Origin of the sequence: Actinomycetospora chiangmaiensis DSM 45062, assembly GCF_000379625.1 — a bacterium.
Taxonomy (GTDB): Bacteria; Actinomycetota; Actinomycetes; order Mycobacteriales; family Pseudonocardiaceae; genus Actinomycetospora; species Actinomycetospora chiangmaiensis.
Map to the genome: position 1 here is coordinate 1 of NZ_KB903226.1, position 54998 is coordinate 54998.

The following is a 54998-nucleotide window of genomic DNA, read 5'->3' on the forward strand; positions in this document are numbered from 1 at the left end:
CGAGGCCGAACTCAAGATCGACCCCGACGACCTCACCAGCCCCACCCAGGCCGCGGTCACCTCCGCCATCGCCTTCACCCTCGGCGGGCTGCTCCCGCTGCTGGCGATCCTGCTGCCGCCGGCGACCTGGCGCGTCCCGGTCTGCGTGGTCGCGGTCCTGATCGCNCTCGGGATCGCCGGCTGGGCCGGCGCCCGCCTCGGCGGCGCCGCCCCGCTCAAGGCGATGCTGCGCGTCGTCATCGGCGGCGGCCTCGGACTCGCCGTCACCTACGGCATCGGCATCGCCCTCGGCACCGCCGTCGGCTGAGCCGACGCGGGTGCCCCGGGGAACCATCTGCCGCTCGACGTGAGCCGGGACAGGAGATGCCGAACGACGAGGGACCGGGGGAATCCTGGTCGGATGCCGTCCTGGGGGCCGTGCTGCGGCGCCGCGCGCGGGACGGCGATCCGTCGACCGCCGATCCCGGCGGTGCCGAGCGCTTCGTCGTCGTCACGTACGACCCGCAGACCGGCGAGACCGACTCCTACGGCCCGTACGGCGCGGCGTCGGCCGTGACGGAGTGCCGGCGCCGGCGGGCGGCGTTCGACGAGGGCGATCTCGACGACGTGATCGTCGCGGTCGTCCCCCTGTGGCGACCGTGAACCGCGGGATCGGGCTAACGGGCCCGGGCGCTCGGCACCGTGCCGGGACCGGAGGCGAGCACCTCGTGCGCAGCGCCGCGCCAGAACGGCACGGCGGCGAGATAGACCCCGCCGAGGGCGATCAGCGCCACGGCGGCGTCGACGCTCGAGCGTCCGTCGCGCGACCAGTACACGTCCTGCAGGTCGATGAGCAGCGCGAGCTCGTCGACGATCAGTGCGGTCCCGCTGCCGTACGCCGTCGCGGTCAGCGGGTGACGGCGGTGGCGTTCCTCGCCGCGCAGCGCGACGGCCCCGACCGCGGCGAGCAGGAGGATCCCGATGTTGTAGTGGTGCAGGTGCCGGCCACCGGCGCTCATGCCGCCCCCCGCGGGCCCGTGACCGGCGCGGATCCAGTGGGTGATGGCGCGGGTCACGCCGAAGGTCGCCCCGAAGCCGGTCCAGGCGATCAGCAGGGACTGCTCGGTCGGACCGACCCGGTCCCGGGCGACCGCACGGATCCGTTCCCGCAGTGTGCGCAGCTCTGCCACGTCGTCCTCCGCTCCCGGTGCGGGATCCCCTCCCGCGAGGGGGAGCACCCTGTCAGGGCCGAGGTAAGCACCGGGTTCTCCGGGACGAGCCTCCGACCGGTCGACCGGAACGGCGACACCGGAACGGTGGGAGGGCCCGCGTCGTCCCGGCGTTTACCGCGCGCTTGCCCGCCGCGTCGATGATGGGCCGCGCCTGGAGGACGGAGAGCGAGGTCGGGGTACTGATGACGAGCATGAGGCCAGGCATGGCCGCGCGAGCGGCCCTCGAGCGCGACCGCGTCCGGCCGCAGGCGGACGTCCCGGAGGCCGGGGACGAACGCGGCGCCGGTGGCGGCCTGCGGGCGCGGCCGGTGGAGGGTGAGACGTTCGCGGGCGGCGATCCCGCACAGGCGGCGCGCCGGGCGTTGACCGAGGAGTCCCCGACGCGCTGTCCGGCCCGGACGCGCGCCTGGCGCCACGGGGTGCTGGTGGCCGAGGGATTTCCCGTCGCGCAGCTCTCCGACCAGCTCGACGACGATCCGGACACGGTGGTCTGGCTGGACCTCCACGACCCCGATCTGGGCGACCTCGCGGTGCTCACCGAGGAGTTCGGCCTCCACCCGCTGGCGGTGGAGGACGCCGTGCACGAGCACCAGCGTCCGAAGCTCGACCGCTACGACGACCACCTGCTGCTGTCGGCCTACGCGGTCGCCCTCGACGGCGACACCGGCGAGGTGGCGCTCAGCGAGCTGGCGGCGTTCGTGACCGCCCGGGCCCTGATCACCGTCCGAAAGGACGACGGGTTCGATCCGCAGGCCCTCGTGTCCCGCTGGGACTCCTCGAGCGAGCTGGCCACCAGCGGCGTGGCCTTCCTCCTCCACGGGCTGCTCGACCAGATCGTCGACGGGCACTTCACCGCCGTGCAGTCCCTCGACGACCACATCGAGGAGGTGCAGGACCAGCTGTTCGCCGAGGTCGACCCCGGCCAGGAGCTCCAGCGGCGCAGCTTCGAACTCCGCCGCTCCCTCGTCCTGATCCGCCGCGTCGTGCTGCCGATGCGCGAGGTCCTCAACACCGTGATGCGCCGCGATCTGCACGTCGTCGACGAGGCCATGGGGCCCTACTTCCAGGACGTCTACGACCACGTCCTGCGCGCCACGGACTGGACCGACAGCCTGCGGGACCTCGTGACGACCATCCTGGAGACCCGGCTGACGATCCAGGGCAACCGGCTCAACGAGATCATGCGCCAGCTGACGTGCTGGGCGGCGATCATCGCGGTGCCGACGGCGGTCACCGGGTTCTACGGCCAGAACGTCCCGTACCCCGGCTTCCAGCAACCGTGGGGCTTCGTCACGAGCGTGGCACTCATGGTCGTCATCGCCGGGGCGTTGTTCGTGACCTTCAAGCGCAAGCACTGGATCTGACGCCGCGGGCCCGCACCCGCGGGCACCGGGCGCCCGCCCGTCGGCGGGATGGCTCCTATCCGCCCGGCAGCGGGGCCACGGCGGCCGAGCGCAGGTGCCACGGCACGTCGATGACGACCACGCTGGGCTGGAAGAGCAGGCGGGCCTTGAGTCGAAGTGCGCTCTGGTTGTGCAGCAGCTGCTCCCACCAGTGCCCGACGACGTACTCCGGGATCACGACCGTCACCACGTCCCGCGGGCCGCGACGCGGGAAGTCCTTGACGTACTTGAGGATGGGGCGGGTGATCTCGCGGTAGGGCGAGTCGAGCACCGTGAGGGCGACGCCGGTGTCAGCGGCGTCCCAGGCCTTCCGCAGGTCCTCCGGGTCGTCGTCGACCGGCACCGTGACCGCGGCCAGCGTGTCGGGACGCAGGAACCGGGCGTAGGCGAGGGCCCGCAGCGTCGGGCCGTTGACCGACGCGACGAGCACGATCACGTGGTTGCGGCTGGGGCCGAGCGGCCGCGACTCGGCGAGCGCGGTCTCGCCGGCCACGGTGGCGTAGTGCCGGGACACCGCGCGCATGAGGACGACGAGCACCGGGACCGCGACGACCACGATCCACGCGCCGTCGAGGAACTTGGTGACCAGGACGACGACGAGCACCGTCCCCGTGGCGACGGCGCCGACGGCGTTGATGGCCTGGGCCCGGCGCTTCGGGGCCCTGCCCTCGGCGTCGGGCTCGGCGAGCTGACGCTGCCAGTGCCGGACCATGCCGAGCTGGGACAGCGTGAAGGCGATGAAGACGCCGACGACGTAGAGCTGGATGAGCGCGTTGACGTTCGCGTCGAAGGCCCAGATGAGGATGATCGCGAAGAGGGCGAGCAGCACGATCCCGTTGGAGAACACCAGCCGGTCCCCGCGCGTGTAGAACTGCCGCGGGAGGTAGCGGTCCCGCGCCAGGATCGAGGCCAGGACCGGGAACCCGTTGAACGAGGTGTTCGCCGCCAGGACGAGGATGCCCGCGGTCAACGCCTGCAGCGCGTAGAAGCCGATCGACCCGTCCCCGAACACGGCGGCGGCGACCTGCGCGAGCACCGTGCGCGGCGTCGCGCCCGCGGGGAGGCCGAGCTGGGACGGGTCGGCGGCGGTGTGCACCCCGCTGACGACGGCGAGGATCGTGATGCCGACCCCCATGCTCACCGCGAGAGCCGCGAGCAGGCTCAGCGTGGTCGCGGCGTTGCGGGCCCTCGGCGCCCGGAACACGGGCACGCCGTTGCTGATCGCCTCCACCCCGGTCAGGGCCGTGCAGCCCTGCGCGAACGCGCGGAGCACGAGGAGGAGCGCGAGCAGGCCGGTGACGTGCTCGGTGGGCAGCACCGGCAACCCGGCGCTCTCCGCGACGAGGTGGCCTCCGGTGACCGAGCGCGTCGCCGCCCACCCGAACATCACGAAGATCATGACGACGAAGCCGTACGTCGGAGCGGCGAAGACCGTGCCGGTCTCGCGCAGCCCCCGCAGGTTGACGACGGTCAGCACGACGACGAGGCCGATCGCGATGGCGACGGTGTGGGGCGCGGCCTCCGGGATCGCCGAGGTGATCGCCGCCGTGCCCGCCACGATCGAGACCGCCACGGTCATGACGTAGTCCACGAGGAGCGCCGCCGCCGCCACCAGTCCGGCGGAGGGCCCGAGGTTCTCGTGGCTCACGATGTACGACCCGCCGCCGCGGGGGTAGGCGCGACAGGTCTGGCGGTAGGACGCCACGACCACCACGAGGACAACGGCCACCACGACCGTGATCCAGGGGGCCGCGGCGAGGAAGGCGAGTCCCCCGGCGGAGAGCGCGACCAGGATGGATTCCGTGGCGTAGGCGACCGAGGAGAGGGCGTCACTGCAGAAGATCGGCAGCGCGAGCCACTTCGGCAGCAGGGTCTCCCCCAGCCGGTTCGAGGCCATCGGACGCCCGACCAGCAGCCGCTTCGAGAGCGTCGCACCCCACACGGCGCCGAGGCTAGGAAAGGGCGGGGTGGATCATCGGTCGGTCGCCGACAATAACGCGCAAAAATTGGGTCGGGACCGGACGTGTTCTGCGCTCTCCCGACCCGGATATCCGGATAGTCGTGCTGTTCGCAGCCTTTGCCCGTTTCGCCCGTCCGTCAAGGACGCGTATCCGGACCCGCGTCATCACTGCGGTTCCCGCCCGTCGCGGCGTCGTGGTCCGGGGCGTCGACCCCCGATCCGCGGTGGCGGCGGACCCGCCGGACCACCAGGGCGAGGACCACGACGGCGAGGGCGACGAGCAGGTAGACCTCGTAGCGGGTCACGGTCCGGTAGACCTCGTCGATGTGGGCGCCGGCGAGGTAGCCGAGACCGGTCCACACCCCGACCCAGAGCACCGCCCCGAGGGCGTTGAAGCCCAGGAACCGGCGCCAGGGCATCCCGGTGAGCCCGGCGATGATGCCGTTGGCCTGCCGGAGCCCCTCGACGAAGCGGGCGACCACGATGATCTTGCCGCCGTGCCGGGCGAAGAAGCGCTCGGCCCGCCCGACCCGGGCCGGGGTCAGGCCGACGTAGCGCCCGACCCGGTCGACCAGGCGGCGCCCGCCGTAGCGGCCGACGGCGTACCCCACGTTGTCCCCGGCGACCGCGGCGACGACGCCGATCAGCAGGACCACGGCCACGTTGAGCTGGCCGGCGCCGGCGTAGACCGCGGCCGCGATCAGGATCGTCTCGCCCGGAACCGGGACGCCGAAGTCCTCGAGGAAGAGCAGCCCACCCACGGCCAGGTAGCCGTAGCCGTTCAGGATCGGGGCGAGGGCGGCGAACACCCCGGGCAGCGCGGGCGGCGCGCTCACCGCGGCGCCCGCCGTGTCCGGGTGCCGGACCCGCCGACGACCTGTCCTCTACACACGTGTAGAACACTACTCCTCTACTGCGATGTAGAAGTCGATTCGGCCACCGGCCGTCCCCGTCGCCGTAGGACCAGTGTCCCGATCACGGAGGTTGCCCAGGTGAGCATCGAGTCCGGCCACCGCACCGAGACGGTGTCGCCGAGCACCGGACCGTTGCCGGGTCAGCGGTACGCCGCGCGCGCGGAGGGCGTGAGCAAGGTCTACGGCTCCGGGGAGACCCGGGTGACCGCGCTCGACGGGGTCGACGCCGGCTTCGTCCGCGGCGAGCTGACCGCGGTGATGGGGCCCTCCGGGTCGGGCAAGTCGACGCTGATGCAGTGCGTGGCCGGCCTGGACCGGGTCACCGAGGGCCGGGTCTGGATCGGCGAGCAGGAGCTGACCGGGCTCCCGGAACGCGCCCTCACCGAGCTGCGCCGCGACCGGGTCGGGTTCGTCTTCCAGTCGTTCAACCTGCTGCCCACCCTGAATGCGAAGGAGAACATCACCCTGCCGGCCGACCTCGCCGGCCGGACACTGGACACCGACTGGGTCGAGCAGGTCATCGACACCCTGGGGCTGCGCCCGCGGCTGGCCCACCGGCCCGGCGAGCTCTCCGGCGGACAGCAGCAGCGCGTCGCCTGTGCCCGCGCCCTGGTGGGGCGCCCCGAGCTGATCCTGGCCGACGAGCCGACCGGCAACCTCGACTCGCGCGCCGCCGGCGAGGTCCTCGGGTTGCTCCGACGCAGCGTCGACGACCTCGGTCAGACGATCGCCCTGGTGACCCACGACCCGGCCGCGGCCGCCCACGCCGACCGGGTCCTGTTCCTGCTCGACGGCCGCGTCGTCACGACGCTCCGCGCCCCGAGCGCCCCGGACGTGCTCGAGACCATGGCCGGGCTCGAACAGGACGCGCTCGGCAGCGCCAGCGCCGCGGGCGAGGACACCCGGGAGACCGGCCGATGAGGACGATGCTGCGGGTCGCGGCCAGGTCGGTCGCGGCCTCGAAGGCCCGGATGACGCTCTCGGTGGTCGTGGTGGCCCTCGGGGTCGGGTTCGTGGTCGCCACCCTGGTGCTCTCGGCGACGATCAACGCCGCCTTCACCGGCCTGTTCACCTCCGGCGCCGCCGACGTGACCGCCAGCCCCCGTGCCGCGTTCGCCGTGGAGGTCGAGGACCAGGCGATCTCGGGCTCGGTCCCCACCCTGCCCACCGACGCGGTGGACGCCGTGTCCCGGACGCCGGGTGTGGCCGCCGCCCACGGCGAGGTCGCGACCCAGGACGTGACCGTGGTCGACGCGGCCGGGCAGCCGGTCGGCCCCGAGAGCGGCGCACCGACCCTGGGCTACAACTGGTACCTCCGCGCCCACCCGATCGCCACGCTGACCGCCGGGCACGCACCGGCCGGGCCCGGACAGGTCGTGCTCGACGCCCCCAGCGCGGTCGCCGCGCACCTCGACCTCGGCTCCCCGGTCCGACTCGTCACCCCCGCGGCGACCACCGGGGCCACGCTGGTCGGGCTCGCGGCGTCCGCCGGGACGAACCCCGGGGTCGGACTGGTCTTCCTCGACACCCCGACCGCGCAGACAGCGCTGCTCGGGCAACCCGGCCGGTTCACCGCGGTCACCGCCGACGCCGCCCCCGGGGTCGACGACGCCGCGCTCGCCCCGGCGGTCGCGCGGGCCCTCGGCTCCGCCGTCGACGTCGCCACCCGCGAGCAGCAGGCCTCGAGCGCCGCCGCCCGGGTCGCGTCGTTCCTCTCGACGGTCACCTACGCCCTGCTCGGCGTGGCCGCTGTGGCGCTGCTGGTCGGCAGCTTCCTGATCGTCAACACGTTCACCATGCTCGTCGCCGGGCGGATGCGGGAACTGGGCCTGCTGCGTGCGGTCGGAGCCCGCCGCGGCCAGGTCACCGCGATGGTGCTCGGGGAGGCCGTACTCGTCGGGCTGCTCGGGGCCGCCGTCGGGCTCGGCGCCGGCCTCGGGCTCTGCGCCGTTCTCGAGGCCGTCCTGCGCGGTCTCGGGATCGACCTGTCCGCGGTGGGGCTGGTCGTTCCCGGCTACACCGCTCCCGCCGCCTTCCTGCTCGGGATCGGGGTGACCGTCGCCGCGGCGTCCGGGCCCGCCCGTCGGGCCGGGCGCGCCGCTCCCACCGAGGTGCTGCGCGAGTCGGCAGCGCCCACCGAGACCGGTACCGGCCGCGGACGGGTCCTCGTCGGCGGCGCGGTCCTGCTCGTCGCCGCCGGGGCGCTGCTCACCGCCGCACTGCTCACCCCGCGCACGGGGGACCTGCTCCTCGGCGGCGGGCTGTTCGCCCTCGGTGCGGCGGCGAGCCTCGTCGCCCTGGTCCTGCTCGGGCCCGCGCTCGCGCGCCTCGTGGTCGCCGCACTCGCCACTGCCTATCCCCGCCTGTTCGGCGCCGTCGGGCGGCTCGCGCACGGGAACGCCGTCCGGGCCCCGCGCCGCACCGCGACGACCGCCGCCGCGCTGACGGTCGGGGTCGCGCTGGTGACGAGCCTCGGCATCCTCGCGTCGTCGCTGGACACCTCGATCACCGCGCAGGTCTCGAGCGGTCTCGGCGCGGACTACGTGCTCTCGGGACGCGGCGGGCAGCCGTTGCCGCCGCAGGTCACCGACGCGGTGCGCGCCGTGCCCGGGGTCGCGTCGGTCACCCGGCAGCGCTACGCCCCCGCCGGCTTCCGCGGCGCACAGGTCTCGCTGTCCGGGGTCGACACCGCCACCCTCGACGCCGCGACCGCACCGCAGTACGTCGCGGGCGACACCGGCGCGCTGGCCCGCGGCCAGCTCGACGTCGACCAGGCGAGCGCCCTCGCCGACGGGCTGACGATCGGCTCGCCGGTCCACCTGACCTTCGTCGACGGCACCCCGGCCGACCTGACGGTCGGGGCGATCAGCAAGCCCCCGCCCGGGGGCGGCAAGGACGGCTCGACCTTCCAGGTCTCGCTGGACACCCTGGCCCGCTACCAGCCGCTGGCCAAGGACTTCAGCCTGTCCCTGCTCGCCGCACCCGGCGCCGCCGCCGGACTCGGCCCGGCCCTGCACCAGGCCCTGGCGGGCGACCCGCAGGTCTCGATCCAGAACCGCGCGGACCACCAGAACGCGCTGCGCGGCCAGGTCGACCTGGTCCTCGAGCTGCTCTACGGGCTGCTCGCCCTCGCCGTGGTGGTCGCGGTGCTCGGAGTGATCAACACCCTGGCGCTCTCGGTCGTCGAACGACGTCGCGAGATCGGGCTGTTGCGTGCGGTCGGCGCCACCCGCGCCCAGATCCGCACCATGGTCCGGCTCGAGGCGCTCGCGGTGTCGCTCCACGGCACCGTGGTCGGTCTGGTGCTCGGGTTCGGCTGGGGCGCCGCCGGGCAACGACTGCTGACCGGCTACGGCGTCACCACCCTCTCGGTGCCGTGGGCCACCGTCGCCGCCCTCGCCGTCGGGGCCGTCCTGGTCGGACTGCTCGCCGCCGTCGGGCCCGCCCGCCGGGCCGCGCGCGCCGACGTCCTCACCGGCCTGGCCGCCACCTAGGGCCGTGGGCGTTCTACAGCGCTGTAGAGTCCGAACGGTCGGCCGGTGTGCGCGGACGGCAGGAGGGAGCGGCCGGTCATGAGCGCGTCCACCGGGGAACCCCCGGCCCCCCGGCGGGGGGACCGCCGTGCCCCCGGGGCGCTCGGGAACCAGGTCTGGTCCCTGCTCGTGGCGGCCGAGGCACCGCTGACCGCCGGCGAGGTCCGCGACCGGCTCCACCGCCAGTCGCCGGACCACCCGCCGTTGGCCTACACCACCGTGGTGACGATCCTCGGCCGCCTCCACACCAAGGGCCTGTTGACCCGCTCCCTCGACGGGCGCGCCCACCGCTACGCCCCCGCCGCCTCCCCGGAGGGCATGGCGGCCGCCCGGATGCACCGGGCCCTGGCCGACGAAGGAGACCACGCCGCCGTCCTCGCCCGCTTCGTCTCCGAACTCTCCGAGACCGACGAGGCCGTGTTGCGCCGCCTGCTCGGCGAGCACGGCTGAGCCCGGCGAGGTACCCCGCATGCGCATCGCGGTCTTCGCGCCCCTGCTGCTGCCGCTGCTGTCCGTCTGGGGCGCCGGCGCCCTGGCGCACCGGCTGCCGCCGCGCCTGGCGACCTGGCTGCTCACGGCCGCCGCCGTCGTGCTCGCCGGCTGCAGCACCGCCGCCCTCGCGCTCCTGGCCGCGACCGCGGCACTGCGCATCCCGCTGCTCGCCGACCTCGCGCGCTACTCGCTCACCGTCGTCTCCCGCGACGACCCCGCCTCGATCTGGGTCGCGGTCGCCGCCGGGGCCCTGCTCACCGCCGCCGGCGCCGCCCTCGGCCGGGTCGCGACCCGACGCGCCCGCGCCCTCGCCGCCACACACCGCCACACCCGGGCCCTCCCCGGCCACGAGGAGCTCGTCGTCGTGCCCGACCCCGCCCCCGAGGCCTACGCCGCCCCCGGGCGCCCCGGGCGGATCGTGGTCTCGACCGCGATGCTCGAGGCGCTGTCCCCGGCCGAACAGCGTGCCCTGATCGCGCACGAGCGCTCCCACCTGGCCCACCACCACATCCGGTTCCTGACCGCCGTCCACCTCGCCGCCGCGCTCAACCCGACGCTGCGCCCGGTCGCCCGCGCCGTCGGCTACACCGTGGAGCGGTGGGCCGACGAGGACGCCGCGCGCGCCGTGGGCGACCGGCCGGTCGTCGCCCACGCCATCGGGCGGGCCGCCCTGGCCGGCCGTGCCGCCACGACGTCCGGCGCCCGGCCGGCCCTCGGGCTGGGCATCACCCCCGCCCTGCCCCGCGACGCCGGCGACGTGCCCCGCCGCGTCGCCGCCCTGCTGAGCTCCGCCCTGCTCACCGCACGCCGCGGCTGGCTGCTCGCCGCCGTCGGTGTCGTGCTGCTCGCCGCGCTGAGCACGCTCGAGGCCCAGCAGGACTTCGAGGCGCTGCTCGAACTCGCCCGCCACGCCACCACCGGCTGATCACGGTCCGAGCCGCGCCGGCCACCCCGTCCCGTCGGTTCCGGCGCGGGTCGCGCTCCTCCGCCGTGTCGAGGTCGCTCGTTACGCTCGGACCTCATGAGCGAGGTCGGCCCGGCGGACGCGGCCGGTCAGGACGTCGGTCCGGCCAACGCGGCCCGGATGTACGACTACTACCTGGGCGGCAGCGCGAACTTCGCCGTCGACCGCGCCCTGGCGGACCGGGCCATCGCCGTCCGGCCGGCCCTGCCCGCCATCGCGCGGGCCAACCGGGCGTTCCTCAACCGCGTCGTCGCCCACCTCGTCGGGTGCGGCGTCGACCAGTTCCTCGACCTCGGCTCGGGCATCCCGACGGTCGGCAACGTCCACGAGGTCGCCGCCCGCAGCACGCCCGACGCCCGGGTGGTCTACGTCGACCGCGAGCCGGTCGCGGTGGCCTATGCCCAGGAACTGTTGCGCGGCCACGACCGGGCGACGGTCGTGCACGCCGACCTCCGCGACAGCGACCGGGTCTGCCGGGACGCTGCCGAATTGCTGGACTTCTCCCGCCCGGTCGCGCTGCTCGCCGTCGCGGCCCTGCATTTCCTGCCCGACGCCGACGACCCGGCCGGGGTCCTCGCGCGCTACCGAGGTGCCCTGACCCCGGGCAGCTACCTCGCCCTCAGCCACGGCACCGGCGACCACCAACCCGTCGGCGCCGGCATCGGCACCGCGCTGTACCAGCAGTCCACCAGCCCGATCACCCTGCGGACCCACGCCGAGGTCACCGCGCTGTTCGACGGATTCCAGGTGCTCGATCCCGGGGTCGTGTTCACCTCCGCGTGGCGCCCCGACCTCCCCGGCCCGCACGACCGACTCGCGGCCCGTCCCGAGCAGGCCGGGTTCTACGCCGGCCTCGCCCGCCTCGGCCCCGGCTGAACCACCGCACCCGCTCGTCGGGGCGGAGGCGTCGAGCCGGCCGCCGCCGAACGTGCTACTCATGGGACGTGCGTCCCGAAAGATCGGTCGGCTTGCTGCTGTTGGCGTCGTCCATCCTGTGCGAGGTGGGCGGCACCCTGCTGTTGCACGCGTCGAAGGGCTTCAGCGAGCCGCTGCCCTCGGTGGGCGTCCTGGCCGGCTACACGGGCACGATGGTGCTGTTCTCCCGCGCCCTCGAGTCCGGGCTCACCCTCGGCATCGCCTACGGCACCCTCACCGGGTGCGGCCTCGTCATGGCGACCGTGTCGAGCACGCTGCTCTTCGGTGACCCGCTCGCGCCCTGGCAGGGCGTCGGCCTCGTCCTGATCATGCTCGGCGCCCTGATCCTGCAGACCCGCCCCTCGACGCCGCGGCCGCACCCGTGAGCGCGACGCTCCTGCTCGCGGGGTCGGTCGTCGCGCAGGGGGTCGGGATCGCCGCGACCCGCGCCTCGGACGGGTCACGACGACGGGCGTGGGTGGCTGCGGCCTTCGCCGGGATGGCCGTGTCGGTGGTCCTCATGTCGCGGGCCATCGCGCAGGGCCTGTCCCTCGCCGTCGGCTACGGCATCTGGAGCGGGTCGGGCATCGTGCTCGCCGCCACCGCCGGAACCGTCGTGTTCGGCGACCACCTCTCCCGACGGCACGCCCTCGGACTCGCCCTGGTCGTCCTCGGCGTCGTCGTGGTCCACGGCGCCGCCTCGTGACCGCCGGACTCCCCGACGAGGACCGGGAACCCGACGGCCGTCGACGGCGCGGCCTGCGCCGGCGGGCGGCGCTGATCGAGGCGGTCCTCGCCGTCGTGGCGCGCCACGGCGTGGCGGGGGTGTCCCACGGCTCGGTGGCCACCGAGGCCGGCCTGCCCCGCAGTGCGGTCTCCCACCACTTCGACGCCCTCGACGACCTCCTCTCCGCCGCGCTGCGCTCGGCCACCGAACACCTCGTCGCGGCCGTACCGCACGTCCCCGCAGGCAGCGACGTGCGCTGGTTCGCCTCCGAGCTCGTCGGGCTGTTCGCCGCCAACCGCGACCGCGTCGCCGCCGGCTACGAGCTGTACGCCCTCGCCGCGAGACGCCCCTCGCTGCGCGACGCCGTCGCCCTCTGGACCGGCCTGCTCGCGGACCTCGCCCGCCACCACACCACCGATCCCGACCGGGTCCGTGGCTTCGCCGTCACCGTCGACGGCTACTTCCTGCAGGCCCTCGCCACCGGCGACACTCCCCGGGTCGGCGAGCTCGAGACCCTGCTCCGCACGGCACTCGGATCCGGTCAGCGCAGCGCGTCCGGATACGTCACGAACTGGAGCTGACCGTCCGTGGTCGAACCGGTGACCACGGCCTCGCCGGTCGTGGGGTCGACGGCGACGCTGTTGGGCTGGCGCACGGTCGGGATCACGACGCGGTGCCGGATCCCGGTCCCCGAGAGGGTGAGCCCGAGGAGCTCGTTGCTCCCCGTGAGCGTGACCCACAACGTGTGGCGGGCCGTGTCGTAGGCGTCGCCGTAGGGCTTGGAGCCCGGCCCGGTGGGGATGCTCGCCACCTGCCGGGGCCCGCCGGGGGTCGCCTCGAAGCCCAGGACGGCGTCGCCGTTGGTGTCGTTGACCCAGAACAGGCCGTCGTCGCCGGCCACGGTGTGGGTGGGGCCGGCGCCGCAGTTGGCGCTGCCCACGATGTCACCGGTCGCGGTGTACTCCGTGATCTGCCGCCCCCGCACCCCCACCCCGACCGCGTCACGGCCGTCCGCGGTCGCGGCGCCCCCGCCGGGCTGCAGCGAGGTCGGCACGGTGCGGACGACCTGACGGTCGCGGATGATCGAGAAGGAGTTCCCGAACTCGTTGGCGACGAAGATGGTGTCCGCGCCGACGGCGAAGGCCTCGTGGGGCGCCGGGCCGGTCGTGGGCACCGTGTAGTCGATCCGACCGCCGCGCAGGTCGATGACCGACAGGGTGCCGTCCTTCTCCCCGGCGGACAGGGCCGGCCCGTCCGGGCCGACCAGGGTGAGGTGACGCCCCTCGCTGCGCAGGGCGACGAAGGTCGGGGGCGGGGTCGTAGATCCCGGCCGGACCGCGTCGATGGGCAGGATGTCGAGTCCGTCGGGGTTGCGCACGTTCACCGCCACCGTGCCCCCCGCCGTCACCGCGATCCCCTCCGGCGCTCCCGCCAGCGGGATCACCGTCCCCGGCAACCCGGCCTGCGCGGGTGGCGAGACCGCAGGCTCGGGAGCTTCGGCCAAGGGGGTCGCCGGGGACTCGGTGGTCGTCGGGGCGGTGGACGTGGGTGCCGGCGTGGCCGGGGCGCCCGACGAGCCGCAGCCGGCGAGCAGGCCGGCGAGGACCACGACCGTCGCCACGGCCACGTCGATCGTCCGTCGCCGCCCGACCGGGGTCGCCGTGGACGGGGAGGGCCGATCACCGGGGGGAGCCATGACCCGCGTTCGGCGTCGACCGCGTCGGGGTTTGTCGAGGGCAACCGCGTCGAGCTCCGGCAGCCCGCCTGATCCGGTCCTGCGCCCCGGTCCGCCAGGACGTGACCACGCCATTCCGGCAGGACGGCCGACCAGGAGCGCCCGCCGCGAGCGTGCGGTCGCTTGGAAGGCGGACTGGAAGGGTCGACCGGGGCGTCCTCCCTCGCGTCGCGCGCACGCTCTTCCACAGGACAGGCCGCGGGGCGTGGATCGCGCTCCGCCAGACGGGGGTGCTGTGCGGGCGATCATGTTGGCGCTGTTCGTCGTGGTCGTCTCGCTGTGGGTGGTGTTGGCCTGCGCCACGCTGGCCATCTGGGGAGGCGTCGAGCGTGGCGAGCTGCCCCGGGGCGATCTCGTGGCCGCCCTCGGAGGCACCGCCGCCTGCTCCGCCGGCGTCGTGACCGTGGCCGCCGCCTTCGCCGCGGCCTAGATGTCCTGCCGGACAGGTCCACCGCACCCGGGTGACCTCCCCGACCGGACGACATCGACACCAGCGGCGGCGACGTAGCCGCGGTGGAGCCGAGGGAGCAGGATGCGACGGCATGACGGTGGTCCTGGTGCACGGCAATCCGGAGAGCGCGGCCATCTGGGACCCGCTCGTCGCCGAGCTGGCCCGCGCGGGCGTCGAGGACGTGGTGCGACTGTCCCCGCCCGGGTTCGGCGTCCCCCTGCCCGACGACTTCCCCGCCACCGTGACGGCCTACCGCGACTGGCTGATCGGTGAGCTCGAGCGCTTCGACCGGCCGGTCGACCTGCTCGGCCACGACTGGGGCGGCGGCCACGTCGTGACCGCCCTCCTGCGACGGCCGGAGCTGGTGCGCAGCTGGGCCGACGACGCGCTGGGCCTCTTCGAACCGGACTACGTGTGGCACGACCTCGCGCAGACCTGGCAGACGCCGGGTGACGGAGAAGCGAGCCTCGACCGGATGTTCGGCGGCACTCCCGGACAGCGGGCCGAGCGCATGGAGTCGCGGGGCATCGGCCGTGCGGAGGCCCTGCAGATCGCGGGTGTTCAGGGCGAGGACATGAAGCGCGCGGTCCTCGCGCTCTACCGCTCCGCCACCCAACCGGTCATGGCCGAGATCGGCCGGGACCTGCCGACGCTGGCCGCCCGCCCCGGCCTCGCCATCCTCGCCACCGCCGACCACTTCGTGGGCTCCGAGGAGCTCCGACGACGTGCCGCGGAACGCGCCGGCGCCGACGTCGCGGTGCTCGACGAGCTGGGCCACTGGTGGATGACCGAGGACCCGGCCCGCGCGGCGCGCGTGCTCACCGCCTTCTGGCGAGCACGGGCCTGGAGCGCCTGAGCGGACGCTTCAGCCGGGCCCGTCCGGGCTCGGTCACCGCGCCGGGACGAGGGGGCCCGCCAGGAACGAGACGAGGTCGGACGACGCGTCGAGCGGCAGCACCTGGGCCACGTACTGGTCGGGGCGCACGACGACGAGGCAGCCCCGGTCGCGGTCGATCTCCCGCAGGTCGAACAGGTCGGCCGTGGGCCGGGGGCAGAAGACCTTCTCGTAGTCGACCAGGCCGAAGCGCCCCTTGCGTGGCAGGAGCACCGGGGGCAGGTCGGCCACGGTCAGCTCGCGGTGGCCCTGCTGCAGGACCGCGCGGACGTCGAGCACGGCGTCCGGGTCGGTGCCGGCGGGTGTGAACCGCGTGATCAGTGCGGGGAGCGCGTCGCAGAAGGCTCGGAGGCGGGAGTCGGCTGCGGTCGGGCGCGCGCGGTCGGCGAAGGCGTAGAGCCGCCAGGCGCCGTCCGCGCGCGCGGCGTGCCCGAGATGCATCGGCTTGGCGTCGGCGAGCCGGATCACCGGCGCGGAGTGGAAGCGCATCCCGATCGTGAAGCCCTCGGCGAGGTGCTGGTGGGTCGGCTCCCCGGTCAGCATCGACGGGGCGTAGCGCACCGCGACGCCGGCGGTATAGCGGCCCTGTTCCCGGAAGTAGTGCTGGAACTTCTCCGGCTCGGCGTCGCGGTCGCCGAACAGGGCCGCGAACTCGCGGTCGAAGTCGATCAGCTGCTGCGCGACCACCTGCCGTTCGGTCGAGTAGGTCCGCAGGACCGCGGGCCGGGAGGTGCCACGCAGTACGGTGCCGAGCTTCCAGCCGAGGTTCCACGCGTCGGCCATCGACACGTTCATGCCCTGACCGGCCTTCGCGCTGTGGGTGTGGCAGGCGTCCCCGGCGATGAACGCGCGTGGCATCCGCGCGGCGGCGCCGTCGTCGGGAACACCGACGGGGACGTCGTCGAAGCGGTCGCAGACGCGCTGGGCGATCTCGTACACCGCCCACCACCCGACGTGGCGCACGTCGATCGTGTACGGGTGCAGGATGCGGTTGGCGACCGCCGCGAGCTTCTCGGGGGTGGTGCTCCGGTCGCGCAGCATCGCCGCGTCGCGCTCGTCGTCCAGCTCGACGTACAGCCGCACCAGGTAGCCGCCCTCGCGCGGGATGATCAGGACGCTCCCCTCGGCCGAGGTGATCGCGGACTTCAGCCGGATGTCGGGGAAGTCGGTCACGGCGAGGACGTCGAGCACGCCCCACGAGCGGTGCGTGGTCTCCCCGTGCAGTCGGGCGCCGATGGCCTCCCGGACGGCGCTGCGCGCGCCGTCGCAGCCCACGGCGTACCGCGTGCGGATCGTGCGGGTCCCACCGTCGGTGGACTGCAGGGTGAGCGTCACCGGGTGCTCGACCGCCGGGTCGGTGTCGACCTGCACATCGACGGCCCGCAGCCCGTACCAGGGCTCGGCGCGGGTCGCCGAGCGGGCCGCGTGCTCGCGGAGGTAGGCGAGCATCCGCGCCTGGTTGACGATCATGTGGGGCATCTCGGAGATGCCCTCCTCCACGTCGTCCACCCGGCCGGTCCGCACGATCGACGACGGGTCCTCGGGGTCCGGCCGCCAGAAGGTCACCTCGTTGACCTGATAACCCTCGGCGACGAGCTGGTCGGCGAGGCCGAACGCCTCGAACATCTCCACCGTCCGGCACGCGACACCGTCGGCCTGCCCGACCGCCAACGGCCCGTCGCGACGGTCGACCAGGACCGTGCGCACCTCGGGGAACTCCGCGAGCTGGGCCGCGAGGACCAGGCCGGCCGGACCGCTGCCGACGATCACCACGTCCGCGGTGTCCGGCGGCTCTGCCCCCCGCTCCGCCACCGTCGGGTGCGGAGGGCGGACGCGCGGGTCCCCCGGCTCGTAGCCGTCGAGATAGAACTGCATGCGGGCGACTCCTCGTCTCGGGCCTGCCCCCGCATCCTCACCGGCGCCGCCGCTCCCCGGTCGGTTCTCCGCTCTTCCGGATCGTCCGGTGGGCGGACCTGGCGGCCCTGGCCGCTCTCGTGACGGCGATGCTGCTCGTCGGCGTGGTCACTATCCTGCTCCGGCAGCCCGGTACGGCGGGGCTGTTGCAGTCGGAGTCGCTGAGGGGCCGGCGTGGAGCGTTCACTGCAGTTGGCCCGGTTCCTCCGGGCGCGTCGTGAGCAGGTCACGCCCGAGGAGGTCGGGATCGCGGTCGACGGTCGTCGTCGCGTGCGCGGGCTCCGTCGCGGCGAGGTCGCCGTGCGCGCCGGCCTGAGCGCGGACTACTACATGCGCCTGGAACAGGGCCGGGACCACCAGCCCTCGGAGGCCGTGCTCGCGAGCCTTGCATGGGCGGTGGCGTCCTCGTCGAGGCGGAGCGCGTCGCGCCGGTTCCGGGCGCCGTCGCACGAGCGCGTCTCGCCGCACCTGCAGGACCTGCTCGACGCGTGGGTCACCACCCCGGCCTTCATCCACGGATGCCGGCTCGACGTCCTCGCCGCGAACTCACTCGCCCGGGCGCTGACGCCGGTGGCGCAACCCGGGACGAACATGCTGCGCTCCTTCTTCCTCGACACCGAGGGACGCGAGCGCTACCACGACCTCGAGGCGGTCCTGTCCCAGGCCGTGGCCTACTTCCGAGCACGCGTCGGCAGCGATCTCGCCGCCCCCGACGTCGCGGAACTCGTCGAGGACCTGCAGCGGGAGAGCCCGGACTTCCGTCGCATCTGGGCCCGCCACGACGTCACGTCGGCCCTGTCGGGCGAAGACCCGTACGGCCATCCCGGCGGCGACTTCGCGGGCCTGCGCTACCAGACCTTCGCCGTCGACGGCACCGAGGGACAGACCCTGTTCGTCGTCACCGCACCCCCCGGCAGCCCCGATGCGCACGCCCTCGCCCGACTGGCTTCGACGGCCGGTGCCCCCTCCGGGGCCCCGGAGCGCGGCAGCGAACCAGCCCCGGACTGAGCCGCAGCTCCTCGTGCTGCCGGGTTGCCGTCCAGGGCGGTTCTCCCCGCCCTCACCGACCCTGCCCGGGCTACCGGGCCCGGACCTGCACGACGGCCTCGATCTCGACGGCGATCCCGATGGGCAGCTCGGCCAGCCCGACCGCGCTGCGCGCTCCCCGACCCCGATCTCCGAGGACCTCGACGAGTACGTCCGAGCAACCGTCGATGACCTGGGGGGTCGCGGTGAACCCGGGAGCGCAGTTGACCATCCCGAACACCTTCACCACCCGCTCGACCCGGTCGAGCTCGCCCAGCTCGGCCTGCATCGCGGCCAGCAACTGCAGCCCGGTCAGCCGGGCCGCAGCCCGGGCCTCAGCCAGGTCGAGCCCACCCGACCCGATCTTGCCCAGGACCCAACCTCCCTCCGGGAGAGCCGGCCCCGCCCCCGACAGGAAGAGCAGGTCCCCCGCGCGCACCGCCGGGACGTAGTTGCCCTGCGGCGGCCGTGGGGCCGGTAACGGGTCTCCGAGCTGCCATGCCGCCATGCTGTTCCCCCTCCATCGGATGCCCGATCCACGGCACGCCGCCGCACCGGTGCTCCGTACCGCCCTCGCGGGCGACCACCTGCGGCGCCGGCACCCGTCCGGGGCACGACAGTGCGGGACGGTAGAGCACGAGGTGACTCAGCGCAGCCGTCCACGGTAGCCCCGCGACTCCTAGCCTCCGGGGAGAGCCGGGACCCCGACTGAGCCGCGACGAGTGCCACGGCCGAGGGCGGCGGCGGGGCGACCGGGCCCGCTCACGAGTTCGGCGCCGGCTCTCCGAGGACGCGGGAGACGGCGGGCAGCGCGTCGGTGGGTGTGCGCACCAGGATGATCTTCGCGGTGGGGGCGTGGGTGTGGATGAGGTTGAGAATCCGGTTGAACCAGCGCGTCCTCTCCTCGGTCGGCGGGTCCTCGGGATCCTGGCCGTTGATGAAGCCGCCGATCATCACCCCGTCGTAGTCGGCCGCGCCCAGCTCGCGGACCAGCAGCGTGTCGCCGGCTTCGTCGTCGGTCAGGGCGAAGTGGGTGGCGGCGAGGCCGGCCGCCCGCAGTCGCGACTGGATCGCCGCGGCGTTCTCCGGGTGCTTGCCGAAGCCCAGCACCCGCCATGTCGGTGACTCTTGCGTCTCGGACACGTTCGTCGCCTACTTCCCCTGATCAGATTCCGCGCTTCGGACAGCATCACAGCGCCTCGACGAGATCGCCGCCACCGGTCGTCGGCGCCGTTCACGTCGCCGTGCCGATCCAGGCACGGAGCCGTCTCCGCGCGGCGCAATCACGCCACGTGCACCGTCGGCGGATGCGGCTCCACCGGCCTGGACTTCCTCGTCGTGCGCCACGGCCGCATCAGCGACATCCGCGCGTACCCCGCGAACCGCCCGTCCCGCTTCCAGGCGCAGCTCGTCGATCGCGGAGCCAGGCCGGTGAGCTGCACTACGGCGCCGAGAGCCATCCGGCCGTGTCGAAGCGTGTCGTGCCGGTGCTGACGAGATCGCGGAGGTGGGACTGGATGGCGTCGAGTTCGCGGTCGCCGATCCGGGCGGCCCACCGCTCACGCAGTCCGTCGAACAGTTGCTGCCCGAGGGTCAACAGGTCGTTCCCGAGCTGGGTGACGGCGAGCGTCTTGCGGCGCGCGTCGTGCGCGTCGTGGCCCTGGTCGAGATACCCGCGCTCGAGAAGGAACGCGACCGTCTTCGCGGCAGCCTGCTTCGTGACCCCCAGCTCACGGGCGAGCTCGGAGGTCGTCCCGGCCCCCTCGGCGACGGCACGCAGCGCGAACTCGTGCACGGGCCGCACTCCGGGATGCCCGTGCTGCTCCAACTGCTCCTGAGCCTGCTCGACCAGTGCCCGGAAGCCGCCCAGCAGGAGCAGCGCGAGCTCCGCGCCCTCGTTCACCACGCGAGGAGCGTAGTCGAGCAAGGTCAAGATAGACAGCCCGGTTGTCTACGCCTACGGTTAATTGGACAACCGAGTTGCCTATCAGGGAGTGCTCCGATGACCGTCCTCGACCACCACACGCTCGACCTCACCGACGCCCGCCTCCACGTCGTCGACGCCGGCACGGGGAGCACGATCCTGCTCGTCCACGGCTTCCCCGAGACCGCGGCCACCTTCGCCGCGGTCATCCCGCTGCTCGACGCCCACCACCGGGTCCTCGCGGTGGACCTTCCCGGATTCGGCGACTCCGAGGCGCACACGGACTTCGACAGCGCCGCCCACGCACGGACTCTCGCCGAGGCGATCGTGGCCCTCGACGCCGGCTCCGTACACCTCGTCGGCCAGGACGTCAGCGGGGCGCTGAGCCATCGCCTCGCCGTGACCCGTCCCGACCTGGTGGCCAGCTGGACCGCCGTGGAGACCGTCCTGCCCGGGTACGGGTTCGAGGTCCTGGCCGGCGCCGCCTGGTACATCGGCATGCTCTCCAGTCCCGGCGCGCCCGAGTTGCTCCTGCCGGGTCGGGAGCGCGCCTTCCTCCTCGACCACGTCGTCACCCCGCAGACTCTGCGCCCGCCGGACCCGACCCTGCTCGGAGAGATCGTCGACGCCTACACCGGACACGAGGGCTTCGCCGGTGCTGCGGCGCTCTACCGCTCCCTCCTCAGCGAGGGCCCAGACCTCCGGGTGCTCGCCGCCACCGCCCTGACGGTCCCGGTCCGCACCATCAGCAGTACGGGCGGCGACGTCGTGCCCACCTCGATCCGTGGGGTGGCCCCGGACCTCACCCACGTGACCGTCGCCGGGGCGGGGCACTACCTCGCCCTCGAAGCGCCCGAGGAGTACGCCGCCCAGGTCCTGGCGTTCATCGACGGGCTGCCCGGCGCCGACCTCGCCGCGACGCAGGCCCAGCCGCGGGCAGCGGCGACATGACCGGGGCGACCACGGCGGACCCGCGCCGGCCCACCGGGACTCAGCGGGCGCGGGTGATGACGACGGGCTTGATCTCGGTCGGGATGGCGTCGAGGGCCGAGACGGGGATGCCGAAGGTCGCAGCGAGGATCGCGCGGGGCACTGAGTTGAAGGACCCGACGATGCCGAGGTCGTCGTTCGGCTCCGGGGTGCTCGAGTTGAAGACGATGAGCACCGTCAACGGGTCGGTCGAGCTGGTGTTCGCGAAGTAGTGGAAGAAGCCGGTCGGGGCGAAGACCAGGTCGCCGGGCCCGGCATCGAATTCGTCGTGGTGATAGCTGCCGTCGGGATGGGTTCCCAGCACGGTCCAGTGCGCATGTCCGGACACCACGAAGTTCAGCTCCCAGGCGTTCGGGTGCCAGTGCGGCTCCCGGATGCCCCCGACCTCGAGGGTCACGAAGTACACCGAGGCGTCCTGCCCCGCAGCACGGGGAACGTCTGCCCGTTCGCACCCCGCAGCGTTCCGCTGTCGTACTCCGAGGGCTTCGCCGCCGTGAGGTGGAACAGGTGTGAGCCCGGACCCTGCGCGGCCGCGTCGGGAACCGGCGCGCCGTCGGGAGCCGCCGCGCCGAGTGCGGCACCGCCCCCGACCAGACCCGCCCCCGCCACCTTGAACGCGTCCCGCCGGTTCATGCCGTCCATTCCCGCTCCTCCCGGTCCACTGGTCCGGACGGAGCAGATCACGCAACTACGTAGCTCATGCAACTACTAGGAGCATGATCACCGCTTCACGTCGTGTTGACCCGGCGCCGTGACCTCGCTCGTTTCGTGCGGCGCATCACACCGCGACCTGCCACAGTTCCGAGCATGTCGAGCCGACTGATGTGGGTCGCGGGAGCCGTCGTCCTGGTCGTGCTCGTGGCAGTGGCGGCATATGCAGGCTTCCTGCGCGACACCGGGGTGACCGTGGTGGCGGTCGGCATCGTCATCATCGGCGCGATCGCCCTGTCCGTGGTGGTGTCCCGCCGCCAGGGCGACTGAGCTGGTCGGGCACACCGCGCCCGTCGTCGAACCTGACGTCCAGCCGTCGGAGCTGCGGACGGGCGGACGTTCGTCCATGGGGCAGGGTCGAGGCGTATGACGCCGGCATCGCGGGGCGGGTCGTCCTGATCGAGATCGCCGTGCCCGCCGGCCACTACGGTCACCGCATGCGGAGCCCGAGCCGGTACGGCATCGACGGGTGGCCCTACCTCCTGGGACTGAGCGGACTGACGGTCGGCCTGGCAACCGTCGCTGCAGGATCGATCAGGACCCGCCCGACCCTCGCGGTGTCGGCAGCGCTCGCGGCCGGTGTCACCGCCGTCCCGGCTGTCTGGGGCGGGCACTACGTCCTGCGCGGCAAGCACACCCTCCGCGACCGACTCCTCGACGAAGTTCCCTGGTCCGGCGACGAGGTGGTCGTCGACCTGGGAGCCGGGGCGGGCCTGCTCGCCGTCGGCGCGGCCCACCGCACCCACGGCCCGGTGCACGCCGTCGACCTGTTCGTCCCCACCGACCTCTCGGGCAACTCGGCGGACCGACTGCGCGACAACGCCGAGCGCGAAAATGTCGCACACCGGGTCAGGGTGCACCGCTGCGACATCCGCGAGGTCGATCTGCCCGACGCCGGCGTCGACGTGGTCCTGTCCACCCTGTGCCTGCACAACCTCGCACACGTCTCCGAGCGGCGGGCCGCGCTGGACGAGGCCGTGCGCCTGGTGCGCCCCGAGGGCACGCTGGTGATCTCCGACCTCGCCCACGTCGAGGACGAATACGCACCGCACCTCCGCGCGGCCGGATTCGACGTCCGGGTCGAACGCGCCACGGCGACCTTCCCGCCCCAGCACTACATCGTCGCCCGCGCCCCCGCCGCAGGATCCTCGGAGCGTTCCCGTCCCGGCTCGCGCACCTGATGCCCCACGGACCTCCCGGACGGACGGCCACGCTCATCAGCGGGAGGGCGACACGGCGATGGTCCCCGCTCTCGCAGTCCTCCCGTGCCCGGTTTAGCAGATCCCAGGTGCGGTCCGGTCGAGGGTGAGGCGGGCCCGGAGGATCGCTTCGGCACCCTCGTCGACGCCCTGACCGGCCGGGAGGCTGCGGTGGAGGACCCGCTGCAGCGCGCAGTGTTCGAGCAGGTCCAGCGCCACGTCCAGGTCGAGCCCGGGGTCGGTCAGGATGTGCAGATCGCGCACGTCGGACGCCATCACTTCGCTTCCGCCAGGGGTCGACGCGCCCGGGTGGACTGAGCCGGACACGAGTCGGGTGCCCGCTGTCCGCACACCGACGCTGCGACGTTCGGGGCCCGATCAGCTGTCCCCGGCAGCCGACGGTCACCCGTGTGGCGACCCGCGCCCGCATCAGCGCCCGTGGTGACCGCTGTCGTCGCTGCGCCCGTCGCCGGCACCAGATGGTGCGGGGCGGGCGGGGTCGGCGGTGTTCTGACGAGCGTAGGTGGCCTCGGCGTCGTCGACCAACCAGGTCGCGACGTCGACCAGCTTGATGTTGGTGTCCTGGGAGGACTTGACCAGCATCGCGAAGGCGTCGGGGTCGGGAATCCGGAACCGTTCCATGAGGATGCCCTTGGCGCGCGCGATCACGTCGCAGCTCGCGAGGCTGCGGTGCAGCTCCCCCGAGCGACGGGCCGGCGAGCGCGACGGCGGTCTGATCGGCGAACAGCGCCCCGAGCCGCCGGTCATGGACCGTGTAGCACCCCGGAGCGCGACCCCACAGGTTCAGCGCACCGGCCGCGCCCCTGGCCACCAGTTGACAGGACAGCACCGAGCCGTAGCCGGCGGCACGGACGTGAGGAGCCAGTCGCGGCCACGGTATCTCCGCGGACTCGCTCAGGTCGGCGACGTCGGTGACGTCGTCGCCCTCGAGTCGCCAGGGCCTCGCGCAGGAGGTCGCGGCCCGCGACGGTGTCGACGTCCGCTGCACCGGACGCTGCAGCGGGAGTTGCCGGAGCGGCAGACGGCTCGTTCGGGCTCACGGCGCTCCCCTCGTCGGTGAAAGTCCGAGCATCGCGGCTGGTCGGCGAATCTCGCTGATCGATCAGGTTGTTCGCAATCAGATATCGCAGCCGCACGGTCCGAGCGTCCGGAAGAGCGCGGATCCGTCCCGTCGTCGACTGCTACGAGGCGACCGTGTCCTGCTCGCGGAGCCGGGCGACCGAGATGATGAGCCCGATCTCGAGCTGGTCGGCGTCGGGCCAGGGGAACTGGTGGAGAGCCACCACCTCGCCCTGCACGACCTGGCCGCGGTGATCCTGACGCACGGACGCACCGATCACACCGGCGCCGCCGCACACGTCGTCGGTCTCGGGGTGCCCGTGGTCGTCGGCTCGGGTGGTCGGCGGGCACACGGCGGGCTCCATGATCGTGCGACTCGACGGTCGCTCCTGCGTCGGTGACCTCATCCGCGGCGGATTCCTGGCGGGTCGGGTCAAGCCGGGACATCCGTTGCGCCACTACCTCGTCGGGGACGCCCGAGCAGTCCGACGTGCGATCGCAGCCGAACCGGCCGGTTTCGGTTCCCATGTCGGATGCGGTCACCTTCGTGGCCCGACGTTCACCGTGTGGTTGCCCGCCGGCCGGGGCGCCGCGCGATCGGCGCCGTACGAGAAGGGAGCGTTGATCACGCGACAGGTGACCGACAGGAGCGATCGATGCCTCTCCCCCGCCCCGGCCGACCCCACGCACTGGCCGGGCTCGCCGTGGCCGCCGTGGCCGCCGTGGCCGCCGCCGTCCTGCCGACGCTCGCGACACCGGCGTCCGCCGCGCCCCCCGCCGCCGCGCCCCGGCACGTCCTGCTGATCTCGGTCGACGGGATGCACCAGTCCGACCTCGAGGGCTACGTGCGTCGCCACCCGCAGTCCGCTCTCGCATCCCTGGTGCGCGCCGGGACCGACTACAGCCAGGCGGCCACGCCGGTGCCGTCGGACTCCTTCCCCGGGATGCTCGGGCAGGTGTCCGGGGGGACGCCCCGCAGCACGGGGGTCTACTACGACTCGACCTACGACCGCGGCCTGCTGCCCCCGGGCACGACGACGTGCGCGGGCGCGAAGCCGGGCACCGACGTCGTCTTCGACGAGACCATCGACCGCAACCCGGACGCGCTCGACGCCGGGCAGGGCCTGCCCGGGCTGCCGGACTCCATCCTCGCCATGACCGGGCAGCCTCGCTCGCTGATCAACCCGGCGAAGCTGCCCGTCGACCCGACGACCTGCTCGCCGGTCTACCCGCACCAGGACACGCGCGCGAACACCGTCTTCGAGGTCGCACGCTCCGCCGGACTGCACACCGCCTGGTCGGACAAACACGTCGCCTACGACCTGCTCGACGGACCCTCGGGAAGCGGCATCGACGATCTCTTCGCCCCCGAGATCAACTCGGCTGCGCCGGGCGGCGGCGACTGGACCACCGACAACGCCGCCACCCGCCGCTACGACGCCTACAAGGTCACCGCGGTCCGCAACGAGATCGACGGCTTCGACCACTCCCGCACCACCCGGCCCGGCACTCCGGCGATCTTCGGCCTCAACTTCCAGTCGGTCTCGACGGCGCAGAAGCTGCCGGCCTCCGACGGCCTGACCGGCGGCTACCTCGCCGACGGCGTGACCCCGGGCCCGCTGCTCGCCGGAGCCCTCGACTTCGTCGACGGCCAGCTCGCGACAATGCTCGCCGGTCTGAAGGACCAGCACCTCGACCAGTCGACCACGATCATCCTCTCGGCCAAGCACGGGCAGTCGCCGATCGACCCGGCCCTGCTCGACCGCATCGACGACGGTCCGATCCTCCAGGGCCTGGACACCGCCTGGACCGCAGGCCACCCCGGGAGCGGGCCCCTGGTCGTCCACTCCACCGACGACGACGGCATGTACCTCTGGCTCTCCGACCGATCGCCGGTGGCGACGAGCTTCGCGGCGACCTACCTGCGCTCCCACAACGGCACCGGCACCGACATCGCCAAGAACCCTCGCGCGTACACCAGCTCCGGTCTGGGCCAGATCCTCGCCGGCGCCGAGGCGGCCGCCTACTTCCACGTCCCGCAGTCCGACTCCCGGGTCCCCGACCTCGTCGGTATCGCGCAGCCCGGCACCGTCTACACCGGCGGGACGAAGAAGATCGCCGAGCACGGCGGCGCGCTCCACGACGACCGCAACGTCCCCCTCGTGGTGACCGGGCCGAGCCGGGGCAACGCTCTCCCGTCCGCCCACGGAGGCGCGCTCGTCGCCACCCCGGTCTCGACCACCCAGATCGCGCCCACCATCCTCGTCGCGCTCGGTCTCGACCCGAACCGACTCACCGCGGTCCGCACCGAAGGCACCACTGCTCTGCCCGGCCGGTGAGAACCGGACAGCCGGCGGCACCCATCCTCCCGAATGGCCCCAACGGCCTTTCCCCGCCACGACGAGGAGTGCACGCTGTTCTCGTCGAGAACGGGAAGAATCCGCGTGGCCCGCGACGCGGAGATCATCGATCGACGAAGCGCCAGCACACCGCGGTGAGGAGGTCGACGACCATGGTGTTCCGCATCCAGCCGCACGTCCGACTCCAGGAATGGGTCGCGGAGGAGCACGGCTTCTTCGACGCGGAGGGACTCGACCACGAATTCGAACCGACGAGCCTCGCCGGCGCGACCAGCGCCTCGCTCCCGGACGGCGGCGCACCTCCCTCGGTGCGCAGCGGCGCCCTGGAGGACATGGCCGGCGGTCGCAGCGCCCAGGTCTCGTGCGCCTGCCACTGGGCGGTGAACGCCGCCGCCAGCGGACACCACGGCCTCATGTACGGCAAGGCCTACTCCGTGTGCCCCAGCGGCATCTACGTCTCCCCCGACTCCGAGCTCCGCGAACCCCGTGACCTCGCCGGCGTCGAGGTCGGCGTGGGCTACCACTCCGGGAGCCACTACTCGGCCCTGCAGGCCCTCGAGTCCTTCCTCCCCCGCGACGCCATCCGCCTGGGGTTCGTCGGTCTGCCCTTCGACCGGGTCCGGCTCCTGCTCGACCGACGACTGGCGGCGGTCAACGCCTGGGGCGCCGGCGCCTACGTCCTCGAGCAGCGTGGCTGCGTCAAACTCGTCGACACCACGTTCGTCATGGGGTTCTTCCTCTCCCCGGGCACCGAGCGGCAGGACGCCGAGCGGTACTTCCGCGCCCTCCTGCGGGCCCAGCAGGAGATCGACCTCGAGCCGCAGCGCTACACCCACTACTGGGCGCGGGAGATGCCGGCCGAGCTCACCGCGCTCGTCGACGTGCGCCGATTCGGACCCGGCGAACGCATCGTGCCCCAGCCCTACACCAAGGAGATGTTCGAACGATCCCACCGCTGGATGCAGACCTGGGACCTGCTCGACCCCGCCATCGCCGCTGACTCCCGCTACGAGGACGCGGTCCTGGCCTGAGCCAGCCGGCCCGAGGTCCCCCGCGTTGCGATCCCTCACGCAGCGACGTCCCCACCATCACGCCCTGCCGGGAGCGGCTGGGGGACCTCAGCCGCCCGGCACGCGCGAGGGGCGGGGTACCGACGACGGCGGCGCGGGCACCGACGTCGTGCCGGGGCGGACCGGCGCCCGAACGTGAGACGGCACCGTGTCCGCGGACGTCGGGACCGCCAGGACCAGCACGACGATCCCGAGGAACATCAACATCCCGCCGGCCGCGCGGACCATCAGCAGCCGACGCGCGGACGACGAACCGTCACCGGTCTCCCCGGCCACCATCCACAACGCGATCAGCAACAGGAGGACGGCGGCTGCTGCTGCCCCCGCAGGACCCATCAGAGCCACGCTGCTCGGACCTCCTCGACCCGACCCATCCACGGGCCGGCGATGTCGGCCGCCACCGGCGGAGGCGCCGGCGCCGACGATGGCCCGGGGTGCATGTACGAGTCGTGAGAATTCCGGACCGTTCACCGACTCGATCGCTCGTGTTCGTGGAGCGGAGCGAGGGCCTCGGGCATTCCGCGGAGATGACCGAAGGCACCAGGTTCATGATCGTCTCGGGGAACATCGGCGAGGGGCACCAGTCGGCGGCTCACGCGGTCGCCGAGTCCCTCGAGAGCGTGTGGCCGGGCTGTCGGATCGAGATCGTGGAGAGCTTCGCGGCGGTGGGGGTCGGCAGTGGGCCGATCCTGCGCTGGCTGTACCGGGTCGCGGTCGGGTCGACCCCGGGTCTGCAACAGCTCTGGTACCGGGCGGTCTCCCGCTGCAGCGCCGTGCGGTGGTTCTACGGCAGGGTCGTCGGAGGGTGGGTGGCGCGCGCCCTCGCGCCGCGCATCGCGGCCGGTGACCCCGATGCCGTCCTCTCCACGTATCCGCTGGCGACCGCGGGACTCGCGCGGCTCCGCCGCGCGGGCACCCTGACGGTTCCGGTGACGGCGGTCCTGTGCGACGTCGCTCCCCACGCCTTCTGGGTCTACGACGGTGTCGACCACTACGTCGTCGTCGACGACGAGGGCGCGGAACGGATGCTCGACCTGGCTCCGGACCAGCCGGTCACCGTGGTCGGGCCGCTGGTCCGGCGGGCGTTCCGGACGACCCCGGCCGCATCCCGGGAGCAGTGGGACCTGCCGGCCGACGCGTTCGTGGTGCTCGTCAGCGCCGGCTCCATGGCGCTCGGTGGTCTGACGGAGGCCGTCACCGCGGCCCTCGCGTCGGACGAGCGCTGCATCGTCGTCGCGCTGTGCGGCCGCGACCATCGGACGCGGCTCCGACTCGAACGGCTCGCCCGCAGTGCGCCCCGGCTCCGGGTGCTCGGCTGGGTCGACGAGCCGGCGGCGCTGACCGCGGTGGCGGACGTGGTCGTCAACAACTCCGGTGGCGTGACGGCCCAGGAGGCCCTGGCGTGCGGGCGGCCGCTGGTGATGTTCCGGCCCCTCGCCGGCCACGGACGCGACAGCGCCGCCGTCCTCGCGAGGTCGGGAGTCGCCGAGTGTTGCGCGAGCCCGCGGTGCCTCACCCGCGTCCTCCGGTCACTCGCCCGTGATCCCGCCGTGTCGGCCGCAGCCCAAAGCCGGGCCACCCGGTACGCGGCTCGTCACGACCTCGACGAACTCGCTCGGACCCTGGCGGTGGGACCGTCGCGGGGTTCACGTCGACTCGGCCACCAGCATCACGCCGCACCCGCGGCCACCACGGCCACCCCGGTCGCCGCCGGGAGTCCCCTGGCGCCGGACCGGGCCCGACGTCGTGCCGAGGGCGCCGCGCCCACGCCTGCGGAGAACAGTGGTCCGGCTGCTGGTCGATCCGCAGACGCGTAGCGACCGGTGTCGCCGGACACACTCCTGGCACATGATGGGCGGGTGTCGGAGGCAACGGGGCCTTCGACCACCGGTCGATTCCGGAAGGAGCTCCTCATGAAGGCCGTGGCCTACATCGAGCCCATGAAGGTCGAGGTCCAGGACATCGAGTACCCGGGCCTCGAGCTCAAGGACGGTCCCGGGGTGAACCCGGCGAACGTGGGACGCCAGTGCCCGCACGGCGTCATCCTGCGGTGCGTCTCCACGAACATCTGCGGCTCCGATCAGCACATGGTGCGGGGCCGCACCACGGCGCCGGCGGGACTGATCCTCGGCCACGAGATCACCGGCGAGGTCGTGGAGGTCGGGCGCGACGTCGAGTTCATCAAGCAGGGCGACCTGTGCTCGGTGCCGTTCAACATCGCCTGCGGGCGCTGTCGGATGTGCAAGGAGGGGCATACCGGGGTCTGCCTCAACGTCAACCCCGACCGCCCGGGATCGGCGTACGGCTACGTCGACATGGGCGGCTGGCAGGGCGGTCAGGCCGAGTACGTGATGGTGCCCTACGCGGACTGGAACCTGCTGCCGTTCCCCGACCGCGACCAGGCCCTGGAGAAGATCCTCGACCTGACGATGCTGTCGGACATCTTCCCCACCGGCTACCACGGCTGCGTGACGGCCGGGGTCACCACCGGCTCGACGGTGTACATCGCCGGCGCCGGACCCGTCGGCCTCGCCGCGGCCGCCTCCGCCCAGTTGCTCGGCGCCGCCGCGGTGATCGTGGGCGACATGAACGCCGAGCGCCTGGCACACGCCAGGGAGGCCATCGGGGCCGAGACCGTCGACCTCTCCGAGGAGGGCTCGCTGCCCGACAAGATCGAGCAGATCGTCGGTGAGCCGGTGGTCGACGCCGCGGTGGACGCGGTCGGGTTCGAGGCACGGGGCCACGGCAAGGACGCGGGCGAAGCGCCGGCCACCGTCCTGAACTCGATCATGGAGATCACCCGCGCGGCGGGCAGGCTCGGCATCCCCGGCCTCTATGTCACCGGGGACCCGGGCGCCTCCGACGAGGCCGCGAAGGAGGGCAGTCTCTCGATCCGCATCGGGCTGGGCTGGGCCAAGTCGCACTCGTTCACCACCGGTCAGTGTCCGGTCATGCGCTACAACCGCCAGCTGATGAACGCGATCCTGCGCGACAAGGTCCAGATCGCGAAGGCCGTGAACGCCACGACCATCACCCTCGACGAGGCACCCCAGGGCTATGCCCAGTTCGATTCCGGCGTGGCGAAGAAGTTCGTGATTGACCCGCACGGCCTGATCGGAGCCTGACGGCCCGGGGCCCGCAGCGCGGACCACCGCCCCGCGAACGGTGCGACACCGGGCGCGGGCCGGTGGCCGTGGTGCGCGGTGTCCACCGACTCGGAGAGGACGGCAGCCCCGGGCGGTTCCGCGATAAGGTCGTCCCCGCACCCGGACTGCGAGAGGCTCGGGTGGGGCGACGCGAACGAGGGGCACCGAGGTGAGCAGGCCGTTCACGCCGCCCGGGCAGGGGGGCCCTGACCACGGCCCGAGAGCCGCTGCGCCGATCTCCCGTCGCACCGTGGCCGGGATGCTCGCGGTCGGACTGGCCGCCTGGATCGCGGGACGCGACACCCCGAGCGCCTCGGCCGCACCGACCGCCGCCGTGCCGGCGAGTGTCCCACCGCCCCCGCCCGGACGTCTGATCGCCCTGACCGTCGACGACGGGTACGCACCCGAGGTCGTCGCCGGATACGTCGAGTTCGCCCGCCGTACCGGTGTGCACCTGACCTTCAGCCCGAACGGGACCTACGCCCGGGCGTGGGACCCGCACGCCGCCGTGTTGCGCCCACTGATCGAAGCCGGCCAGGTCCAGATCATGAACCACACCTTCAGCCACCCCTGGCTGACCAGGACATCGGCGGGTCGCATCCGGGAGGAGCTCGAGCGCAACGAGCGCTGGGTCGCGGCCACCTTCGCCACCACCTCCCGACCCTTCTGGCGCCCGCCCTACGGCGCCCACGACCCACGGGTCGACGCCATCGCCAAGGACGCCGGCTACCCCACGCCGGTGCTCTGGACCGGGTCGTACGGCGACGCCACCACCGTCACGCCGCAATTCCTGCTCTCCCAGGCACGCCGGTATCTCACGCCCGGCACGATCATAGTCGGGCACGCCAACCACCCGACCGTGCTCGGGCTGTTCGACCAGATCACCGCCATCATCCGGGAGCGAGGCCTACGACCGGTCACCCTGAACGAGTTCTTCGCCGCCCAGCCACACTGAGCACGGGCCGACGAGCACCCTCCGCGTGAGGGCTCACCTCGCGGCCGGTCCGGGTCATCGCCCGCCGGAGGCGACCCAGAGAACGCTTCGTGGCCCGTCGTCGAGGTGCTCGATGATGGCGCGGGCGGCGTCGTCGCGAGTCGTCCAGCGGACGACCACGGTCGGCGAGAACGACTCCGCCACCCGGTAGGCCACGCTGGGCGGCCAACGGTCGACCAGCCGGAAGGGGCGGATGATCGTCCAGTGCAGCGGGCTGTCGGTGATCGCCGCTTCCTGTGCCTGTGCTTCGACCTTGACGTGGCGCAGCAGCGTGGGAGTGAGTATGCGGTCGACGACCGGACCTCCGTTGACACCCAGGCCGTTGCCGCTGATCGCGATGAGCCGAGGGACGCGGTGCTCGGCCATGGCGGCGACGATGGTGCGGGTGCCCACGGACACGGTGGTGTCAGGCCTGGTCGTGGCCACTCCCAGCGCGCTGACCACCAGGTCCTGACCGGTGACCGTGGCGGCGACCGCCTCCGGGTCGGTGACGTCGCCGGTGATCGGGCGGGTGGCGGGCCCGGCCACGACAGCGCCGGGGCGCCGGGACAGGGCGGTCACGGTGTGGCCGGCGAGCAGCAGCCGGGCCAGGACGCGGCGTCCGATGCCGCCGGTGGCGCCGAACAGGGCGATGCGCATGCTCATCCAGGCTCTTGACGTGGGGACACGTCGCGCCGGCCCATCAACGGTTCTCCTCGACCGCGCGGCTGTGGGGGGCGGCGAACGCGTCGCTGTCCAGGCCCCAGCCCAGAACGCGCTCGGGATGGATGCGGATCAGCTCGTGGCCGGCCGCGTCGCCGGGCACGGTCTGCGCGCGTCCACGGATCTCGACGCCGCGCGGGCGCCACGGGTCGGTCGAGGCCAGGTCGTCGACGACGAAGGACACCCTCGGGTCGGCGGTGACGTTGCGGTACTTCCGGCTGGCGCCCATGTTCCGCCCGCCGATGTCGATCGTGTCCAGCTCGGCGTTGTGGACGAAGCCCACCGGACGGGTCTGCGGAGCGCCCCCAGGTCCCAGCGTGGCGAGCCGGCCCAGCAGCTGCTCGTCGAGGTAGGCGAGTTCGGCGGCGGTGAACACGCTCATGGCCTCTCCCGGTTCGAAAGCCAGTAGTGGCACGATGCTACTACTACATCGGCCTACTACGGCACGCGTTTGCGATGATGGAGGGGTGTCCGAACCCTCCGGGCGTCCGCCCTCGCTGATGGGCCTGCCCTCCTACCTGGCCGGCAGCGTGGCTCGCATCGGACACGAGCACCTCGTCGCGGTGCTCGGCGAGCACGATCTGCGGTTGCCCCAGTACGCCGTCCTCGCCGCACTGTCCGATTTCGGCCCGCTCGCCCCGCACGAGCTGGCCACCCGACTGCGGACCGACCGCAGCCACATCAGCGCCTACGTGGAGGCCCTCGTCCAGCGTGGCTGGGTCTCCCGGGACCCCGACCCCACCGACCGACGCCGCCAGTCGGTCGTCCTCACCGAAGCGGGCGCCGGCCTGTTCGGCGACCTGCGGCTGGCCGCAGCCGCATCTCAGGCCACGTTCCTGGGCATGCTCACCCCCGCAGAGCGCGACACCTTGCTCGCCCTCCTGCGCAAGGTCATCGCCTGCGAGTGAGGTCGGCCAGATGAACCGAGCCGGCTACCGCAGCGGTGACCCGGCACGAGAGATCACGCTGCCGACGACCGATCCACCGCGACCGCCTCGATCGCCGACACCGGGTCGAGGCGCTGCGTCGTTGCGGCGGCGAGGGCGGGTCCGACGTGTCCGGTGAGCGCCAGACCCAGATCGATCCGGCTCCGCGCCCACACCGCGGCCCCGGCCGCGTGCAGGTCCGCGGCCATCCCCTCAGCGGATCGAGGTACGCGATAACTGATCACCTGGCGGCCCTGGAGCACCGCCAGCCATCCCGCCGCACCTGCGGTCGGATCGACGACGAAGTCGGCCTCGCCCAGGATCGCGGCGGCGTCCGTCCCACCGGTGCGTGCCGTCCCGGCTCCGAGGGCGTCGACCCAGCGGGCCGCGACGTGGTTCGTCCCGCACAACACGAGCGGCCGCACGCCCCATGAGGCCAGGTCCCGGACGACCGCCGCGGTGCGGCGCCCACTGCTGGCCCAGGCCGGGACCACGACCCGGGCGCGACCGGCGGCGGGCCGCCCCCGGTCGGTGGGCGTCCCGGCGACCGCCGTGACCTTGATCGGGAGGACCGCCGGGGGGCCCGGCAGGCGGCTCAGGAGGCGGTCGACGGCCGGGTGCGGACTCAGGATGACATCGGCGCCGCCGGCACCCCAGGAGCTCCTGACGTCGGGCCCGCCGAGATAGGTCGCCACCGGCGCCGTCAACGCGCCCGAGCGACGGAGCAGCCCCAGCACCCGGTCGACGAGCGGATGGACGCCGACGACGGCATGAGGGGAGTCACCGATCCGCAGGGCGAGACGGGCGGCCATCCGCGCCACGACGGTGTCGACGGCTCGGTCGACCAGGGAGCCGACGCCCCCCGAGGCCGCCGGCCGGAGCTGTCCCGACCTCCCCGTCCCGTGCGCGCGCTCCAGGTCCGGGCGATCCACCCACCAGCCACGGGCCTGCAGCTGCCGGGCCAGGTCGTCGGCCACCGCGTCGTTCCACGGGTCGGTCCCCGTGGACACGATCACGATCCTCGCGTTGTGCGGTGGGACCCTCATCGTGCACTCCCGCACGTGAGGCGCCCCGCCGTCGGGTAACGGCCCGACCGCCCCACCGGAGGCCGACCGCGCGGACATCGCGGTGCGGGGGCAGGAGATGGACGCGAGCCCGGGATGAGCCGCCCGATCCCCCGGCCGACCGCGCCCGTCAGCCCCACGGGTACGGCCCGCCGGGGACCGGACGGAGGTCGACGAACGCGGCGCCCACCGACCCGAGGGGCGGGGCAGGCCGGAGCTCCCCGGACAGTCGCGCCAGGGCGCGGTCGAGGACGCCGACGAGCGCGCGGTCCCGGCGCGCGGGGGACGGCAGCCGCCGCTCGACGGCGTCGAGGCAGGCACCCGTCAGGTTCGCGAGGCGGACGAGGTCCCGACGACGGGCCCAGCCACCGGTCGCCGGCTGGTCGCGGAGGGTGGCGGCCACCCGCATCCGGCGGTGCAGCAGGAGGGAGTCCGGCGCCCGCTGGTAGTGCGCCATGATCACCGCCGACGCGACCGCGCCCACGACGTCCGGGTGGTCGGGCCCGACGGAGGCGAGCGCGGGAGCCCGGGTCACCAACGACGGGCGGACGTCGTCCCCGACCCGGTCGTTGACCTGACGCGCGAGCTGCGCCAGCGCTGGGTGGGTGCACGACGGGTGATCGCCGAACGGCTCGCCTGCCAGCAGGGCCGTGTACTCCATCAGACACGCCCCGGTCGTCGGGTCCCGGTGCGCGCCACGGGCGAGCAGGGGCAGCGCCGGAAGGACCGCCGACGGATCGACCACCGTCTCGACCGCTCTGGTTCGTCGCACGGGAGCACCATCGCGGTCCCGGCCTGTGACGACCATGTGCGCTCTCCTCCTGTTCTCACGGCCGCCGCCCCACCGGCCGTGTCGGGTCGACATCAACCGACTGGGTGTCGTCGTCACTCGTCCGGGTGACGGCGCAGCACGCTAAGGAAGCTCGATGAACGGGAGATGGTCCATTGATGACCATTCGACGGACCCGCTCGACAACGCCGGGGGAGAACATGCGCAATGTCCGATTGATCGCCGCCGAATGATCCAGAACACACCGTGCGGACACCACGAGAGGGTCACGGGCACCGCACGCCGGCGCGAGGTCGCTCCCGAAACCGCAACCCCTCGTCGGCGACCGTGACCCGGGCCGAGAAGAGGTCGACCGGCACAGCCCGGTCGTCGCCCGCGCCCTCCGCCCCAGCGCGTCCGTGAGGACCTCTGTCAGAACCTCTGTCAGAACCTCTGTCAGGACCTCGCCGCGTCGATCGCCCGCAACAGTGGCGCCGGATGCGGCGCATCGGGCGGCCCGACGAACACCACGCTGGTCGCCCCGGCGTCGCCGAGATCCTCGAGTGCCCCCCGAACGAGGCGGACCAGGGCGGCGACGTCCAATCCGGCCGGGGGCTCGAGATACACCACGATCCGGAAGGGCCCGATCCGCCCGGCCGCCGTTCTTCCGGCTTCGATGTGTTCCCGCGCCTCGCGGAGCTGCTGGCCGCCGGGGACGGCATCGAGGATGACTCCGTCGCCGAGTTCACCGGCGAGACGCAGCGTCTTCGGACCTCTCGCCCCGACCAGCAGCGGAGGCGGTGACGAGGTCGGCGCCCACGCCAGCGACACGTCATCGAGCTGGACGTAGCGACCGTCGACATGGATCTGCTCACCACGCAACAGTCCTGCCACGGCCGTGAGGTGCTCGCGCAGCGCCGTCATCGGCGACGAGGCGCGCGCGCCGAGCCGTCCCAGCTCCTCCGGCGCACCGTGGCCGAGGCCGGGAAGGAATCGGCTCGGGAACAACCGCGCGAGAGTGGCGATCTCCATCGCTGTCAACGCAGCGTTGCGCAGGGTCACCGGGAGCAGCCCCACGCCCACGCGAAGCCCCCTGCTCATGCCCAACGCTGCCGCGGCCGTGGCGATGCCACCCTCGCGCAGACAGTCCTCCCAGACCCACAACTCGGCGACGCCGGCGTCCTCCGCGGCCGCGACCACCGACCCGAGGTCCTCCGGCGGCGCCGTCGGACGGAACACCACACCGATGTCGGGCTGCACCCGAGGATCCGACCACGATCCCGGCCGGTGACAGAGCCGGCTCGGTGAGGTCCCCACGACGATGCCGTGGGTGGGAGCGCCGGTGAACGATCCTCTCGGACAGTCAAACGATCAAGTCAGCGTGAGAGCTTGCGTTCGACGTTCGCCGCCGCCGATCCTGGACACGCCGTGCCCTGACCCCCCTCGGGGCTTGGTAGGTCTCGCCGCTCCGTCCCCCCGGAGCGGCGAGACCGTCGGGCCTCGAGGCGTGGCCCCCAGCGAGTCCCTGGAACCGTGTTCCCGAGCCATCGGCCACCACGTGAACCGGCCGAGAACATCGACGCTCTCATCGTGGACCCCACCACCGGTACCGAGCGCGGCCACCCGCACACTGTGGCCGTGGACCGGCCCGATCTGCTCACCGAGGCCGCCCCGACCTGGGTCGGGCTCGTCGCGCTCGTCACCGCCCTCGTCGCGCTCGGCGGTACGGGAAGCGCCCAGGACGCCGGCAGCGACGTCGGCGCGTTCCTACCCGGGTGGCTGGTGAAGCTCGTCCCCGTCCACGGCGCCCCGCTCGGCGGTCGATGATGCCCACCGCCGACGAGCAGGCCCTCCTCGACGCACTCCTCGGGCGCGTCGGGGGCACGGTCATCGACCAGCTCGACGCCGCACTCGCCGCGGCATGGACGCTGTCGAGCGGACTCGACATCGCGGTGCCCACGACCGGCGGCACCCCGGGCCCGTTCCGGCCCGGCCACACCGCCCTCGACATCGCGCTCGACCAGGTCGCGGCACGGTGGGGTGTCGCCCCGAGAGCGCGCACCCTGGTGGAGAAGGCGGCGCTGCTCGAGGTCCTCGTCCGCGGGATCGTCGCGAAGCGGACCGGCGGGAGCAGCGGCACGTCGGACACCCCGGACGGGACATCCGCCGGGACGCTGGAGTGGGCGGTCGACCTGTCCACCCCGCGGCTCTTCGACGACGCCGCCAGCGGCTACAGGTCCACGAGCTGGAACACCGAGGCAGGCGACGCCCGCTCGACGCCGGCGTGGCCGCCACCCGTTGTGGACGCTCCGGGCGGCGGGACGGCCGTGCGCTTCACGCTGCCGCACCGGGGCAAGCGGATCGAGGTCGAACCGAACCACCGCACGTTCGGCGGGTCCGGCGAGGCGTGGTTCGGCTTCCAGTTCCTGCTCGGCGACGGCTTCCCGCTCTGGGCCGACGACTGGCGGGTGATCTGGCAGCTCCACGGGAACGACACCGATCCCCCGCGGTTCGCGCTGCAGGTCCGCGACGGCGAGCTCCGGATCGGCGACGGGTGGTCGCTGTGCCCGCTGGCGGTCGGCCGCTGGTACCAGGCGGTGGTCCGGGCCGAGTTCGGCGAGGGCCGCATGTCGGTGTGGCTCGACGGCCGCCTGGTCGGCGACCGCGTCGGCGTGGGGAGGTCCCCGACGCCCTACTACCTGAAGACGGGCTACTACCAGTCGTCGGCGCTGCCCGGCGGCACGCTCTACCAGCGGGGACACAAGCTCGGCTCCGGCTACGGCGCCGTCCTCGCCTGACCGTCCCCGGCATCGGCGCGCGGCGGGTGCGTCCGCCCGACGTCGAGCATCTTGACGGCAGCACGTCCCGCTGCTCCGACCTCGCTGGGGCAGCCGTTTGAGAAGCGGGGGGAGAGCGAAGGCGGCGACGGCTGAGGCGACGGCTGCAGCGACCGCTCCGACGTCGGCCGACCGGCGGTCCGTAGCCATCCGGCGTCATCACATGAGCGGTAGGCAACCGCAGCTGGTCACTCCGGCCAACCCGGTGGTGGACGCCCAGATCGGCGCGTTGCGCCGCGGTCCGTGACGTCGTCGACGTCGTCGCGGTCGGTGAGCCGATCGAGCGGCACTGTCTGCGACGCGTGGTCGAGCAGGAGGCCATCGAGGAGGCGGAGGTCCGCGAGCTCATCCGGACCGAGGGCGACCTGGTCTACGTGGGGCATCCGATGTACGGGGAGGTGCGCCGGACCACCTGCGGGCCGTGGCGGCTCCGACGGCTGCGGGGGCAGGTCGCGTCGGCGATGGGGGACGCGCCGCCGGGGACGAGCCAGGCGGTCAGGCGTGGACTGCTGTGGTTGGAATCGGACCTCGCACCCGACGCCGACGTCCTCCTGCCCGCGGCCAAGGCAGCCGGCTCGCTGCTCGACCTCGAACTCGCGCACCGGCTGTTCACCGCCGCCGACGCGGCCGCGGCGAGTCCGCGGGCCCGAGTCCCCTTCGCCTACAACCTGTTCATGATGTCCCGGGGCGACCTGGCCGACGCGGTGCTCGACTCGGTCGCCGGGACCGGGGACGACGGGACCGGCGTCGACGACGGCTCCGCGGCCTACCTGAACGTGGTCACGGTGCGGGCGGCCACCCTGCTGTGGACGATGCGCTCGCCCGAGCAGTCCCGGCAGGTCATCGACGAGGCACTCGCGACCGCACACGGCGCGCACCACGACAACCTGATGGCCTCCCGCGCGATCCAGCTCTCGCTCGCCGCGCGCCCGCGCGACGTGCTGGCCGCCACGGCCGGCGTCGACCACCGACGGATGGATCCGTTCGCCGTCACCATCGGCCTCGCGGCGGAATGCCTGGCGCACGGCGAGCTCGGCCGGTCCGAGGACGCCGTGTCGGCCGCCGTCGAGTGCGGGCGGATGGTCGGGCTCAACGACCAGGGCCGGTTCCTCAGCCTGTACCTCGCCGAGTTCCTGACCTTCGGGCTGGCGGCGGCGGGGCGGATCGCGGAAGCGGTCGACGTCGCACAGGACCACCTGGCGGCGCAGCACGACCGGCCGGCACCGGCCCGTGTGCTCGCCGGGGAGATCCTCGGGATGGCCCTGCTCGCAGCCGGTGACCTCGCGGGGGCCCGCCGCCACCTGACCCCACATCCCGACGACGGGTCCGGGGATGCCGCCGAGGGCGACAGCTTCCCCGTGGCCACCAGCGTCTACCGGTTCCGGCCGCTGCGGGCCCAGACGCTGGCGCGATCAGGGGACCTCCCCGCAGCGCAGGCGGCACTGGCGGCCACGCGGGACGACCGCCACCCGGCCTACGTCTACGTGACGTCGGTCGAGATGCTCGCCGAGGCCTGGGTGGCTGCCGCGTCCCAGCGGTTCACCGAGGCCCGGCGCGCGGCGCACCGTGCGGCGGCGTTCGCCCGCGAGCACGATCAGCTCGCGCGCGAGGTCTGGTGCCTGCAGACCGCCGTGCAGCTGGGCGACACCGGGTGCGCCGGACGCCTCGCCGAGCTCGCCGATCGGACGAGCGGCCCACGAGCCGTCGTCGCCACGAGGTACGCGGCCGCCCTCGCGTCCGACGATCCCGAGGGGCTGGATCGGGTGTCGGGGGAGTTCGAGACGATGGGCGACGTCCTGGCCGCCGCCGACGCCGCCGGGCACGCCGCGGTGTCCTACCGCCGCGCCGGTCGCGCCGGTCGGGCCCTGACCGCCGCCGCACGGGCACATCGCCTCGGCGCCGCGCGGGGCGCCGCTCCGAGCGCGGCCGTCGCTGCAGCCGCGCTGACGCTGCCCTTCACCCACCGGGAACGCGAGATCGCCGTGCTGGTGGCACAGGGATTGTCGAACCGCGAGATCGCCGAGGTCGCTTCGCTGTCGGTGAGGACCGTCGAGTCCCACGTCTACAACGCCAGCAGCAAGGCCGGTGTCACCGACCGCGCAGCCCTCGCCCAGGTCGTCCGCGCCGTCCTCGGCTAGGCCCCCGACCCGTCCGACCCGGCGGCCCCTCGGTAGTCCCCGCCCACGGGGCGGCGGAACTTCCGTAGTGCCTCCCGGAGTCCGTGGCCCGGAAGTCGATGAACACTCCGACGGCACGTGGCGGGTCGAGTCGCCGCGCCGAGAGGACGGAGCCGGGGTCGATGGCCGTCACCGAGCTGACCGCACTGACCGGGCGGGTGGTCCGCCCCGGGGACGGGGCGTCCGAGGCCGCGAGCGCCGGGTGGAACGGCCTGCACGTCCGCCGACCGGCCGCGGTGGTGTTCGCCTCCGGGACCGCGGACGTCGTCAACGCCCTGGCCTGGGCACGCCGAACCGCCCACCGACCGTGACCAGACGGAGGGCAACGCCCGTCGTGCCGGCTCATGCCCCAGCCGGCAGTCGCCGCCGCCCGGGCCCACCGGGCGGCATCCTCTTCACGCCACAGACCGCACCGTGGCGACCGAGGGGTGCGGACGTGTCCGGACCGGACGAGAGCTCCCCACCGAGATCGGCGCAGGACGTGACTCTCGGATCGGCCTCCGAGGCTGTCAGCCGGTGGTGCGAGGAGCTCGACGTCAGCTTCCCCGTCACCTCCTGGCAGCTGGCGCTCCTGGTCGACGAGTTCGGCGGCGACGTCTCGACGACGGGTGCGATCCTGCGGCTGGACCCCGGCGAGTACCACTCGCTGGTACACCTGCTCGCTGCTCTACCTCCGTCCGGGCCCGCCCGCCATCGCTGCGACCGCGGAGGCCGAGCGGCCGGTCGATGACCTGACGGTCACGCGGGGTCGGTGACGTGGTCGGTGGCGGCGCGCACGAGCCGGGCGGTCTGTTCCGGAGCGCCGTGACCCTCGCCGTCCACGAGGTGCATACGCGCACCGGGCCACGCGCGGGCGAGCTCCCAGGCCACGTCCGGTGGGCTGGAGATGTCGCGGGTGCCGTGCACCAGCACCGCGGGGATCCCGTGGTGGCCGCGGGCGGCTGCGAGCAGAGCGTCGTCGGGCAGGAAGCAGTCGTGGCGCCAGTAGTGGGTGACCAGCCGGGCGAACCGCGCCCGGAACCGGGGCTCGGCCTCAGCCAGAGCCCGCGCCGGGGGTGGGCCGCCGCCGATGGCCATGTGGGCGTCCTCGTAGGCACACCAGGCCAGGGCGGCGTCGTGCTGGGTAGCGGGGTCGGCGAGGCGGCGGGCGTAGGCATCGAGGAGACGCTCCCCGGGTGCGGCGTGCGCAGCGTCGGCGAACCGTTCCCACGCCGCTGGGATCAGCCGGCCCATCACGTGGACGATCCAATCGGTGTCCCGCCGCCGGCCGCTGGTCACGGAGAACAACACCACCGCGCGGACCCGGTCGGGGTGCGCCGACCAGCACCCACCGCTCGATCCCCAGGTGTTCGCGGAGCTGCTCGAAGTCCACCACCAAGTGCTGGGTCGTGTTCACCGACAGGTCCGTGCCGACCTCGCCCGCATCCGGGATGCTCTCCCCGCAGCCGCGCTGGTCGACCAGGACCACCCGGTAGCGGGCGAGGTCGAACAACGGAGTCCACACCGACGCCCGCGCCCCCGAACCCGGTCCCCCGTGCACCACCAGCGCCGGAACCCCCGCCGGGTTCCCCTCGCTGCGCTACGCCAGCCGCTGACCATCGCCGACCTCGAGCACCCCGGACGCCGGGCGCACCCCGACGTGCGCGTCGACCGACCAGGAGCGTGGGGCCACGGGCGTCGAACGTATCGGCTTCACCCCGGCACGGCAGCCCTGCCCGGACATCGTCGGTACCCGACTCGAGGTGCCCCGGAGCTCTGCTCAGCCGCCTCCTGCCAACGACTCCGGGGCTGACGCCACCGCAGGTGCAGCTCGGTCAGGAATCTGAGGCCCGGACGGCCGCGCAGCGACGGCAGAACTTCTCCCCGCACGTCGTACACGGGGGCGCCTGGAGCTCGGTCACCAGCCCGCCGAGGATCCACCCGACAGCGAGCAGGAGCACGACCGCGACCACAGCACGGTCGTGCAGGAGCAACAGGGTCGCGCCCACCGTCAGCCCGACCGCAGCCACACCGGCCACGACCACGCCGCCACCCCACGCCCGTGCACCGACAGGGGGAGCTGTGGCCTCGGCCTGCGCGCGGGGGATCGTGCTCGACGCCGGCGGGAAGGCTCGTCGCTGCCGCGCAGCGGGCGACCGCCTCGGCCATGGGCGGTGGGCTCGGCTCCAGGGGCGCTGACCCGCACGCGACCGATCAGGACCGTGGACCTGCCCGCAGCGCGGATATTCCACGGGACGCTCACCGGCCCGAATTTCCATCGACTACTCCATCGCACCCTTTCGGCACATCGTTATCCCGTGAAGGCGCGTGAATCACCGACCGCCGCAGGAGGAAGCGGAAGAGACCTTTTCGTCACCACAAGCGACGCGCGATGCTGAGCGCGAATGAGCGACACCGAGATCGTCACAGCGCGAATCGACCATTCGCCCGGAAGAGCACGAAACGACGAATCATGGCTCGCGGCCCCGTCACACGAGGTCGAGGCGGTACACCCTCGCGGCCGTCCCGGCGAAGATCGCTCGTCGTTCGTCCTCCGAGCAGCCTGCGGTGATGCGTTGGTAGGCGTTGCAGACCGTGGCGAAGGGGCCGACGCAGTCCGAGGGTGCGTTCGACTCGAACATGACCCTGTCCGCGCCGAAGAGTCCGATCGTCTCCTCGGTCCAGGACCGCCACTCCTCGGCCAGCGTCGTCGAGTCAGCGGGCGGTGTCCGCAGGTAGTTCGGCGACCCCGACAGGAACGTCCCGAGGCCGCCCATCTTCACCGTGACGTTCTCGCACTCGGCGATCTTCGCCATGTGGACGCGCCACTCGGCGAAGTCCTCCTCGACCGTTGTCGCGTGCGAGCCGATTCCGACGGGATTTCCCAGGTGGTTCAGCACGATCGAGAGCTCCGGGAAACTCCGCGCGAGGTCGAGGACGTCGGGAAGCTGGGGACTGAGGACCATGGCGTCGAAGCTCAGGCCCAGCGGGACCAACAGACCGACACCCCGCCGGAACTCCTCATCGAGGTAAAAATTCCGAGGCAGGCCGAACAAGCGAGCTGCGACGGCGGGGTCCGCGTCCCAGAAGCCCGACTGCCGGACGCCCCTGAGCCGCTCCGGAGCGGCCACGAGGTGCGCCTGCAGAGCTCGCTGAACTGCGTCGGTCTGCAGCTCCACTCCGGCGACGATGCCGGCCGCGATGTGCACGTCCCCGTAGAGCCCGGTCGCACTCATCGCGGCCTGGCCGTCGAGGAACACGGTCTCGTTGACGGACCGCAACTCGTGCGGGCCGCCCGCCCGGTACATGGAGTGCATCTCGACGGCGACGGACGCGATCACGTTGTGCGTCGAGCCGACGAAATCCGCGTAGTCGTCGACGAGGAACACCGGCTTGCCCGTGGTGTGGACGAGAAAGTCCCGACCCCGCCCGACGAGGTGATGGTGAGCATCGATGACCGGAATAGTCGCGTCGACAGGCTGCTCGGAAGGCCACTCGTGCATCGTCGATCTCCTCGGGGTGTCGGTCGGACGTCGTCGAGCAGCGGCTGGCCATCTCGTCCTCGTCCCCGCGGTCCAGTCCGCTGCGTGAATGTATAGCATGCTATGCAATGAGAGGCTACGACCGTGACTGACGGTCGAGGACGTGACGCGGCGGACGACGCCGGGCCCGACGTGGCAGGCCTGGCGCCCGAGGCGTCGCTGGGCTTCCAGGTTGCCCACCTGCGGCGGCTCCTCGGCAGCGAACTGCGACGTCAATTGGAGCCGTACACCGTCGCGCCCGCGCAGTTCGCGGCGCTGCTCGAACTCTTCCGGCGGGACGGGCTCACCCAGGCCGAGCTGTGTGTCCGGCTGGACATCGAACAGCCGACCATGGCCAACACCCTGACCCGTATGCAGCGCGACGGCCTGGTCGCCAGGGCACCGGACCCCTCCGACCGGCGACGATCCCGGATCCTGCTCACCGCCCGCGCACGGGCCCTCGAGGCCGACCTCACTCACGCCGCGCGCGCCGGGAACACCGCCGCACTGCGCGGGCTCGACGACGAGCAGGTCGACGAGTTCATGCGTGTGCTCGGCATCATGATCGACAACCTGGCCCGACAGGACCACCCCCCGGGCCCGTCCTGACGCCCGCCCCGACACCCACGACCTGCTCACCCGGTACGCAGGCCACTCCCCAACCCGCACCCGCCCGAGCCGCCGCCCCCCCCCGTCGCAGCGCTGCACCGCGCCGTCCATCGCCCAGAAGGCCCTCCATGACCCCCGCCGCCCCCGTCGTGCTCCACCTCGACCGGAACACCCCGACCGCCCTCGAACTCACCGTCCACCGGGCGCCGGATGCATCGGCCCCCGCCGTCCTCGTCGTCCCGGCCATGGGGCTGCGCGCGTCGTTCTACACCCCGTTGCTCCAGGCCCTCGCCGCTCACGGCTGCCACGGCGCCACCCTTGAACTGCGCGGTCACCAACGTCGCCCCGCGCCCCGGCCCGGACGCTCGTACGACTACGGCTACGCCGACCTCGTCGGCGACCTCGACGCCGGCCTCGCCCGGCTGCGCGCCACCCTCCCCGGAGCCGCCGTGCACACCCTCGGCCACAGCTTCGGTGGGCACATCGTCGCCGCGCACGCCGCCCTTCGGCCGAGCACGATCGACTCCGCCGTGCTTCTCGCCACGGGAAGCGTCGACTGGCGGGCCTGGGGCGCCATCGGCCCGTGGCACCTCCTGCGCACCCAGGCCGCCCTCGCCGTGACCCAGCTCCTCGGACACTTCCCCGGCCCCCAGGTCGGCTTCGCCGGACGCGAGGCGCGCACCCAGATGACCGAGTGGGCCCGATGGGGAAGGACCGGACGACTACGCATCGGCCACCCACCCGTCGACATCGCCGCCGCGGCCACCGATGCCGAACTCCCGCTCCTGTTCGTGTCCCTGGCCGGCGACGCCCTCGCTCCGGCCAGGACGACCGACGCGTTGGCCGCCCTCTTCCCTCGGGCCACCGTGTCCCGCCGTCACCTCCGGCTCGACGTGGCCCGTCCCCACTACGACTGGGCACGTCACCCTGACACGGTGCTTTCCCACCTCACCAGCTGGTTCGGTTCCCCGACACGATGAACGGCGCACGCGTTATGTCATGACCTTGACATGTCTCGTGGCGGCGCTTAGCTTTGATGTCAGCACCTTGACATCAAGCTGAGGAGACAGTCGTGCTGCACCCGACCTCGACGATCACCATCACGGCCGGCACTCGGTGCGTCACCCTCATCAACGTCTTCACCGTCGAGCGGGGTCACCAGGACGAGCTCGTCGATGCCCTCGACCGCGCCACCGCCGAGGTCTTCACCGGGGTGCCCGGCTTCATCTCCGCGAACGTGCACGCCAGTCTCGACGGGACACGTGTCGTGAACTACGCCCAGTGGGCCAGCGAGGAGGCCTACGCCGCCGCGATGGCGCGCCCGGAGGTCCGCCGGCACATCGCCGACGCCGCGGCGCGGGCGACCTCCTACGACCCGACGCTCGCCCAGGTCCGCGCCATCCACCATGCCGACCAGGAATAGCCCCTCGTGCGACGTCGGCTGCTGACCCTGCGCGAGGAACGGACCCAGGAGATCGCCGGGACTGGGCGGCACCGAGACCCTGGCGCACCCCTCGTCCGGGGCGTCGGGGACGACGAGGAGGCGACGGGTCACGACATCGAGGGCACCAGGACGATCCGGCCGAACACCTCTCCGGCGTCCATCCGCCGGTGCGCTTCGGCTGCGCCGGCGAGCGGGAGGACGTCCTGCACCACGGCGGCCAGTTCGCCGTGGGCGACGGCGGTGAACTGCTCGGTGCGTACGGCGTGCAGTCGGGCGCGGGGGACGGTGTCCGCGCTGAAGGTGCCGACCGAGACCGACCGCTGGAAGTGGGCGAACAGGCGCATCCCGAAGTCCGCCGGTGGCATGCCCGCCACGACCCCGACCAGGACCAGGCGCCCGTTGGGAGCCAGCCGGTCGATGAAGGACGGCAGACCGGCTCCGCCGACGACGTCGATCACGACGTCGACCTCGCTCGGCCCGCCCGCGCCGGTCCGGTCGAGCACGGCCGTCGCGCCGAGCGCCCGCAGCCGCTCGCCACGCTCGGCCGACGAGGTGGTCACGGCCACGACGCCCGCCCCGGCGTGGCGAGCGAGCTGCACGGCCGCGATCCCGATGCTCCCGCCCGCGCCACGAACGAGCACCGACTCCCCCGCCGCGACGTGGGCCTGCGCCAGGGCGAAGTGGGCGACCGCGCCGGAGGTACCGATGCTCACCGCCGCCACGCCGTCCAGCCCGTCGGGCAGCGCCACCACGTCCGCCGCCTGCGCGACGGCCCGCTCGGCGTAGCCCCCGCCGGTGCCCGTGAAGGCCCAGACCCGACGGCCCATCCACGCCGGGTCCACGTCGTCACCGACCGCGGCCACCGTGCCGGCCACCTCGCTGCCGGGCACGTGGCCGGGGGCGAATCCGTAACCACCGAGGGTGCCGCGGCGGATCACCGCGTCGACGCCGCCGACGCCGATCGCCTCGACGGCCACCATCACCTGCCCCAGGGCCGGGCTCGGCTCCGGCCGGTCCACCACCGCCAGCCCGTCGGCGGGCCCGAACTCGCGGATCTCGATCGTCTGCACGACGGCGGACGCTAACGGACGGGGCCGTCCGTTTGGCTAAGCTGAGAGTCGTGGGCGAGCAGCTGACTCGGGTCCGTCGCAGCGACGCCGCGGCCAACCGCGCCCGACTGCTCGACGTCGCCCGGGCACTGTTCGCCCGCGACGGGCTCGACGTCCCGATGCGGGAGATCGCCCGCCACGCCGGCGTCGGTCCGGCCACGCTCTACCGGCACTTCCCCAGCAAGCAGGACCTGGCCATCGAGGCGTTCACCGTCGAGATGCAGGCCTGCCGGGCCGCCGTCGACGAGGGTCTGGTCGCCGAGTCGGCGTGGCGGGGCCTCTGCCGGATGATCGAGCGGCTCTGCGAGCTCCATGCCCGCAACCGCGGCTTCACCGAAGCCTTCCTCGCGACGTTCCCCGACGCCGTCGACCTCACGAGCGAACGACGGGCCGCGCTCGGCGCGGTGGCGCGACTCGCCGCCCGCGCGCACGCCGAGGGCCGGCTGCGCCGTGACTTCGCACCCGAGGACCTCGTCCTGACCCTGATGGCGACCCGCGGCCTCGACGCCCTACCCGAACCCGCCCGCCCCGCCGCGGCCCGACGGCTGGCCGCCCTGATCATCGAGGGCCTCGGCTGACCGTGCGCCGGGGACACCCCGACGCGGTGATCGCGCGGCCCTGCACGGTCGCGTCACGCGGGGCGCCGGGAGTCGGCGCGTACGGCCTCCGCGAAGGACGTGGCCGGCCTGCCGAGCAGCCAGCTCAGCACGTTCGCGTTGCCCGGCAGTCCGTAGGCGTCGTACTCCGCGCACATGGCCGCCACTGCGTCGGCCTCGGGGGATCCCTGCTCGAACAGGGCCCAACCGCCCGGCCCCAGTTCCCGCGTGCGCAGCGTGCGCCCCGTGACCTGCGCGACGATCGCGATCATCGTGCTCAGCCCGAGGCACTCGGGGCCGGCCAACTCGTAGGTCGCGGCGTCGTGGCCGTCGTCGGTCAGCACCGTGGCCGCGACCTCCGCGACGTCACCGAGGTGGACGGCCGCCATGGGTGCTTCGGGGTTCCACGGAACCCCGACCTCGTCGTCCGGACCGACGATCGCGTGGCTGACGGTCTGCGCGTAGACCGCCGGCTGCAGGATCGTCCAGGCCACGCCGCACCGGCGCACCGCATCCTCACCGGCGGCCTTGCGGATATGGTGCGGCAGCGCCGGAGTGTGGGGGTGGATGACCGAGTGCAGGACGACCCGACCGGCACCGGCCCGCACGGCGGCCTGTGCGGCGGAGGCGATCATCCGGTCCTCGTTGCTCCGGAAGGGCGGCGGGACGATGTAGACCGCTCCCGCACCCTCGAGAGCTGCGACGAGCGAGCTCTCGTCCTCGAGGTCGGCGGTGCGGGTCTCATGAACCGCGGGCAGCGCAGCGGACCTGCGCGTGATGCCACGCACCGTGGCACCGCGGGCCACGAGCGCGTCCACGACCCGCGACCCGGTCCGGCCGGACGCCCCGATGACAGCAACCGGCGCGCCGAGCGCGTCATCAGCCATGATGAGAACTCCGTCCAGCTAGCAGGTCCCCCGATCATCCCTCGCATCGGCGGGCGACACCGCCACCGGACCCCGGCCGCGACAGGTGGTGGTGTCGCCGCGGCACGCCGACCGCGCCGAGCCGGCTCGACTTTCAGGCAGTCGGCGGCCCAATCCGTGGCACACGTCACGCGCGGCGAGGCATGACGGATCGATCGCCGGCGACGTCCTACCGAGGAATCACCCGATCCGGCCGGGCCCGTTCGCGGGCACGACCTCCGACCTCGTGCCCCGGACGTCCCGGCCACCGCCTACCCCGGCAGGTGGTCCGCCCACGTGCCCCGACGTCGACTCGCTGCGCCTGCGTGCCCTCACCGTTCCCGGGGTGACCCGCCTCGCCGACCACCACGACGGCGCCGAGCCACCTCGGCGGGCGACGTCGCCCGGCGCCCTGCGCGTGTTCGACCACCACATCGAGATCGACATCGTCGTCGCCGCCGACCACACCGTGACCGCGACGACCGCCGCGCTGCGCGCGGCACTCTGCCCGCTCGTCGCCGACCGGGCTGTTCACGTCACGGTGATCGACGTCGACACGCTCGCCGCGCGCCCGGACGCCCGCGGCGGGTCCGACCTGCCCCCGGCGTCGCGGACCAGCGGCGTCGCCGAACCACTCGACCGGGCACGCGCCGTGGCCCGCGCGGTCCTCGCCCACCTCGAGGCGCAGGTGGCCGAAGGACTCGCCGCCACGCACCACGACGCAGTCACCGGTATCTGCCGGACCCTCACCGCCTTCGACGTCGACCCCGTCTCCCGACGCGTGCTGGTCCGCCGACTACGACGACACCTCACCGGCACCTGTGGCCCCATCGGCCCGGGCCTGGTCTACCGACTCGAGGCGATCGAGGACATCGACGACAAGCACTGAGTGCAGTCGACGACGGGCCGCGTTCGACGACGGCGACCTCGAGGACTTCGTCGTGGTCGTCGTTCCGTTGTGGAGGGTGTGAGAGCCGCCGTCACGCGGTCCGCGCGCGGGCCCGCGCCCAACCACCGGTCGGCGGGCACGCTGCACGCCCCCAGCAGGCCGTCATGGCGTCGGGCCAGGTCTCGCTCAACCCCATGCGGGTGCGACCGGGGCGTCGGCGGGAGCGGACAGTTGCGCCAGGAGGCCGGCGAAGTCCTCCAGATGCCAGGTGACGACGATGCGGCCGTCGCGGACCTGGTGGATGTCCATGGTCCGCATCTCGATCCGCCGTCCGGTCGGCTGGTACCCCATGAAGGCCCCTTGATGGGTGCCGCTGACGGTGTTGCGCACCGCGACCCGGTCACCTCCGACGACCAGGTCCTCGTGGGTGACCGCATAGTCGGGCATCGCCTGGCGGAACAGCGCGATCTGCCCCGCCATCCCCGCCGGACCCTGTTGCTGCCCCGGAGCGAGCGGGACGTCGATCCAGTCCTCGGCCAGGATCTCCGCGTAGAGCGAGGTGTCACCGGTGCGAAACGGCTCGTAGAAGGCGCGGACGACGGTCTCGACCTCGGCGGGGCTGCTCATGGTGCGTCCTTGCGTCGGAATGGGAGGGGTGCAGGAAGGGGACGGCGGGCCGAGCCGCCAGGTGGACGCCCCTGATCGAGAAGAGCGCCTACCGGACGTTGTCTAGCAACGTTCTCTAACAACGCTAGCATTGCTGTCGGTCGATGTCTAACAGTGCTAGCTCTCGAGCGGTAGGGTCCCTGCGTGTCGCCACGGCCCGCACCCGACCTCGACCGGAGGCGCTACCGGATCACGCGCACCGCCCGCGACCTCGTCGAGTCCGAGGGATGGTCGGCGGTCACGATGCGCCGCCTCGCCAGCGAGCTCGGTGTCACGCAGCCGGTCCTGTACTCGGCGTTCCCCGCAGGTCGCGAGGCCCTCCTCGACGCCGTGGCCGTGAGCGGCTTCGAGGCGATCGCCGAGGCGCTCGAGGCGGTCGAGCCCGAAGCGCTGGCGCGCATGCACGCCTATCTCGACTTCGCTGCCGAGCGGACCCACCTCTACGAGGCGATGTTCTCCCTGCCCTCGGGGCTGCAGTTCGGCACCGGCGGCGGGCCCGAACCACTCCAGCGGGCCTTCGCGGCGCTGCGGAACGCCTTCCCGGGACCGGACAGCGTCCGGACCGAGGTCGCATGGGCCACCCTGCACGGGCTGGCCACGCTCCGGATCCACGGGCGACTGCCGGCCTCGAGCGCGAGCGCCCGCCTGCACCTCGCCCACCGCATGCTCACCCAGCTCCCCGAGAACGATTCCCGGGGAGGCGGTATCGATGACGGCTGACCATGTGGGACGCCCAGAACCGCGCCTAAGTCGGCGCCCCGCGCGAGCGGGAACCGAAATGCCGAAGGCCTCCGCGATGGGGGTCAGAGAATGACCGCCTTGCTCGGCAGCCTCGCGGGAGAGGAAGCGCACCGAGGAAGAGGTGTCGAGATGGCTGCCACCCTGACGGTGTTCACCCTGTACCGCGACCCCGCCGCGACCGCCCGTGACCGCCTACCCGCTCCGAGGTCGCCGACATGGACGGCCCGGCGGCTGGTCGCCTCAGTTGCCCTGAGTGGTGGTCGACCCTGCCGTGGGAGGTGCTCCCGCCTCACTCTGGCACGCCGCGAGTGCCTTCTTCCAGGTCGCGGTATCCACCCCGGGAGGAGCCTGGCCGGCGCTGGGAGCCGTCCCCGCCGGAGCCTGACCCGACGGCTGCGCGGCCCCGGACGGCGGGGCGCCACCGGTGCCACCGGCAGGCGCGCCCCCACCCGCCCCACCGGAAGGCCTGGTCACCCCGTTGCGGGACATGCACTGGTCGAAGGCGGTGTTCGCCGTCGCCGCCCCGTTGGCGGTGCTCGAGGCGGCGCCCGAGTTCGCGGAGCTCGCGGTGTCCGAGGAGCCCGTGCTCCCGCAGGCCGCGAGGAGTGTGGCGCCTGCGAGGGCGAGCGTCGTCGCCCCGACCCGCAGGCCGAGGGCCCGTCCTCGGGAGGTGGTCTTCGTGATCATCGGTTGCGTCCCTTCGTCACCGCGCGGGCGTGCGCCGCTCGGCAGCGAGAGTCCCGACGGCGGATGGGGGCGCCGTGTGATCGCTGTGAGTGGATCATGAGGCCTCCGACGCGAGATACGCGTCGCCTCGTCGCCACGTTCCGGCTCTGAGCACGCCACCGGATCACCACTCACAGGAATGACGCCGGCACCTGCTGGGTGGACAGGGGGAACACAGCCGGTCCTTACGCCGTGATCGCATCGTGATCGCAGCTCGTCGCCCGACGAGTGTCGCTCCCCCGGAAGGAAGACCATGGGATTCCCCCTGCTCGACGGATTCGCGCCCCCGCGCCAGAAGCAGCACCACCACCGCGGCTGCGGGTGCCACGAGTGCAAGCCGCCGCGCGACGGCGGGCAGCGTCGGGACTGCCAGCCGAAGAACGGCTGCGACAACTGACGCCGACCCCGGGGTCCTCCCGGTGAGAGCACCCGGACCCCGCTCGTCACCGGTCGGCTGACCCGGGCAGGAGTCGCCCGACCAGCGCGACCGGCATCGACGGCGACCGTCGGCGAGGGGGACGACCTCGTCTCGGGGGCGAGCTCGTCCCCCTCCTCGACGCGAACACGACACCAACGCCGACATCAGCGCCGCGTTGCACCCGGTCGAGCCGGCCACGAGCGAGCTCGACCGGCCGTGAACAGGGGACCCGGCGGCCCTCACGTTAACCGCAGCTGAGAGCCCGTTCATCGAACGTCCTGGGTTCGACACCGCTCGACGGGTTATGCCCGCGTAGCGAACGAGTGACGTGCTAGCCGAGTTGTCACTCGCTGTCGACTAGTCGGGGGTCCAGATGAGCACACAGCGCCCGTTGTCGGTGAACCGGAGGACGTTGACCGCGGCTGACCGGGGAGAGCTCGAATCCCCGGACGTTCCGGCGCCCGCGACGAAGCGGTCGCTGGTGGCGGTCTCCCACGCGATCGAGTCCGCGGTACTGCAGAGCCGGGTCGACCACCCCACGGTGGTCGTGGCGCTCTTCCAGCACCTCGCCTACTTCGACCGTGAGCGGGCGGTGTACGAGCGGCTCGCTGCGGCCGGCGTGCACGTCATCGTCGCCTTCGCCGACGGGGAGGAACACGACACGGGCGCGAGCCTGCACACCGTCGTTCTCGATGCGGGGGACCCACTGGTCGAGGAGTGGTCGGTCGTCGCCGTCGGCCCTGACGCCGGCGCCTTCCTCGTCGCCACGGACTCCGGTGAGATCGATCCGGCCGAGCAGAACCTCGAAGCCGGTCGCTGGTTCGACGCGCGCTGGGGCTACTCACGAGTGCAGGCGGCCAACGAGCTGGCCCGGCTCCGGATCGCCCTGGGCGACCGGCTCGACCCGGACGTGGTGCAGGTGGTCGACGAGCTCCTGCGCCGTGTGATGCCGCTCGGCGGGGCAACCGCGGCGTCCCGGGGTACTACCGGTGAGCAGTGGGCCACCTCCTCGCTGCGGCGGATGACCGCCCGGATGCAGGACGCGCGCGCGGGCAGCCGCCGGCTCCGTGCGCAGCTGGCCGACGCGCACGCTGCCGCCGAGGCACGGGCCGACGCACGGCTCGAGCCCCAGTCGGGACTGCCGACCCCTGATTTCCTCGTCCGCTGGGCCGGCACCGGCGGCCGCCTCAGCGCGCTGCCCATCGGGCTCGCCCTGTTCGATGTCCCCGGGCTCCACTGCGCCGTCTCCGAGTTCGGCGCCCGACGGGCCTTCCACGCCGCCCGGCACGTAGCCGCCGCCCTCTCCGAGCCGCTCGGGCCTGTCGATGCCGCCGTGCGCCTGTCGGAACGGGAGTTCGCCCTGGTCGTACCAGGGGCTTCACCGCGTCACCTCCACCAGGTGGCGGCGGCCGCCGCACAGCAGCTCGAACTGTTCTCCAGCAGCTATCCCGGTATCCCCCTGGCTGCTCGGATCGCCTCGACCGTGACGCTGGCCCGACCCCTGCCGCTCGACGACCTCCACCTGGCTCTCGGCACGTCCGCGCACTCCGACCAGAGCCCCACCACCCTGTCCGACGATCCGATCCGGCTCACCGATTCGGCCACCATGTCCGAACTCACCGTCCCCGGGAGCGCGGAGGGCGACGGAACGAGCCGATGGTTCGAGCCGCGTCACGCGGCGGCGCCTCGCGTCGGCACGCGGCCCACCATTGCCGGCGCGAGCCAGGCCGGCATCGCCCGACGAGCCGAAGCGCCCGATCTCGGCAAGCTCATCGGCTCCCCGGCCGCCGCGGCGCAGGAGACCTCGCCGAACCCCGCCGACGACGCAGACGAGACGCGCGGCGTGACCCTCCTCGGCTCACCCGGCCCCCGGCGCCGTGAGCGACAAGCACCCTGAACGGGAATGAGCGGCCGAGCACCTGTTCGCCGGGAACGGCCCGGGCCGCAGTCGTGCGGCGAGGAGTACCGGTGCGATCGCGAGGCCGTCCGCAGCGGTCGCGGTCGCGGTCGCGGGACTACTCGCGAGCGAGTACTCGTGTCTTGTCCTGTGCGAGTACTCGTGCTTGAGTAACGGCATGAGCAGTGTGCGGCTCTACATCCTCGGAGCCCTGGCCGAGCTGGGGCCGATGCACGGCCACCAGATCCGCCGCGAGGCCCAGACCAACCGGACGGAGCTCTGGACCGACATCAAGGTCGGCTCGCTCTACGCGGCCCTGGGACGGATGGCCGACGAGGGCATCATCGAGGCCGTCCGCACGGAACGGGCGGGGAACATGCCGGCCCGCACCATCTACGCGATCACGGCCACCGGCCGTCAGGAACTCGCGGTGTTGCGCGACGACGCGCTGCGCGAGGTCCACCTGCGCCCGGACCCCGTCGACCTCGCACTCCAGTACGCGGGCCCGCTGGGCCTCGACGCGCTCCTGGCCGTCTTCACCCACCGCCGAGCCGCTCTCGAGTCCGAGCTGGACGCCTGGCGGCTCCTGCACACCCAGGCCCTGCCGCACCTGCGCGGCACCGAGCCGCTCAGTTTCGACCACCATCGGATGCGCCTCGAGGCGGAGATCGCGTGGCACGACCACGTCATCGCCGCGCTGCCGGGCGCGCTCGCCGCGGAGCCGGAGGAAGCGCGATGACACAACCCCTACGCGTCCTGATCGTCGGCGCCGGGATCGGGGGCCTCGCACTCGCGCAGGCCCTCGTGGCGGCCGGGGGAATCGACGTCCGGATCCACGAACGCAACCCCGACGCCGACGCCTGGCTCGACGGCTACCGCATCAACATCAATCCCGACGGGGCCCGTGCCCTGTCCCGGTGCCTGCCGACCGAGCTGTGGGAGGCGTTCGTCGCGACGTCGACGAAGCCGCCGGGCGGCATCTCCTTCCGCACCGAGCGGCTGCGGGAGCTGTACACCATCACCCGCGAGGAGATGACCGGCGGATCGGACGACCCCGCCGACGGCCAGTACGGGGTCAGCCGCCGGGCACTGCGGACGCTGCTGCTCGCGGGCCTCGAGGACCACGTCCGCTACGGGTCCGAGTTCGACCACTACACGACCGACGCCGACGGGACGGTCACGGTCCACTTCGCCGACGGGAGCACCGCCGTCGCGGACGTGCTGGTCGGCGCGGACGGCGCCAATTCCAGGGTCCGCCGCCAGTACCTGCCCGACGCCGAACGCGTCGCGTCGGGGACGACCGCGATCGGGGCGCGGCTCCCTCTCGACGACAGCACCCGCGCCTGGCTCCCGTCGTGCCTCTCTGCGGGGATGACCCTCGTGATGCCCCCGTCGGGCCGCTGGTCGAT

63 protein-coding genes and 1 pseudogene (1 of these 64 running past the window's edge) are annotated in these 54998 nt (G+C 73.2%); 38 read left to right on the forward strand and 26 right to left on the reverse strand.

Going from position 1 to position 54998, the window contains the following annotated elements:
* The first annotated feature begins 16 nt into the window (after positions 1–16).
* Together A3CO_RS0112190 and A3CO_RS31730 are read left to right on the forward strand one after the other, a co-directional pair.
* Positions 17–307, forward strand: a complete 291-nt coding sequence (locus A3CO_RS0112190) for a VIT1/CCC1 transporter family protein (RefSeq protein WP_084681785.1) — start codon at positions 17–19, stop codon at positions 305–307.
* Positions 308–363: 56 nt separating this feature from the next.
* A complete protein-coding gene (locus A3CO_RS31730; RefSeq protein ID WP_018332531.1) occupies positions 364–642 on the forward strand; it encodes a hypothetical protein in 279 nt (92 codons plus the stop codon).
* Between the two features lie 14 nt (positions 643–656).
* Here A3CO_RS31730 and A3CO_RS0112200 read toward each other — a convergent pair whose 3' ends face one another.
* Positions 657–1169: a hypothetical protein gene (locus A3CO_RS0112200; protein ID WP_018332532.1), complete on the reverse strand. Its 513-nt coding sequence runs from the start codon at positions 1167–1169 to the stop codon at positions 657–659.
* A gap of 245 nt (positions 1170–1414) precedes the next feature.
* Between A3CO_RS0112200 and A3CO_RS0112205 the strand changes: the two genes are divergently transcribed.
* Complete coding sequence (locus A3CO_RS0112205) at positions 1415–2575, forward strand: magnesium transporter CorA family protein (protein ID WP_018332533.1); 1161 nt, start codon at positions 1415–1417, stop codon at positions 2573–2575.
* A 55-nt stretch (positions 2576–2630) separates the two neighbouring features.
* On the opposite strand, the gene A3CO_RS0112210 is transcribed toward A3CO_RS0112205, so the two are convergent.
* Together A3CO_RS0112210 and A3CO_RS0112215 are read right to left on the reverse strand one after the other, a co-directional pair.
* Positions 2631–4556, reverse strand: coding sequence for an APC family permease (locus tag A3CO_RS0112210; protein WP_018332534.1), 1926 nt, complete (start codon positions 4554–4556; stop codon positions 2631–2633).
* 155 nt (positions 4557–4711) lie between these two features.
* On the reverse strand, positions 4712–5410 hold the full coding sequence (locus tag A3CO_RS0112215) for a DedA family protein (RefSeq protein WP_018332535.1): 699 nt from the start codon (positions 5408–5410) through the stop codon (positions 4712–4714).
* Positions 5411–5566: 156 nt separating this feature from the next.
* Here A3CO_RS0112215 and A3CO_RS0112220 point away from each other — a divergent pair, with 156 nt between their 5' ends.
* From A3CO_RS0112220 to A3CO_RS31740, 8 genes are all read left to right on the forward strand, one after another.
* Positions 5567–6409 carry an ABC transporter ATP-binding protein gene (locus tag A3CO_RS0112220; RefSeq protein ID WP_018332536.1) on the forward strand — a complete coding sequence of 281 codons (843 nt, stop codon included), beginning with the start codon at positions 5567–5569 and terminating at the stop codon, positions 6407–6409.
* On the forward strand, positions 6406–8982 hold the full coding sequence (locus tag A3CO_RS0112225) for an FtsX-like permease family protein (RefSeq protein ID WP_084681765.1): 2577 nt from the start codon (positions 6406–6408) through the stop codon (positions 8980–8982). Before A3CO_RS0112220 ends, A3CO_RS0112225 begins: the two co-directional genes overlap by 4 nt.
* A 78-nt stretch (positions 8983–9060) precedes the next feature.
* Positions 9061–9471: a BlaI/MecI/CopY family transcriptional regulator gene (locus A3CO_RS0112230; RefSeq protein WP_018332538.1), complete on the forward strand. Its 411-nt coding sequence runs from the start codon at positions 9061–9063 to the stop codon at positions 9469–9471.
* Positions 9472–9490: 19 nt separating this feature from the next.
* Positions 9491–10438 carry a M56 family metallopeptidase gene (locus tag A3CO_RS31735; RefSeq protein WP_018332539.1) on the forward strand — a complete coding sequence of 316 codons (948 nt, stop codon included), beginning with the start codon at positions 9491–9493 and terminating at the stop codon, positions 10436–10438.
* 96 nt (positions 10439–10534) lie between these two features.
* Positions 10535–11353, forward strand: a complete 819-nt coding sequence (locus tag A3CO_RS0112240; protein ID WP_018332540.1) for an SAM-dependent methyltransferase — start codon at positions 10535–10537, stop codon at positions 11351–11353.
* A gap of 68 nt (positions 11354–11421) precedes the next feature.
* Positions 11422–11778, forward strand: a complete 357-nt coding sequence (locus A3CO_RS38040) for a DMT family transporter (protein ID WP_026204536.1) — start codon at positions 11422–11424, stop codon at positions 11776–11778.
* Positions 11775–12098, forward strand: a complete 324-nt coding sequence (locus tag A3CO_RS0112250; protein WP_018332542.1) for a DMT family transporter — start codon at positions 11775–11777, stop codon at positions 12096–12098. Before A3CO_RS38040 ends, A3CO_RS0112250 begins: the two co-directional genes overlap by 4 nt.
* Positions 12095–12700, forward strand: coding sequence for a TetR/AcrR family transcriptional regulator (locus A3CO_RS31740; protein WP_018332543.1), 606 nt, complete (start codon positions 12095–12097; stop codon positions 12698–12700). Before A3CO_RS0112250 ends, A3CO_RS31740 begins: the two co-directional genes overlap by 4 nt.
* Here A3CO_RS31740 and A3CO_RS31745 read toward each other — a convergent pair.
* Positions 12661–13746: a YncE family protein gene (locus tag A3CO_RS31745; RefSeq protein WP_051085931.1), complete on the reverse strand. Its 1086-nt coding sequence runs from the start codon at positions 13744–13746 to the stop codon at positions 12661–12663. The two genes, A3CO_RS31740 and A3CO_RS31745, sit on opposite strands and share 40 nt — an antisense overlap.
* A 355-nt stretch (positions 13747–14101) precedes the next feature.
* On the opposite strand from A3CO_RS31745, the gene A3CO_RS0112265 reads away from it, so the two are divergent.
* Both A3CO_RS0112265 and A3CO_RS0112270 read left to right on the forward strand, forming a co-directional pair.
* On the forward strand, positions 14102–14284 hold the full coding sequence (locus A3CO_RS0112265) for a hypothetical protein (protein ID WP_157647471.1): 183 nt from the start codon (positions 14102–14104) through the stop codon (positions 14282–14284).
* Positions 14285–14396: 112 nt separating this feature from the next.
* Positions 14397–15161 carry an alpha/beta fold hydrolase gene (locus A3CO_RS0112270; RefSeq protein ID WP_018332546.1) on the forward strand — a complete coding sequence of 255 codons (765 nt, stop codon included), beginning with the start codon at positions 14397–14399 and terminating at the stop codon, positions 15159–15161.
* A gap of 33 nt (positions 15162–15194) precedes the next feature.
* Here the strand turns inward: A3CO_RS0112270 and A3CO_RS0112275 are convergent, their stop codons facing one another.
* Entirely contained in the window at positions 15195–17075 is a 1881-nt protein-coding gene (locus tag A3CO_RS0112275) for an FAD-dependent monooxygenase (protein ID WP_018332547.1), read from the reverse strand.
* 213 nt (positions 17076–17288) lie between these two features.
* Between A3CO_RS0112275 and A3CO_RS31750 the strand changes: the two genes are divergently transcribed.
* A complete protein-coding gene (locus A3CO_RS31750) occupies positions 17289–18122 on the forward strand; it encodes a helix-turn-helix transcriptional regulator (protein WP_033414341.1) in 834 nt (277 codons plus the stop codon).
* 70 nt (positions 18123–18192) lie between these two features.
* Here the strand turns inward: A3CO_RS31750 and A3CO_RS0112285 are convergent, their stop codons facing one another.
* From A3CO_RS0112285 to A3CO_RS0112300, 3 genes are all read right to left on the reverse strand, one after another.
* Complete coding sequence (locus A3CO_RS0112285) at positions 18193–18648, reverse strand: RidA family protein (protein WP_033414342.1); 456 nt, start codon at positions 18646–18648, stop codon at positions 18193–18195.
* 254 nt (positions 18649–18902) lie between these two features.
* Positions 18903–19283: a hypothetical protein gene (locus A3CO_RS0112290; protein ID WP_157647473.1), complete on the reverse strand. Its 381-nt coding sequence runs from the start codon at positions 19281–19283 to the stop codon at positions 18903–18905.
* A 298-nt stretch (positions 19284–19581) separates the two neighbouring features.
* Positions 19582–20046, reverse strand: a complete 465-nt coding sequence (locus A3CO_RS0112300) for a MarR family winged helix-turn-helix transcriptional regulator (RefSeq protein ID WP_018332552.1) — start codon at positions 20044–20046, stop codon at positions 19582–19584.
* 96 nt (positions 20047–20142) lie between these two features.
* Here A3CO_RS0112300 and A3CO_RS31755 point away from each other — a divergent pair, with 96 nt between their 5' ends.
* Positions 20143–21015: an alpha/beta fold hydrolase gene (locus A3CO_RS31755; protein WP_018332553.1), complete on the forward strand. Its 873-nt coding sequence runs from the start codon at positions 20143–20145 to the stop codon at positions 21013–21015.
* A gap of 40 nt (positions 21016–21055) precedes the next feature.
* Here A3CO_RS31755 and A3CO_RS39475 read toward each other — a convergent pair whose 3' ends face one another.
* Positions 21056–21460 (reverse strand): cupin domain-containing protein, encoded by a 405-nt coding sequence (locus A3CO_RS39475; RefSeq protein WP_018332554.1) that lies wholly within the window; start codon positions 21458–21460, stop codon positions 21056–21058.
* On the reverse strand, positions 21448–21696 hold the full coding sequence (locus A3CO_RS39480; RefSeq protein ID WP_018332555.1) for a cupin domain-containing protein: 249 nt from the start codon (positions 21694–21696) through the stop codon (positions 21448–21450). Before A3CO_RS39480 ends, A3CO_RS39475 begins: the two co-directional genes overlap by 13 nt.
* Positions 21697–21861: 165 nt before the next feature.
* Here A3CO_RS39480 and A3CO_RS38045 point away from each other — a divergent pair, with 165 nt between their 5' ends.
* Positions 21862–22035 (forward strand): hypothetical protein, encoded by a 174-nt coding sequence (locus tag A3CO_RS38045; RefSeq protein ID WP_157647475.1) that lies wholly within the window; start codon positions 21862–21864, stop codon positions 22033–22035.
* A 167-nt stretch (positions 22036–22202) separates the two neighbouring features.
* Entirely contained in the window at positions 22203–22946 is a 744-nt protein-coding gene (locus tag A3CO_RS31765) for a class I SAM-dependent methyltransferase (protein WP_157647477.1), read from the forward strand.
* A gap of 93 nt (positions 22947–23039) precedes the next feature.
* Here the strand turns inward: A3CO_RS31765 and A3CO_RS0112325 are convergent, their stop codons facing one another.
* The 3 genes from A3CO_RS0112325 to A3CO_RS0112335 all read right to left on the reverse strand — a co-directional run bounded on the left by A3CO_RS0112325 (position 23040) and on the right by A3CO_RS0112335 (position 24397).
* On the reverse strand, positions 23040–23240 hold the full coding sequence (locus A3CO_RS0112325) for a hypothetical protein (protein ID WP_018332558.1): 201 nt from the start codon (positions 23238–23240) through the stop codon (positions 23040–23042).
* Between the two features lie 153 nt (positions 23241–23393).
* Entirely contained in the window at positions 23394–23732 is a 339-nt protein-coding gene (locus tag A3CO_RS34970; RefSeq protein WP_026204537.1) for an ANTAR domain-containing protein, read from the reverse strand.
* A 434-nt stretch (positions 23733–24166) separates the two neighbouring features.
* Positions 24167–24397: a hypothetical protein gene (locus A3CO_RS0112335; protein WP_157647481.1), complete on the reverse strand. Its 231-nt coding sequence runs from the start codon at positions 24395–24397 to the stop codon at positions 24167–24169.
* 303 nt (positions 24398–24700) lie between these two features.
* On the opposite strand from A3CO_RS0112335, the gene A3CO_RS0112340 reads away from it, so the two are divergent.
* Positions 24701–26383: an alkaline phosphatase family protein gene (locus A3CO_RS0112340; protein ID WP_051085932.1), complete on the forward strand. Its 1683-nt coding sequence runs from the start codon at positions 24701–24703 to the stop codon at positions 26381–26383.
* Between the two features lie 173 nt (positions 26384–26556).
* Positions 26557–27435, forward strand: a complete 879-nt coding sequence (locus tag A3CO_RS0112345; protein WP_018332561.1) for a substrate-binding domain-containing protein — start codon at positions 26557–26559, stop codon at positions 27433–27435.
* 87 nt (positions 27436–27522) lie between these two features.
* Here the strand turns inward: A3CO_RS0112345 and A3CO_RS0112350 are convergent, their stop codons facing one another.
* Entirely contained in the window at positions 27523–27810 is a 288-nt protein-coding gene (locus A3CO_RS0112350; RefSeq protein ID WP_157647483.1) for a hypothetical protein, read from the reverse strand.
* A 212-nt stretch (positions 27811–28022) separates the two neighbouring features.
* On the opposite strand from A3CO_RS0112350, the gene A3CO_RS31775 reads away from it, so the two are divergent.
* The 3 genes from A3CO_RS31775 (at position 28023) to A3CO_RS0112365 (ending at position 31575) form a co-directional block, all read left to right on the forward strand.
* Positions 28023–29291, forward strand: coding sequence for an MGDG synthase family glycosyltransferase (locus tag A3CO_RS31775; RefSeq protein WP_169510941.1), 1269 nt, complete (start codon positions 28023–28025; stop codon positions 29289–29291).
* A 96-nt stretch (positions 29292–29387) separates the two neighbouring features.
* On the forward strand, positions 29388–30599 hold the full coding sequence (fdhA, locus tag A3CO_RS0112360) for a formaldehyde dehydrogenase, glutathione-independent (protein WP_018332564.1): 1212 nt from the start codon (positions 29388–29390) through the stop codon (positions 30597–30599).
* Positions 30600–30879: 280 nt separating this feature from the next.
* Complete coding sequence (locus A3CO_RS0112365; protein WP_033414350.1) at positions 30880–31575, forward strand: polysaccharide deacetylase family protein; 696 nt, start codon at positions 30880–30882, stop codon at positions 31573–31575.
* Positions 31576–31629: 54 nt separating this feature from the next.
* Here A3CO_RS0112365 and A3CO_RS0112370 read toward each other — a convergent pair whose 3' ends face one another.
* Together A3CO_RS0112370 and A3CO_RS0112375 are read right to left on the reverse strand one after the other, a co-directional pair.
* Entirely contained in the window at positions 31630–32259 is a 630-nt protein-coding gene (locus tag A3CO_RS0112370; protein WP_245561492.1) for an NAD(P)-dependent oxidoreductase, read from the reverse strand.
* Between the two features lie 37 nt (positions 32260–32296).
* A complete protein-coding gene (locus tag A3CO_RS0112375; protein WP_018332567.1) occupies positions 32297–32698 on the reverse strand; it encodes a PPOX class F420-dependent oxidoreductase in 402 nt (133 codons plus the stop codon).
* Positions 32699–32783: 85 nt separating this feature from the next.
* Here A3CO_RS0112375 and A3CO_RS0112380 point away from each other — a divergent pair, with 85 nt between their 5' ends.
* The gene (locus tag A3CO_RS0112380; RefSeq protein ID WP_018332568.1) at positions 32784–33224 is read left to right on the forward strand and encodes a MarR family winged helix-turn-helix transcriptional regulator; all 441 of its coding nucleotides are present in this window, start codon (positions 32784–32786) and stop codon (positions 33222–33224) included.
* A 53-nt stretch (positions 33225–33277) separates the two neighbouring features.
* Here the strand turns inward: A3CO_RS0112380 and A3CO_RS0112385 are convergent, their stop codons facing one another.
* The 3 genes from A3CO_RS0112385 to A3CO_RS0112400 form a co-directional block, all read right to left on the reverse strand.
* The gene (locus A3CO_RS0112385; protein WP_157647487.1) at positions 33278–34252 is read right to left on the reverse strand and encodes a hypothetical protein; all 975 of its coding nucleotides are present in this window, start codon (positions 34250–34252) and stop codon (positions 33278–33280) included.
* Between the two features lie 184 nt (positions 34253–34436).
* Positions 34437–35078 (reverse strand): hypothetical protein, encoded by a 642-nt coding sequence (locus A3CO_RS35750; RefSeq protein WP_245561493.1) that lies wholly within the window; start codon positions 35076–35078, stop codon positions 34437–34439.
* Between the two features lie 453 nt (positions 35079–35531).
* Complete coding sequence (locus A3CO_RS0112400; protein WP_018332572.1) at positions 35532–36335, reverse strand: LLM class flavin-dependent oxidoreductase; 804 nt, start codon at positions 36333–36335, stop codon at positions 35532–35534.
* A gap of 378 nt (positions 36336–36713) precedes the next feature.
* On the opposite strand from A3CO_RS0112400, the gene A3CO_RS0112405 reads away from it, so the two are divergent.
* From A3CO_RS0112405 to A3CO_RS0112425, 5 genes are all read left to right on the forward strand, one after another.
* Complete coding sequence (locus tag A3CO_RS0112405; RefSeq protein ID WP_157647489.1) at positions 36714–36902, forward strand: hypothetical protein; 189 nt, start codon at positions 36714–36716, stop codon at positions 36900–36902.
* On the forward strand, positions 36902–37873 hold the full coding sequence (locus tag A3CO_RS0112410) for a heparin lyase I family protein (protein WP_018332574.1): 972 nt from the start codon (positions 36902–36904) through the stop codon (positions 37871–37873). Before A3CO_RS0112405 ends, A3CO_RS0112410 begins: the two co-directional genes overlap by 1 nt.
* Before the next feature lie 341 nt (positions 37874–38214).
* Positions 38215–40050: a helix-turn-helix transcriptional regulator gene (locus A3CO_RS0112415; RefSeq protein ID WP_018332575.1), complete on the forward strand. Its 1836-nt coding sequence runs from the start codon at positions 38215–38217 to the stop codon at positions 40048–40050.
* A gap of 161 nt (positions 40051–40211) precedes the next feature.
* Positions 40212–40400: a hypothetical protein gene (locus A3CO_RS0112420; RefSeq protein WP_018332576.1), complete on the forward strand. Its 189-nt coding sequence runs from the start codon at positions 40212–40214 to the stop codon at positions 40398–40400.
* A 170-nt stretch (positions 40401–40570) separates the two neighbouring features.
* Entirely contained in the window at positions 40571–40819 is a 249-nt protein-coding gene (locus A3CO_RS0112425; protein WP_018332577.1) for a hypothetical protein, read from the forward strand.
* An 8-nt stretch (positions 40820–40827) separates the two neighbouring features.
* Here A3CO_RS0112425 and A3CO_RS40215 read toward each other — a convergent pair.
* The 3 genes and pseudogenes from A3CO_RS40215 to A3CO_RS0112440 all read right to left on the reverse strand — a co-directional run bounded on the left by A3CO_RS40215 (position 40828) and on the right by A3CO_RS0112440 (position 43790).
* Positions 40828–41632 (reverse strand): annotated as a pseudogene (locus tag A3CO_RS40215) (alpha/beta fold hydrolase).
* Positions 41633–41903: 271 nt separating this feature from the next.
* A complete protein-coding gene (locus tag A3CO_RS0112435; protein WP_026204540.1) occupies positions 41904–42113 on the reverse strand; it encodes a hypothetical protein in 210 nt (69 codons plus the stop codon).
* Positions 42114–42557: 444 nt separating this feature from the next.
* Positions 42558–43790: an amidohydrolase family protein gene (locus tag A3CO_RS0112440; protein WP_211214460.1), complete on the reverse strand. Its 1233-nt coding sequence runs from the start codon at positions 43788–43790 to the stop codon at positions 42558–42560.
* Between A3CO_RS0112440 and A3CO_RS0112445 the strand changes: the two genes are divergently transcribed.
* From A3CO_RS0112445 to A3CO_RS0112455, 3 genes are all read left to right on the forward strand, one after another.
* Positions 43743–44198 (forward strand): MarR family winged helix-turn-helix transcriptional regulator, encoded by a 456-nt coding sequence (locus A3CO_RS0112445; RefSeq protein WP_026204541.1) that lies wholly within the window; start codon positions 43743–43745, stop codon positions 44196–44198. The two genes, A3CO_RS0112440 and A3CO_RS0112445, sit on opposite strands and share 48 nt — an antisense overlap.
* 128 nt (positions 44199–44326) lie before the next feature.
* Positions 44327–45178 carry an alpha/beta fold hydrolase gene (locus tag A3CO_RS35755; protein ID WP_018332583.1) on the forward strand — a complete coding sequence of 284 codons (852 nt, stop codon included), beginning with the start codon at positions 44327–44329 and terminating at the stop codon, positions 45176–45178.
* A 92-nt stretch (positions 45179–45270) separates the two neighbouring features.
* Positions 45271–45621: an antibiotic biosynthesis monooxygenase family protein gene (locus A3CO_RS0112455; RefSeq protein ID WP_018332584.1), complete on the forward strand. Its 351-nt coding sequence runs from the start codon at positions 45271–45273 to the stop codon at positions 45619–45621.
* A 128-nt stretch (positions 45622–45749) separates the two neighbouring features.
* Here the strand turns inward: A3CO_RS0112455 and A3CO_RS0112460 are convergent, their stop codons facing one another.
* Positions 45750–46712 (reverse strand): zinc-binding dehydrogenase, encoded by a 963-nt coding sequence (locus A3CO_RS0112460; RefSeq protein ID WP_018332585.1) that lies wholly within the window; start codon positions 46710–46712, stop codon positions 45750–45752.
* Positions 46713–46762: 50 nt separating this feature from the next.
* Here A3CO_RS0112460 and A3CO_RS31795 point away from each other — a divergent pair, with 50 nt between their 5' ends.
* Entirely contained in the window at positions 46763–47329 is a 567-nt protein-coding gene (locus A3CO_RS31795) for a TetR/AcrR family transcriptional regulator (protein ID WP_018332586.1), read from the forward strand.
* A 53-nt stretch (positions 47330–47382) separates the two neighbouring features.
* Here the strand turns inward: A3CO_RS31795 and A3CO_RS0112470 are convergent, their stop codons facing one another.
* Complete coding sequence (locus tag A3CO_RS0112470) at positions 47383–48234, reverse strand: SDR family oxidoreductase (protein WP_026204543.1); 852 nt, start codon at positions 48232–48234, stop codon at positions 47383–47385.
* Between the two features lie 364 nt (positions 48235–48598).
* Here A3CO_RS0112470 and A3CO_RS0112475 point away from each other — a divergent pair, with 364 nt between their 5' ends.
* On the forward strand, positions 48599–49141 hold the full coding sequence (locus tag A3CO_RS0112475) for a hypothetical protein (protein ID WP_018332588.1): 543 nt from the start codon (positions 48599–48601) through the stop codon (positions 49139–49141).
* Positions 49142–49327: 186 nt separating this feature from the next.
* Here A3CO_RS0112475 and A3CO_RS0112480 read toward each other — a convergent pair whose 3' ends face one another.
* On the reverse strand, positions 49328–49768 hold the full coding sequence (locus tag A3CO_RS0112480; protein WP_018332589.1) for an ester cyclase: 441 nt from the start codon (positions 49766–49768) through the stop codon (positions 49328–49330).
* A 183-nt stretch (positions 49769–49951) separates the two neighbouring features.
* On the opposite strand from A3CO_RS0112480, the gene A3CO_RS0112485 reads away from it, so the two are divergent.
* Positions 49952–50527, forward strand: a complete 576-nt coding sequence (locus A3CO_RS0112485) for a TetR/AcrR family transcriptional regulator (RefSeq protein ID WP_018332590.1) — start codon at positions 49952–49954, stop codon at positions 50525–50527.
* 261 nt (positions 50528–50788) lie between these two features.
* On the opposite strand, the gene A3CO_RS36775 is transcribed toward A3CO_RS0112485, so the two are convergent.
* Entirely contained in the window at positions 50789–51235 is a 447-nt protein-coding gene (locus A3CO_RS36775) for a hypothetical protein (RefSeq protein ID WP_211214461.1), read from the reverse strand.
* A gap of 292 nt (positions 51236–51527) precedes the next feature.
* Between A3CO_RS36775 and A3CO_RS38050 the strand changes: the two genes are divergently transcribed.
* The 4 genes from A3CO_RS38050 to A3CO_RS40000 all read left to right on the forward strand — a co-directional run.
* Positions 51528–51671: a hypothetical protein gene (locus A3CO_RS38050; protein WP_018332592.1), complete on the forward strand. Its 144-nt coding sequence runs from the start codon at positions 51528–51530 to the stop codon at positions 51669–51671.
* 394 nt (positions 51672–52065) lie between these two features.
* Positions 52066–53589, forward strand: coding sequence for a DICT sensory domain-containing protein (locus tag A3CO_RS0112500; RefSeq protein ID WP_084681773.1), 1524 nt, complete (start codon positions 52066–52068; stop codon positions 53587–53589).
* 178 nt (positions 53590–53767) lie between these two features.
* Entirely contained in the window at positions 53768–54328 is a 561-nt protein-coding gene (locus tag A3CO_RS31800; RefSeq protein ID WP_033414343.1) for a PadR family transcriptional regulator, read from the forward strand.
* A protein-coding gene (locus A3CO_RS40000) for an FAD-dependent monooxygenase (RefSeq protein WP_018332595.1) crosses the window boundary here: on the forward strand, positions 54325–54998 show its 5' portion. The gene runs 625 nt beyond the window's last position; 674 of the gene's 1299 nt are visible here — the first part of the coding sequence; it begins with the start codon at positions 54325–54327; its stop codon lies off the right edge, out of view. The genes A3CO_RS31800 and A3CO_RS40000 overlap by 4 nt, the downstream gene beginning before the upstream one ends.

Bases quoted from the DNA above. Each gene is read 5' to 3' on its own strand.
- A3CO_RS0112285 (WP_033414342.1), bottom strand. From the start codon at position 18,648: ATGGCGGCATGGCAGCTCGGAGACCCGTTACCGGCCCCACGGCCGCCG.
- A3CO_RS31800 (WP_033414343.1), top strand. From the start codon at position 53,768: ATGAGCAGTGTGCGGCTCTACATCCTCGGAGCCCTGGCCGAGCTGGGG.
- A3CO_RS0112345 (WP_018332561.1), top strand. From the start codon at position 26,557: ATGGTGTTCCGCATCCAGCCGCACGTCCGACTCCAGGAATGGGTCGCG.
- A3CO_RS0112470 (WP_026204543.1), bottom strand. From the start codon at position 48,234: ATGGCTGATGACGCGCTCGGCGCGCCGGTTGCTGTCATCGGGGCGTCC.
- A3CO_RS0112205 (WP_018332533.1), top strand. From the start codon at position 1,415: ATGGCCGCGCGAGCGGCCCTCGAGCGCGACCGCGTCCGGCCGCAGGCG.
- A3CO_RS35755 (WP_018332583.1), top strand. From the start codon at position 44,327: ATGACCCCCGCCGCCCCCGTCGTGCTCCACCTCGACCGGAACACCCCG.
- fdhA (WP_018332564.1), top strand. From the start codon at position 29,388: ATGAAGGCCGTGGCCTACATCGAGCCCATGAAGGTCGAGGTCCAGGAC.
- A3CO_RS0112420 (WP_018332576.1), top strand. From the start codon at position 40,212: ATGGCCGTCACCGAGCTGACCGCACTGACCGGGCGGGTGGTCCGCCCC.
- A3CO_RS0112410 (WP_018332574.1), top strand. From the start codon at position 36,902: ATGCCCACCGCCGACGAGCAGGCCCTCCTCGACGCACTCCTCGGGCGC.
- A3CO_RS31730 (WP_018332531.1), top strand. From the start codon at position 364: ATGCCGAACGACGAGGGACCGGGGGAATCCTGGTCGGATGCCGTCCTG.
- A3CO_RS0112270 (WP_018332546.1), top strand. From the start codon at position 14,397: ATGACGGTGGTCCTGGTGCACGGCAATCCGGAGAGCGCGGCCATCTGG.
- A3CO_RS0112365 (WP_033414350.1), top strand. From the start codon at position 30,880: ATGCTCGCGGTCGGACTGGCCGCCTGGATCGCGGGACGCGACACCCCG.
- A3CO_RS31735 (WP_018332539.1), top strand. From the start codon at position 9,491: ATGCGCATCGCGGTCTTCGCGCCCCTGCTGCTGCCGCTGCTGTCCGTC.
- A3CO_RS0112500 (WP_084681773.1), top strand. From the start codon at position 52,066: ATGAGCACACAGCGCCCGTTGTCGGTGAACCGGAGGACGTTGACCGCG.
- A3CO_RS36775 (WP_211214461.1), bottom strand. From the start codon at position 51,235: ATGATCACGAAGACCACCTCCCGAGGACGGGCCCTCGGCCTGCGGGTC.
- A3CO_RS0112240 (WP_018332540.1), top strand. From the start codon at position 10,535: ATGAGCGAGGTCGGCCCGGCGGACGCGGCCGGTCAGGACGTCGGTCCG.
- A3CO_RS0112325 (WP_018332558.1), bottom strand. From the start codon at position 23,240: ATGGCGTCCGACGTGCGCGATCTGCACATCCTGACCGACCCCGGGCTC.
- A3CO_RS38050 (WP_018332592.1), top strand. From the start codon at position 51,528: ATGGGATTCCCCCTGCTCGACGGATTCGCGCCCCCGCGCCAGAAGCAG.
- A3CO_RS0112480 (WP_018332589.1), bottom strand. From the start codon at position 49,768: ATGAGCAGCCCCGCCGAGGTCGAGACCGTCGTCCGCGCCTTCTACGAG.
- A3CO_RS31755 (WP_018332553.1), top strand. From the start codon at position 20,143: ATGACCGTCCTCGACCACCACACGCTCGACCTCACCGACGCCCGCCTC.
- A3CO_RS0112275 (WP_018332547.1), bottom strand. From the start codon at position 17,075: ATGCAGTTCTATCTCGACGGCTACGAGCCGGGGGACCCGCGCGTCCGC.
- A3CO_RS0112370 (WP_245561492.1), bottom strand. From the start codon at position 32,259: ATGAGCATGCGCATCGCCCTGTTCGGCGCCACCGGCGGCATCGGACGC.
- A3CO_RS34970 (WP_026204537.1), bottom strand. From the start codon at position 23,732: ATGACCGGCGGCTCGGGGCGCTGTTCGCCGATCAGACCGCCGTCGCGC.
- A3CO_RS0112225 (WP_084681765.1), top strand. From the start codon at position 6,406: ATGAGGACGATGCTGCGGGTCGCGGCCAGGTCGGTCGCGGCCTCGAAG.
- A3CO_RS0112230 (WP_018332538.1), top strand. From the start codon at position 9,061: ATGAGCGCGTCCACCGGGGAACCCCCGGCCCCCCGGCGGGGGGACCGC.
- A3CO_RS31765 (WP_157647477.1), top strand. From the start codon at position 22,203: ATGCGGAGCCCGAGCCGGTACGGCATCGACGGGTGGCCCTACCTCCTG.
- A3CO_RS0112340 (WP_051085932.1), top strand. From the start codon at position 24,701: ATGCCTCTCCCCCGCCCCGGCCGACCCCACGCACTGGCCGGGCTCGCC.
- A3CO_RS0112265 (WP_157647471.1), top strand. From the start codon at position 14,102: ATGTTGGCGCTGTTCGTCGTGGTCGTCTCGCTGTGGGTGGTGTTGGCC.
- A3CO_RS0112350 (WP_157647483.1), bottom strand. From the start codon at position 27,810: ATGGGTCCTGCGGGGGCAGCAGCAGCCGCCGTCCTCCTGTTGCTGATC.
- A3CO_RS38045 (WP_157647475.1), top strand. From the start codon at position 21,862: ATGTCGAGCCGACTGATGTGGGTCGCGGGAGCCGTCGTCCTGGTCGTG.
- A3CO_RS31775 (WP_169510941.1), top strand. From the start codon at position 28,023: ATGATCGTCTCGGGGAACATCGGCGAGGGGCACCAGTCGGCGGCTCAC.
- A3CO_RS39480 (WP_018332555.1), bottom strand. From the start codon at position 21,696: ATGGACGGCATGAACCGGCGGGACGCGTTCAAGGTGGCGGGGGCGGGT.
- A3CO_RS0112375 (WP_018332567.1), bottom strand. From the start codon at position 32,698: ATGAGCGTGTTCACCGCCGCCGAACTCGCCTACCTCGACGAGCAGCTG.